The sequence below is a fragment of the Vibrio sp. 2092 genome, assembly GCF_033339635.1.
In the GTDB taxonomy this organism is placed as follows: Bacteria; Pseudomonadota; Gammaproteobacteria; order Enterobacterales; family Vibrionaceae; genus Vibrio; species Vibrio alginolyticus.
Genome location: NZ_JAWOUY010000009.1, coordinates 57,672 through 115,342, shown reverse-complemented (window position 1 = coordinate 115,342; position 57,671 = coordinate 57,672). Strand labels below are relative to the sequence as shown.

General features: G+C 44.6%; 54 protein-coding genes and 1 pseudogene (2 of these 55 cut by a window edge). 31 read left to right on the top strand and 24 right to left on the bottom strand.

Translation table 11 applies throughout. The features are described 5' to 3' along the window. Positions 1-57 carry the final stretch of a phospho-sugar mutase gene (locus R7P80_RS16425; RefSeq protein ID WP_171344123.1) on the top strand. 1,638 nt of this gene lie to the left of the window's left edge, so 57 of the gene's 1,695 nt are visible here — the last part of the coding sequence; the start codon falls outside the window, past its left edge; it ends in the stop codon at positions 55-57. 99 nt (positions 58-156) lie between these two features. On the opposite strand, the gene R7P80_RS16420 is transcribed toward R7P80_RS16425, so the two are convergent. Together R7P80_RS16420 and R7P80_RS16415 are read right to left on the bottom strand one after the other, a co-directional pair. Continuing rightward, positions 157-579, bottom strand: a complete 423-nt coding sequence (locus tag R7P80_RS16420; RefSeq protein ID WP_213866240.1) for a GNAT family N-acetyltransferase — start codon at positions 577-579, stop codon at positions 157-159. Positions 580-658: 79 nt separating this feature from the next. Continuing rightward, the gene (locus R7P80_RS16415) at positions 659-1,291 is read right to left on the bottom strand and encodes a LysE family translocator (protein WP_005375522.1); all 633 of its coding nucleotides are present in this window, start codon (positions 1,289-1,291) and stop codon (positions 659-661) included. Between the two features lie 229 nt (positions 1,292-1,520). Between R7P80_RS16415 and R7P80_RS16410 the strand changes: the two genes are divergently transcribed. From R7P80_RS16410 to R7P80_RS16400, 3 genes are all read left to right on the top strand, one after another. Further along, positions 1,521-2,348: an AraC family transcriptional regulator gene (locus tag R7P80_RS16410; RefSeq protein ID WP_005385198.1), complete on the top strand. Its 828-nt coding sequence runs from the start codon at positions 1,521-1,523 to the stop codon at positions 2,346-2,348. Between the two features lie 79 nt (positions 2,349-2,427). Further along, the gene (locus tag R7P80_RS16405; protein ID WP_225491741.1) at positions 2,428-3,138 is read left to right on the top strand and encodes an AzlC family ABC transporter permease; all 711 of its coding nucleotides are present in this window, start codon (positions 2,428-2,430) and stop codon (positions 3,136-3,138) included. Further along, positions 3,138-3,449 carry an AzlD domain-containing protein gene (locus R7P80_RS16400; protein ID WP_005385193.1) on the top strand — a complete coding sequence of 104 codons (312 nt, stop codon included), beginning with the start codon at positions 3,138-3,140 and terminating at the stop codon, positions 3,447-3,449. The genes R7P80_RS16405 and R7P80_RS16400 overlap by 1 nt, the downstream gene beginning before the upstream one ends. Here the strand turns inward: R7P80_RS16400 and R7P80_RS16395 are convergent. Both R7P80_RS16395 and R7P80_RS16390 read right to left on the bottom strand, forming a co-directional pair. Then, complete coding sequence (locus R7P80_RS16395) at positions 3,446-4,060, bottom strand: fumarylacetoacetate hydrolase family protein (protein ID WP_225491765.1); 615 nt, start codon at positions 4,058-4,060, stop codon at positions 3,446-3,448. The genes R7P80_RS16400 and R7P80_RS16395 overlap by 4 nt on opposite strands. Before the next feature lie 221 nt (positions 4,061-4,281). Continuing rightward, positions 4,282-5,340, bottom strand: a complete 1,059-nt coding sequence (locus R7P80_RS16390) for a porin (protein ID WP_064354590.1) — start codon at positions 5,338-5,340, stop codon at positions 4,282-4,284. Between the two features lie 609 nt (positions 5,341-5,949). Between R7P80_RS16390 and R7P80_RS16385 the strand changes: the two genes are divergently transcribed. The 3 genes from R7P80_RS16385 to R7P80_RS16375 all read left to right on the top strand — a co-directional run bounded on the left by R7P80_RS16385 (position 5,950) and on the right by R7P80_RS16375 (position 8,901). Then, a complete protein-coding gene (locus tag R7P80_RS16385) occupies positions 5,950-6,921 on the top strand; it encodes a porin (RefSeq protein ID WP_005375535.1) in 972 nt (323 codons plus the stop codon). Between the two features lie 464 nt (positions 6,922-7,385). Beyond that, positions 7,386-8,243, top strand: coding sequence for a DMT family transporter (locus R7P80_RS16380; RefSeq protein WP_225491742.1), 858 nt, complete (start codon positions 7,386-7,388; stop codon positions 8,241-8,243). Between the two features lie 43 nt (positions 8,244-8,286). After that, complete coding sequence (locus R7P80_RS16375) at positions 8,287-8,901, top strand: glutaredoxin domain-containing protein (RefSeq protein WP_005385185.1); 615 nt, start codon at positions 8,287-8,289, stop codon at positions 8,899-8,901. A gap of 127 nt (positions 8,902-9,028) precedes the next feature. Here R7P80_RS16375 and R7P80_RS16370 read toward each other — a convergent pair whose 3' ends face one another. The 3 genes from R7P80_RS16370 to R7P80_RS16360 form a co-directional block, all read right to left on the bottom strand. Beyond that, positions 9,029-9,163, bottom strand: a complete 135-nt coding sequence (locus R7P80_RS16370; protein WP_017635854.1) for a hypothetical protein — start codon at positions 9,161-9,163, stop codon at positions 9,029-9,031. 133 nt (positions 9,164-9,296) lie between these two features. After that, positions 9,297-9,644, bottom strand: coding sequence for a hypothetical protein (locus R7P80_RS16365; protein ID WP_005375501.1), 348 nt, complete (start codon positions 9,642-9,644; stop codon positions 9,297-9,299). A 176-nt stretch (positions 9,645-9,820) separates the two neighbouring features. After that, a complete protein-coding gene (locus R7P80_RS16360) occupies positions 9,821-11,014 on the bottom strand; it encodes a multidrug effflux MFS transporter (RefSeq protein ID WP_017821607.1) in 1,194 nt (397 codons plus the stop codon). Between the two features lie 105 nt (positions 11,015-11,119). On the opposite strand from R7P80_RS16360, the gene R7P80_RS16355 reads away from it, so the two are divergent. Beyond that, positions 11,120-12,007: a LysR family transcriptional regulator gene (locus R7P80_RS16355; protein WP_054730258.1), complete on the top strand. Its 888-nt coding sequence runs from the start codon at positions 11,120-11,122 to the stop codon at positions 12,005-12,007. 183 nt (positions 12,008-12,190) lie between these two features. Then, the gene (locus tag R7P80_RS16350) at positions 12,191-14,011 is read left to right on the top strand and encodes a putative bifunctional diguanylate cyclase/phosphodiesterase (protein WP_005375494.1); all 1,821 of its coding nucleotides are present in this window, start codon (positions 12,191-12,193) and stop codon (positions 14,009-14,011) included. Between the two features lie 106 nt (positions 14,012-14,117). On the opposite strand, the gene R7P80_RS16345 is transcribed toward R7P80_RS16350, so the two are convergent. Both R7P80_RS16345 and R7P80_RS16340 read right to left on the bottom strand, forming a co-directional pair. Then, positions 14,118-15,401 carry a peptidoglycan DD-metalloendopeptidase family protein gene (locus R7P80_RS16345; protein WP_025768471.1) on the bottom strand — a complete coding sequence of 428 codons (1,284 nt, stop codon included), beginning with the start codon at positions 15,399-15,401 and terminating at the stop codon, positions 14,118-14,120. 124 nt (positions 15,402-15,525) lie between these two features. Further along, positions 15,526-16,155 carry a hypothetical protein gene (locus tag R7P80_RS16340; protein WP_017635850.1) on the bottom strand — a complete coding sequence of 210 codons (630 nt, stop codon included), beginning with the start codon at positions 16,153-16,155 and terminating at the stop codon, positions 15,526-15,528. 200 nt (positions 16,156-16,355) lie between these two features. Here R7P80_RS16340 and R7P80_RS16335 point away from each other — a divergent pair, with 200 nt between their 5' ends. The 4 genes from R7P80_RS16335 (at position 16,356) to R7P80_RS16320 (ending at position 21,710) form a co-directional block, all read left to right on the top strand. Then, positions 16,356-16,757 (top strand): GFA family protein, encoded by a 402-nt coding sequence (locus R7P80_RS16335; protein WP_017635849.1) that lies wholly within the window; start codon positions 16,356-16,358, stop codon positions 16,755-16,757. 153 nt (positions 16,758-16,910) lie between these two features. After that, the gene (locus tag R7P80_RS16330; protein WP_005375484.1) at positions 16,911-17,582 is read left to right on the top strand and encodes a YoaK family protein; all 672 of its coding nucleotides are present in this window, start codon (positions 16,911-16,913) and stop codon (positions 17,580-17,582) included. 455 nt (positions 17,583-18,037) lie between these two features. Then, the gene (locus tag R7P80_RS16325; RefSeq protein ID WP_017635848.1) at positions 18,038-19,402 is read left to right on the top strand and encodes a YjiH family protein; all 1,365 of its coding nucleotides are present in this window, start codon (positions 18,038-18,040) and stop codon (positions 19,400-19,402) included. A 436-nt stretch (positions 19,403-19,838) separates the two neighbouring features. Then, complete coding sequence (locus R7P80_RS16320) at positions 19,839-21,710, top strand: methyl-accepting chemotaxis protein (RefSeq protein WP_213870576.1); 1,872 nt, start codon at positions 19,839-19,841, stop codon at positions 21,708-21,710. Positions 21,711-21,854: 144 nt separating this feature from the next. Here R7P80_RS16320 and R7P80_RS16315 read toward each other — a convergent pair whose 3' ends face one another. From R7P80_RS16315 to R7P80_RS16305, 3 genes are all read right to left on the bottom strand, one after another. Continuing rightward, positions 21,855-22,196, bottom strand: coding sequence for a hypothetical protein (locus R7P80_RS16315; RefSeq protein WP_225491743.1), 342 nt, complete (start codon positions 22,194-22,196; stop codon positions 21,855-21,857). 232 nt (positions 22,197-22,428) lie between these two features. Next, entirely contained in the window at positions 22,429-23,586 is a 1,158-nt protein-coding gene (locus R7P80_RS16310) for an amino acid permease (RefSeq protein ID WP_053303777.1), read from the bottom strand. 707 nt (positions 23,587-24,293) lie between these two features. Then, positions 24,294-24,605, bottom strand: a complete 312-nt coding sequence (locus R7P80_RS16305) for a hypothetical protein (RefSeq protein ID WP_225491744.1) — start codon at positions 24,603-24,605, stop codon at positions 24,294-24,296. A 141-nt stretch (positions 24,606-24,746) separates the two neighbouring features. Here R7P80_RS16305 and R7P80_RS16300 point away from each other — a divergent pair, with 141 nt between their 5' ends. Next, positions 24,747-25,079 (top strand): helix-turn-helix transcriptional regulator, encoded by a 333-nt coding sequence (locus tag R7P80_RS16300; RefSeq protein ID WP_031780945.1) that lies wholly within the window; start codon positions 24,747-24,749, stop codon positions 25,077-25,079. Positions 25,080-25,190: 111 nt separating this feature from the next. Here R7P80_RS16300 and R7P80_RS16295 read toward each other — a convergent pair whose 3' ends face one another. From R7P80_RS16295 to R7P80_RS16285, 3 genes are all read right to left on the bottom strand, one after another. Next, positions 25,191-25,571 carry a hypothetical protein gene (locus R7P80_RS16295; protein WP_005375467.1) on the bottom strand — a complete coding sequence of 127 codons (381 nt, stop codon included), beginning with the start codon at positions 25,569-25,571 and terminating at the stop codon, positions 25,191-25,193. 155 nt (positions 25,572-25,726) lie between these two features. Continuing rightward, on the bottom strand, positions 25,727-26,113 hold the full coding sequence (locus R7P80_RS16290; protein ID WP_130545856.1) for a GlcG/HbpS family heme-binding protein: 387 nt from the start codon (positions 26,111-26,113) through the stop codon (positions 25,727-25,729). A gap of 9 nt (positions 26,114-26,122) precedes the next feature. Continuing rightward, positions 26,123-27,091: an aldo/keto reductase family oxidoreductase gene (locus R7P80_RS16285; RefSeq protein WP_225491745.1), complete on the bottom strand. Its 969-nt coding sequence runs from the start codon at positions 27,089-27,091 to the stop codon at positions 26,123-26,125. Positions 27,092-27,220: 129 nt separating this feature from the next. Between R7P80_RS16285 and R7P80_RS16280 the strand changes: the two genes are divergently transcribed. Next, on the top strand, positions 27,221-28,096 hold the full coding sequence (locus R7P80_RS16280) for a LysR family transcriptional regulator (RefSeq protein ID WP_225491746.1): 876 nt from the start codon (positions 27,221-27,223) through the stop codon (positions 28,094-28,096). Positions 28,097-28,105: 9 nt separating this feature from the next. Here R7P80_RS16280 and R7P80_RS16275 read toward each other — a convergent pair whose 3' ends face one another. Continuing rightward, positions 28,106-29,863, bottom strand: coding sequence for an SgrR family transcriptional regulator (locus R7P80_RS16275; protein WP_053303779.1), 1,758 nt, complete (start codon positions 29,861-29,863; stop codon positions 28,106-28,108). Between the two features lie 565 nt (positions 29,864-30,428). Here R7P80_RS16275 and R7P80_RS16270 point away from each other — a divergent pair. Both R7P80_RS16270 and R7P80_RS16265 read left to right on the top strand, forming a co-directional pair. Then, a complete protein-coding gene (locus tag R7P80_RS16270) occupies positions 30,429-30,968 on the top strand; it encodes a redoxin domain-containing protein (protein ID WP_054578683.1) in 540 nt (179 codons plus the stop codon). A 512-nt stretch (positions 30,969-31,480) separates the two neighbouring features. Then, complete coding sequence (locus tag R7P80_RS16265; protein WP_225491747.1) at positions 31,481-32,164, top strand: hypothetical protein; 684 nt, start codon at positions 31,481-31,483, stop codon at positions 32,162-32,164. A gap of 195 nt (positions 32,165-32,359) precedes the next feature. Here the strand turns inward: R7P80_RS16265 and R7P80_RS16260 are convergent, their stop codons facing one another. Both R7P80_RS16260 and R7P80_RS16255 read right to left on the bottom strand, forming a co-directional pair. Then, positions 32,360-32,725 (bottom strand): winged helix-turn-helix transcriptional regulator, encoded by a 366-nt coding sequence (locus R7P80_RS16260; RefSeq protein WP_005375456.1) that lies wholly within the window; start codon positions 32,723-32,725, stop codon positions 32,360-32,362. A 167-nt stretch (positions 32,726-32,892) separates the two neighbouring features. Beyond that, the gene (locus R7P80_RS16255) at positions 32,893-33,477 is read right to left on the bottom strand and encodes an NAD(P)H-dependent oxidoreductase (protein WP_054730289.1); all 585 of its coding nucleotides are present in this window, start codon (positions 33,475-33,477) and stop codon (positions 32,893-32,895) included. A 270-nt stretch (positions 33,478-33,747) separates the two neighbouring features. On the opposite strand from R7P80_RS16255, the gene R7P80_RS16250 reads away from it, so the two are divergent. Both R7P80_RS16250 and arsB read left to right on the top strand, forming a co-directional pair. Continuing rightward, on the top strand, positions 33,748-34,089 hold the full coding sequence (locus tag R7P80_RS16250) for an ArsR/SmtB family transcription factor (protein ID WP_005375451.1): 342 nt from the start codon (positions 33,748-33,750) through the stop codon (positions 34,087-34,089). 85 nt (positions 34,090-34,174) lie between these two features. Continuing rightward, complete coding sequence (arsB, locus tag R7P80_RS16245; RefSeq protein ID WP_005375449.1) at positions 34,175-35,230, top strand: ACR3 family arsenite efflux transporter; 1,056 nt, start codon at positions 34,175-34,177, stop codon at positions 35,228-35,230. A 36-nt stretch (positions 35,231-35,266) separates the two neighbouring features. On the opposite strand, the gene R7P80_RS16240 is transcribed toward arsB, so the two are convergent. After that, the gene (locus R7P80_RS16240) at positions 35,267-36,046 is read right to left on the bottom strand and encodes an AraC family transcriptional regulator (RefSeq protein ID WP_136976486.1); all 780 of its coding nucleotides are present in this window, start codon (positions 36,044-36,046) and stop codon (positions 35,267-35,269) included. 19 nt (positions 36,047-36,065) lie between these two features. Beyond that, positions 36,066-36,599: a YbhB/YbcL family Raf kinase inhibitor-like protein gene (locus tag R7P80_RS16235; RefSeq protein WP_005375444.1), complete on the bottom strand. Its 534-nt coding sequence runs from the start codon at positions 36,597-36,599 to the stop codon at positions 36,066-36,068. Positions 36,600-36,786: 187 nt separating this feature from the next. Here R7P80_RS16235 and R7P80_RS16230 point away from each other — a divergent pair. From R7P80_RS16230 to R7P80_RS16215, 4 genes and pseudogenes are all read left to right on the top strand, one after another. Beyond that, positions 36,787-37,578: pseudogene (locus R7P80_RS16230) on the top strand (PhzF family phenazine biosynthesis protein). 207 nt (positions 37,579-37,785) lie between these two features. Then, positions 37,786-38,736, top strand: a complete 951-nt coding sequence (locus R7P80_RS16225) for an HlyD family secretion protein (protein ID WP_406707483.1) — start codon at positions 37,786-37,788, stop codon at positions 38,734-38,736. A gap of 4 nt (positions 38,737-38,740) precedes the next feature. Then, positions 38,741-39,667, top strand: coding sequence for an ATP-binding cassette domain-containing protein (locus R7P80_RS16220; RefSeq protein WP_206225731.1), 927 nt, complete (start codon positions 38,741-38,743; stop codon positions 39,665-39,667). Beyond that, the gene (locus R7P80_RS16215; protein ID WP_225491766.1) at positions 39,667-40,764 is read left to right on the top strand and encodes an ABC transporter permease; all 1,098 of its coding nucleotides are present in this window, start codon (positions 39,667-39,669) and stop codon (positions 40,762-40,764) included. The genes R7P80_RS16220 and R7P80_RS16215 overlap by 1 nt, the downstream gene beginning before the upstream one ends. Before the next feature lie 109 nt (positions 40,765-40,873). On the opposite strand, the gene R7P80_RS16210 is transcribed toward R7P80_RS16215, so the two are convergent. Together R7P80_RS16210 and fdhF are read right to left on the bottom strand one after the other, a co-directional pair. Then, positions 40,874-41,245, bottom strand: coding sequence for a hypothetical protein (locus tag R7P80_RS16210; protein WP_005375433.1), 372 nt, complete (start codon positions 41,243-41,245; stop codon positions 40,874-40,876). Positions 41,246-41,636: 391 nt separating this feature from the next. After that, positions 41,637-45,875 carry a formate dehydrogenase subunit alpha gene (gene fdhF, locus R7P80_RS16205; RefSeq protein WP_225491748.1) on the bottom strand — a complete coding sequence of 1,413 codons (4,239 nt, stop codon included), beginning with the start codon at positions 45,873-45,875 and terminating at the stop codon, positions 41,637-41,639. A 315-nt stretch (positions 45,876-46,190) separates the two neighbouring features. Between fdhF and R7P80_RS16200 the strand changes: the two genes are divergently transcribed. The 7 genes from R7P80_RS16200 to R7P80_RS16170 all read left to right on the top strand — a co-directional run bounded on the left by R7P80_RS16200 (position 46,191) and on the right by R7P80_RS16170 (position 56,357). Further along, positions 46,191-46,613, top strand: coding sequence for a hypothetical protein (locus tag R7P80_RS16200; RefSeq protein ID WP_005385128.1), 423 nt, complete (start codon positions 46,191-46,193; stop codon positions 46,611-46,613). 135 nt (positions 46,614-46,748) lie between these two features. After that, positions 46,749-48,140 carry a TolC family protein gene (locus tag R7P80_RS16195; RefSeq protein ID WP_225491749.1) on the top strand — a complete coding sequence of 464 codons (1,392 nt, stop codon included), beginning with the start codon at positions 46,749-46,751 and terminating at the stop codon, positions 48,138-48,140. Positions 48,141-48,304: 164 nt separating this feature from the next. Next, positions 48,305-50,023: an efflux RND transporter periplasmic adaptor subunit gene (locus R7P80_RS16190; protein ID WP_225491750.1), complete on the top strand. Its 1,719-nt coding sequence runs from the start codon at positions 48,305-48,307 to the stop codon at positions 50,021-50,023. 2 nt (positions 50,024-50,025) lie between these two features. Next, positions 50,026-53,205 (top strand): efflux RND transporter permease subunit, encoded by a 3,180-nt coding sequence (locus tag R7P80_RS16185; protein WP_138941877.1) that lies wholly within the window; start codon positions 50,026-50,028, stop codon positions 53,203-53,205. Positions 53,206-53,282: 77 nt separating this feature from the next. Beyond that, complete coding sequence (gene copI, locus R7P80_RS16180; protein ID WP_225491751.1) at positions 53,283-53,849, top strand: copper-resistant cuproprotein CopI; 567 nt, start codon at positions 53,283-53,285, stop codon at positions 53,847-53,849. Positions 53,850-54,173: 324 nt separating this feature from the next. Then, positions 54,174-55,025, top strand: a complete 852-nt coding sequence (locus R7P80_RS16175; RefSeq protein ID WP_005375420.1) for a carbenicillin-hydrolyzing class A beta-lactamase CARB-42 — start codon at positions 54,174-54,176, stop codon at positions 55,023-55,025. A gap of 282 nt (positions 55,026-55,307) precedes the next feature. After that, the gene (locus R7P80_RS16170; RefSeq protein WP_054574440.1) at positions 55,308-56,357 is read left to right on the top strand and encodes a sensor domain-containing diguanylate cyclase; all 1,050 of its coding nucleotides are present in this window, start codon (positions 55,308-55,310) and stop codon (positions 56,355-56,357) included. A 111-nt stretch (positions 56,358-56,468) separates the two neighbouring features. Here the strand turns inward: R7P80_RS16170 and R7P80_RS16165 are convergent, their stop codons facing one another. After that, positions 56,469-56,621, bottom strand: coding sequence for a hypothetical protein (locus R7P80_RS16165; RefSeq protein WP_005375418.1), 153 nt, complete (start codon positions 56,619-56,621; stop codon positions 56,469-56,471). A gap of 246 nt (positions 56,622-56,867) precedes the next feature. Between R7P80_RS16165 and speG the strand changes: the two genes are divergently transcribed. After that, positions 56,868-57,407 carry a spermidine N1-acetyltransferase gene (gene speG, locus R7P80_RS16160; protein WP_005375417.1) on the top strand — a complete coding sequence of 180 codons (540 nt, stop codon included), beginning with the start codon at positions 56,868-56,870 and terminating at the stop codon, positions 57,405-57,407. Positions 57,408-57,454: 47 nt separating this feature from the next. On the opposite strand, the gene R7P80_RS16155 is transcribed toward speG, so the two are convergent. Further along, positions 57,455-57,671 carry the 3' end of a hypothetical protein gene (locus R7P80_RS16155; protein WP_005385112.1) on the bottom strand. 581 nt of this gene lie beyond the right edge of the window, so the window shows 217 of its 798 coding nt (coding positions 582-798); the start codon falls outside the window, past its right edge — the gene reads right to left on this strand; the stop codon is at positions 57,455-57,457.

Sequence of the window (57,671 nt, the reverse complement as noted above, 5' to 3'; positions counted from 1 at the left end):
CAAGCAGCAGAAGCGAAGATGAACGAACTTATCGACGCGCACCAGCAAAGTTTGTAAGTCAAAGGGAAACATAGATATTTGATACAACAAGAGGCGCAAATTCGCGCCTCTTTTTTGATTTTGACTAGAACAAGTCAAGCTAACCCGTGCTTTTCCCTAGCCTACAATTTCCTTTTGTAGAAAGTACTTGTGGATGCCCTCTGCAGGATAGCCTGAGTACTGCCCCACTTTCTCAAAACCTAATTTGAGATAGAACTCAAGAGCTTGAAAGCTGTAGGTATCCAAATAAACATGGGTAACCCCGTGAGGCTTTACTCTTTGTTCTAGCATCGACATTAATTGGCTACCGAGACCAGAGGTTCGACTTTCAGCGTCTACCCACAAAAACTCAACAAACACCGTATTTTTAAACATTTCGCCAGTCAAGCCACCCATGATCTTGCCATTCTCATCTTTTGCGAAACAGCCTACAGCATGCACTTCCCCTTCAGGTAAATGCAGTCGGTTATAAGATCGAATACCTTCACGAACAAAATCAAGGTCTGTTTGATCTGGATTTAAACAAAATTCAAGCTTCATATATCCTCTCCTTAGGAAACACCAATATCCTAAAACAAAAAGCCAGCAATTGCTGGCTTTCTGATGGAATATGATAACTTTACAAGGCGAAACTACTCAGCATCCACAACGCCAGAATAACAAACACTAACCCCATTAGTTTATGTTGATACGTGCGGAATTTTTCGTTCTCGAGCAGCCCTTTGCCCAATGTGCCTGCTAACCCAACAAGTAATAAATTGAATGACAAGCCAAGAACGTTCAACAATAACCCTAGCGCTAGCATCTGCTCACCGGAAGATGCCGTGATATTGCTTGAGACAAACTGCGGTAAAAACATTACAAAAAAGACCAAGGCTTTAGGGTTAAGCAAATTACTCATCAAAGCACGTTGATAATAAGTTGATGCCATTTTGTTTTGACCATCAAGCTCTGGAGCCGAAGATGCCTCAGCTCGTAAGCAGTCCCAACCCATTTTTAGCAAGTAAGCGCCACCTAATAGATGAAGGACTTTAAGGGCTATTGGGCTCATGGCAATCAGGGTAGATACGCCCATCGCAGCAAGCAAAGTAAGAATAACACCAGACGTCGCATTGCCTAAGCTAGCAAAAAGACCGACCTTCTTACCGTAACTCATACTTGAGCTCGCTATCAGCAACATATCGGGCCCTGGTAACAGCAACAAAGCCACTACTGCGGTGAGATAAACAGGAAGTACAGATAAATCAATCATGATGGAACCGCTTTTCTACAACAAGGCGGCGAATGTTATACCAACAAAATGACATCATCCAGCCCAAAATAGCCAAGATAACTCAAAAAATAAAAATCATAGTTTGCCCATATGAGAAATAGCAATCAATTCGCCTGTTTATCAAAATCGAATAGCAATTTTGTACAAAAATAAGCACGATGGATCCGTTACACTTCTAAAATGATTTTCTTGAGCAGACCGGATAAAGATGAAAGAAAAGAATAAGGAAATCGCTACCTTCAAGATAGCTCAAGAGCTCGGAGGTTTAGAGCTTCTCGATGCAAAGTATGAGAAGCAGAATTTTTCACGCCATAGCCACGAAGGTTACACTATTGGTGTCATCGAAAAAGGGGCACAACAATTTTTTAGGACGGGCGGGAATCATATCGCGCCACAGGACAGCATCATCCTTGTTAATGCAGATGAAGTACACAACGGGCATTCAGCCTCGGAAGGCGGCTGGGAATACAAAGCAATGTACCCCGTACCTCAGCAGTTTCAAACTTTAGGACAAGAGCTTGGCTCACCAAACGTAGCTCTGCCCTATTTCCCTCAACCTGTGGTTTACGATCCTGAACTGGCTAGTCAGTTACGATTGGTATTTGAAACACTAGAAAAATCAGACAACCGTTTATTGAGAGAAACTTTAGTTTACGGCACGTTGATCAAGCTAGCCAGTAAACACAGCACTCATCGGGCACCACTGAAAGAATCAACCAGAGCTCAGCGACAAGTGCAGCTCGTCAGAGAATTTTTGGAAGACTTTCCACAAACGGACGTCTCACTAGAAGAACTCGCGAAGCTGTCTGGATTAAGCCCTTTTCATCTGCTGAGAGAATTTCAAAAGCAATTTGGCTTTCCGCCTCATGCCTATCAAATTCAGCAACGTTTACGTATGGCGAAGAAGCTACTAAAAATGGGACAAAAAATTTCAGACGTGGCACAAGAATGCGGCTTCCATGATCAAAGCCATCTGCATCGACACTTTAAAAAAGCCATGGGCGTCACTCCCGGCCAATACGTCCGTCACAGCTAAAGCAGCAATATTGTACAAGGCGTTATGCGACTACCGAGCTATCTTGGTAATCTGATTTAGGAATAAATAAGAAGAAACTATGGACCACACTTTGCCGTTAAAAAAAGAATCAAAAGCCACGCTATTTTGGCAAGGTACACTTGCGATGATGCCTCTGAGTATCGCAGTGCTCCCTTGGGGCTTACTCGCAGGCTCATTCGCAATTGATACTGGGCTTCACCCTTTGGAAGGACAAGCACTATCCGCCATTTTGTTCGCAGGTTCTGCACAGCTCGTCGCGATGGGAATGATTAAAACGGGAGCAGGTCTAGTGACCATGTTACTGACAACGTTTTTTATCACCTCTCGACACTTCCTCTACAGTGTATCGATGCGCAGTAAAATTGCACCGCTCCCTCTAAAATGGCGATTATCACTCGGCTTCTTACTTACTGACGAGCTGTTTGCGATTGTAGGCCACCATTCCGATAAACAATTTAATCGCTGGTATGCACTTGGGGCTGGTCTGAGTTTTTACCTGTTTTGGAATGTCGCGACATTGACGGGCATTATTGCGGGAAGTCTAATCCCTGAACTGAACGAAATGGGTTTGGAATTTGCTGTAGCCGCTACTTTTATCGCGATAGTAGTACCCACCATTAAAAATGCAGCGGTGCTCGCGAGTGTTATTGTGGCTTTGGTGAGCTCAGTTGCCCTAACCTATTATCAAATTGAGGGAAGTTTGATGATTTCGAGCATTTTAGCCATGCTTACTGGTTACTTTGCGGAACAAGTAAAGGAGAAACGCTAATGATCATGTTGGCTATTTTGCTGATGACGGTACTTGTTTTCACCAGCCGCTACTTGTTTTTAGAACCCAAGCTACCATTGCGATTAGGGACGCGCACTCAAAAAGTACTCAATTACGCTAGCCCCGCAGTACTGACTGCGATCTGGGCACCGATCGTTTTCATTCCCGATGGGGAGCTCAGCGTCAATGTGCAAAACCCATTTTTACTGGCTGCCGTACTGGCTGCTTTAATCGCGTATTTTACTAAAAATGTTCTTTTAACGACGGTTATCAGTATGGTGGTATTTCTCGTTCTACGAATTTGGCTTTAATCCGCCAACCACTCAATCTCCAACAAGGTGACATCGCCACACTTTAATCGACCAAGGAAGATGTCACCTTTATGTACCTCACCAACGCCCTTTGGTGTACCAGTCATCACTACATCGCCATCTTGAAGTGTTGTGTAACTGGTTAATTCATCCAGGATAGTTAGCGGCGGATAGAGCATTTGGTTAACGTGACCTTTTTGTACACGAACACAGTTGATTAAGAGCTCAAGGTTAAGATCATTGATATCAATGTTATCCAAAGAGACAAACCGACTAAACACAGCAGAGCCATCAAATGCCTTAGCTCGCTCCCACGGCAACCCCTGATTTTTAAGCGAGGATTGCAAACCACGCTTAGTCAGATCCAATCCCAAACCAACCGCTGAATAACGTCCATCCTTGATCAAAAAGCAGATTTCAGCCTCATAATGAAGGGGCTCTTGATGGAATGAACGCAGAGTTGTTGATACGGAGGTTGCGGGTTTATTAAATACAACCATTTGCTCAGGCATTGCATTATTAAGCTCATGAATGTGTTCAACGTAATTTCGTCCAACACAAAGCACTTTACCCACTTCTACTTTCTTTTCTTCAACTTGAATAACACTCATCATTCTTCCCTGCAAAACAAAAATCCCATCATAATCTAACCTATTGACTTAACGACACTAAATAGCAACCTCTAGTGTAAAAAATAAGACATTCACCCCGTTTTGAATTTTGTATCATCTAATTGAAACAGCAAAGTATTTGTAAAACAAATAGACAAAAAAGCCAGCACGAGGCTGGCTTTAGATCAATGAGCTTGAATAATAGTTCTCGCTAAACCCTATTATAGGTAGTAACGAGCACCTAACGCCCATTTGTCATCAGTTTCACGACCATTGTCGTCATTTAGGTCAAACTGGTAACCCGCGTAACCAACAAATTTAGGCGTGAAGTTGTATTCTGCTTGTAGTGCCATTTCTTCACGAGCAGTTTCTGTTTTAGAGTTCTTAAACTCTTTACCTTCCACCATTTCATAGTTAACACTCAAGTTTAGGCTGTTCGCCAGAGCGTATGCGATGATCGCCTCGTACGCATCACTTTCTTCTAAACGGTCACCTTTTGCACTGAAGTTCATGTTTTCGTTTGAACCATAAACTGCAGCAAGGAATAGGCCTTGGCCGTACGCACCGTAAGATGCTGATACAACGTGTGATTCCGCCGTGTGCTTACCTGCATATGCAGGGTGCTGGAAATCGCCGCCATTGTAAGAGTAACCGATTTTAGCGCCCATGATTGAGTAAGAAAGCGCAGCTTGCACACGGTCATCGTATTTAGCACCGCCAGTTATAACTCCAGCATCGTTGCGCGTGTAATCATCGTTTGCACCCTGCCAACCAAGACCAAAGTTGATCACACCCGCTTCACCCAGCTCGATGGCATTACGGTAAGAAAGCATTTTATCCGCACGGCCAGTGCCAAGGTTTCCATGATCGTCATAGATGAAGTCGTTGGCAAACGCGATTGGCATATCTGCAATACCTGCGACATCGTAGTAAGGTGACCATTGCGTACCACCTACTGCACGACCATAAACCTCATGCGTTACACCTAAGTAACCTAGACGAGTTTTAAACGACTCTTCACCACCGTCTAAGTAGTTTAGCGCCCATTCACCACGTGCGTCTGCGGTGAAGCCATTACCCAAATCCTGTGTCGCAGAGATATTGATACGAGGAGAGTTAGTACCCACATCCGTGTCACCTTGCTCTGATCCATTTAAATTAACAGAAACGTGGCCGCCCATCGAAAATGTTGTGCCATCGTTATTATATAGTTCCACTGCAACTGCTTGAGTACCGAAGGTTGCTGCCGCGATTGCCGCTGCTAATAATTTTTTATTCATTTCTAAATCCATTACTTATTAGTTGGTTAGTCAGTTTTAGACCCGGCTTTGGTTCACTTTCGTAAAAACGAAATGATGAACAAAGAGAGGAATACAAAGGCTATCCGAGGCATCGTTTCCACCAGATTAGTTTTACCTTTGTGTAACAACTGCCGACACTTTATTTGATTAGTTCCTGACAACCGAGTGAAAAGATCTCAGACAAAACCTAAAAAGCAATCGTTTACTTAGCCTTCAAGAAATCGAGAAATAAAAACCTTACAATAAGAAATGCTTTAGAGAGAGTTAGCTCACAAATAGCTGATGATTCGCTATTTTTAGGCCAAACTTCCCTGCCAAATTGAAATGTTTACTTACATTTAGGGTCAAGAAGCAATTCAGGAACTTTTTGAAAAAAACACAGTCTTTAACGGAGAGGAAAAAACCTCAAAAAAGATAAACCTTTCTTTTTATAAGTGGTATGAGAAGGGGCACATATTCTTGCCAGCAATAAAAGTGCAATCAAATCATAACTTAACAGAAATCTATCTTTCATTTTCAGCCTTTACCTTAGCGTCATCAACACATCGGGCAAGAAAGCCCATCGATTACAACTAGGGTAATAAGAAAATGAAAAAGGCAGCACTAACTACTGCAATTCTTACAGCATTGGTATCAGCACCATCATTCGCAGCAACTGTATACAAAAACGACGGTACTGAATTAAAAGTTGGCGGCCGCGTTGAGTTTCGTGGTGACTTCATCGGTTCAGACGGTGCTGAAGTTGAAGGTTCTATGGAAGATAAAAGCCGTGCTCGTCTTAACCTAAAAGGTAAAACAGACATCGGCAACGGTCTTTCTGCTTTCGGTGTTTACGAAGCCGAACAAAAAACGGGCAAGAGTGAATTCAAAAACCGCTACATGTATGCAGGCGTCGACTCTGATATCGGTGCTTTCTCTGTAGGTCGTCAAGACATGGCTGCAGTCATCATCTCTGACATGACGGATATCACTGAATTCTCTGGTGTTCAGCAAGTTATTGATTCGTCGTCTGATAAGCAAGACAGCGTTTTCGCATACCGTGGGGCGTTTGATGCACTACAACTTCAAGCAACCTACCAAGCAAACTCTAGCGATAACGAAGATAAATACGGCATCTCTGGAATGTACTCACTACCAATGGGCCTCGACTTTGGTCTTGCATACTCTGGTGGCGATGTAGATAAAGATAACTCTGAAGATCAAATTCTAGGTGGTATCGCTTACTCGATGGACAACCTTTACCTAGCAGGTACTTATTCTCAAGGTTCCCTGACTGACTCTGAAGACTTTACGGCTTACGAGCTAGTCGCAAGCTACAAAGTAGCAAGCAAAGTGACACTTGCAGCTCTATACACAGCTCAAGAGAATGATCCAGACAACGGTTCAAAGTACGACACCGTTGAAGGTATCGAGCTTGTTGGTTACTACAAACTAAACAGCAACTTCCGTACTTACCTGTCTTACTACATCAACCAACTTGATGAAGCAAAAGATGCAACAACAGGTCTAGTAACAGAAGGCGAAGATACACTGCGCCTAGGCGTACGTTACGATTTCTAATTCACTCTTGTCCTAAGAGCGAGTCCACTTGGCCAGCACCTTTGCTGGCCATTTTTTATTTAACCCAACACAACTCGATAAGTTTTCACACTATCCAAGCATCGCTCAGCAATGAAAAACGAGCGTAACGACGCCTACTTCTGCCCTCTTTTAATGCGATTGATCACTAAGTTAGTGCATTTCATCTAATCGACAACATAGAAAAACCAAAAAACCATTTAAAATCAAACATATAAAAGTTGGCACGTGTTCTGCAATATTATTTATGCAAATGCATGGCAGCGTTTGTGCTTCTCGTTCTTTGTACCTGTTATAACAGGCACGTCCTTTGAATTGGTAATGTCGCCTCCCTCTGGGAGGCATTTTTTTATTGGCGCGAAAAACAATAGGACGTATGATCCCGCCACCTCTATCAAACTGGAATTTTTCAATTGAATCATCATCCTGTTCAAGGTGCGTCCTGGATGCTAACAGCTGGCTTGGCATTCGCCATAGTGAACAGCTTCGCCCAAATTGCTAGCATCAACTTTGGTGTCTCCTCCACCACATTTGCGTTATTCCAATATGCAATCGCCTTATTTGTTATTCTGCCCTACCTACGTACACTTGGGATTAGACGTTCTTTAAGAACCCAACACTTTGGCTGGCATGCATTCCGCATTTTTCTCTCTGTTATCGGGATTCAACTTTGGTTATGGGCTCTCGCTTACCCAGTTCCAATTTGGCAAGGTATTGCACTTCTCATGACCTCCCCGTTATTTGCCACAGTTGGTTCTGGCTTGTTACTCAAAGAGAAAGTAGGTACTGCACGCTGGCTCGCTACATTGACGGGGTTTGTTGGTGCCATGATCATTCTTGAGCCTTGGGCAGACTCATTTACATGGGCGACCCTGCTCCCTGTTGGCGCCGCATTTTTCTGGGCAGCGTATTCATTAATGGTTAAAAAAATGTCGGTAAACGATCCGCCTTCAACCATGGTCGTCTATTTGTTACTGCTGATAACGCCATTTAATATCTTGTTAGCGATACCGACGTTTACTATGCCAGATACGTGGACGATATGGGGTGTGCTTTTAGCCGCAGGTGCACTTACAGCACTCGCTCAGTGGGCTATCGTTAAAGCATATGCAGTAGCAGACACCTCATTTGTGCAACCATTTGATCACGCCAAACTGCCTTTGAATGTTGTTGCTGGTTGGTTGGTGTTTGGTTGGGTGCCACCTGGTCGTTTATGGTTAGGTGCTGCGATTATTATTGCATCTATTGCGTTTATTACGCATTGGGAAGCGAAAAAGACAAAGTTAGTTGAAAGAAAAATCTAATTTAAAAGTTCTATATTTTCAGGAAAGGAAATGAGGAACCCATATGAGTCAACCAATCAAAATTACACTGTATCGCTGGGCTGGTAGTTGGGGCCCATTCAAAGTCAATATTCCTTGTGGTGAATGTACATTAACCAAGGATATTTTAAAGGATACTTTTGAAAACGAACTAGCCGATGTGCCCGTTGAACTTGAAGTAAAAGATTGGTTATCGCACTGGTGGGAACCATTAAAAGCTGGTGCTTGGCATGCACCCATTCTTCTTGTCGAAGGGAAAGTTATCAGTCAAGGAGAAGCATTGAATCGGGGTGTGCTTGTACAGTCTGTTATTGCTGAGTGGGTAAAACGCGATGAGCTAAAAGGCAACATTGTTTATGGTAAAGCAACTTGCCCTTACTGTGTCAAAGCCAAACAATTACTTGACGAGGCTGGCGTTCAGTATGAGTACCATGATGTAGTTAAAGACAGCGCCGCCTTATACCGCATGATTCCTGAAGTAAAAGCCATCATTGGCGAAAAAACACCGGTAACAGTGCCGCAAATCTGGTTAGATGGAAAATATATTGGAGGCGCTGACGATTTAGAAAAGTGGTTATCAGCAAAGGGGCTAGATAAAGTGCCTAACAATGTTGTGGAGATACCAAGCCAATCCGCGTAATTCTAGATTTAAATGTCATCAGTCTTTGAGTAGCGTTTTGCCAATGTAGTGCAATATGTTGGCTACTTACTAACAACAAAACAGAGAAAAGCAAAAAGCCCTGATTTTTCAATCAGGGCTTTTTAAATTATTTCGCCAGTTTTTTAATAACACGAGCAAAAACAGAAGCTTTTTTCTTCTTCGCTTTACCGTAAAGCGCTTTGTGCATCGCGTCTTTTGCAATCATCTGGCCAATATAAGCACCACCAAGTTCGTTACCCATGACCTTCTCCTGAATGTATTGACTTAACTATGTTGTAATTTTACACCACAATTAGATAAAAACAAGACTCCAGTCACATTTATTTTGTAATTAACTTTCAGTTTGATTTTCGTGGATTTCTTGAAATGAGCGTCTATCGCTTAGGTTGTTGGTATGTTTTTCCCGCTGCGACGTACGTATCTTTCTGTTTGATTTCAAAGAATGTTTCAAAGAACCACGCAGCAAACTTGATCAAGTGATCGCCTTCATTCATGACGTGCTCTACGTATTCTTGCTCTTCTCCGGACTCATCTTCTTGAGTGGTAATATGGTAAATACGTTTCTCACCATCAACTTCTGCAAGGCCAAACTGACCCGTTAGGGATTGCGCCGCTTGTGCAACTTCTTCTTCCTCACACGCCTTCAAGATTTCAAGTGCCTTTGGCATGCTTTCTTGCTGAGTAATTTCTTTTACCAGTGTTTCAAATTCGTTTTGTTGCATTCTTTCACCTAACGATTAGAGATCGGATAGCCATTGGGCAGAAATGTATTCCAAGCTTGAGAGAAGTATCAAGGTTCGCCCTCTTCCTTTCAAACCAAGTCATTCAATATACACAACAGGCCAGACTTAATTTAGCTGCGCATTTTAGAAAGCCGACCTTCTGGTTGCAAGTATATTCAGATGGAAGTTTCTGCTTGAACCGTCCCTTCTGGCACTTTACGAAATTGGCTTAGTACAAGAACAAAGCAAGAAAGTAACGCAATAAACAAATAAAACACCCCAAGCTGCTGCTGATTCGTAACCCATGAGTCTACTAAGTACCCACCAAACAAACCTGCTAAACACATTTGAATAGAACCAGATAGCGCAGAAACCGCGCCTGCCTGTTGCTTATGTGGGGAAAGTAGCAAACTGATCGATACCGGGAATGACATTCCTTGGGCAAAACTTAAACACGTGAATGCCGTCAGCAATGAAAATACACTGAAGGGGGTAACCAACAACATGAAGCCAGCAACAGCAACAATCGCGAAACTCATCAGCAAGATTTGCTGAGCTTTGTAACGAGCATTGATCAAATTCAGCACTAAGCTACCCGTCAGCAAACCAACTGACGGTATGATCATCAAAGAGCCGTAATCTGCCGCCGTTAATCCTAACTCTTGTTGCATTAAAAATGGATACAAGGAGAGCGTAACCAGAGCCGATAAATAACTAAGCCAGTTGTAGCTCGCACTACCAATCACTTGTGTATTCGTTAACAGACGCAAATAGTTCGCGCTTACTTCGCCTACTTTAAATTTTCTCTTCGGATAAGGCAGCGTTTCTGGCAGCACTAATAAACCAAGTGTAAAAATTGCCATTAAGTAAATCAGCACAAACACGAAGACAGCATGCCAACTCAGGTGAAAAGCGATCCAGCCACCAAACAGCGGAGCAATAATTGGCATCACTGAAGCAGTGACTGAAATATAAGATAGCGCTTTGGTTAGTTGCATACCGTCATAACTATCACGCAGTACTGACCGACCAAGTACCGAAGCGCTGCCCGCTCCTAGGCCTTGCAGTAACCGTCCCGCTTCAAGGGCAACAATGTTGTCCGAAAACGCGATGCAAATAACCGTACCAACTAGATATACACTTTGCCCCAGAATAAACACCGGCCGACGACCAATCGCATCAGACAATGGGCCGTAAAAAAGCTGAGAGATACCGAAGCCAACGAGAAATAGCGTGACGAGATTCTGAATCGAATGTTGCGGCAAATTCAAGTCATGACCAATCAATGGCAAAGAAGGAAGATAAATACTAACGCCAACTTGGCCTGTGGCAATGATCATCATCGCTAATAACAATGGTGTTTTACGCAAACGTTCCTCCTATTTTGTGACAGATTGATGGCAAACAGTGTATATTTGATACTCAAAGATGATAATCAGCTAAGTTGGAAAGGAATTAATTCCCAAGGAGATACAATGGACTGGATTCAAAGCGTGAAGAGTTATATTCGTGTGGTCGAAGAAGGTAGCTTTAATGCCGCAGCGCGGAAACTCAATACCACCAGCTCAGCTATCAGTAAGCGAGTTCAATGGCTAGAAGATAAAATTGGCGTTCAACTACTCAAACGTACGACCCGCTCAATTAGCCAAACTGAAGCTGGTGCTCTGTTTTATCAACGAGCAAAAAGTCAGCTTGATTCATGGCAATCGGTATTAGATGAAACTCGCTCAGTCAACCAATCACCAGCGGGGCTATTAAAGATTGGGGCAACGTTGGCCGTTGGTTCTAAATTTCTAGTTCATTATCTTGATGATTTTCTTGATAAATATCCAGATATCACACTTCAATTAACAACAACGCTACCAGGTCAATTGCCAGAGCTAAGCTTAGACCTGTTTATTAGCCGGGAATTAGAGCAACTGAACTCTCTGAGTTTCAAAGCCACTGCGCTTTTCGAACATAAAGCCCAGTTTTACGCTGCGCCTAGTTACCTAAATAAATACGGCACCCCACAATGCGTTGAGGATCTGACAGAGCATAATGTCCTGATTTGGGGAGAAAAACCCTCACGAGAAATCAAAACAAATCGAGGCAAACGTATCAGCTTGTCCGGTAACTTTGCCACGACCAACCCAGAAGCGCTGTTTCATGGTGCCAAAAGAGGCATGGGTATTTTGATGACGAACAACGTCATGATCAAAGATGATCTCAAATCCGGCGCGTTAGTCCCTATCCTGCCCGATATCACAGCGGATAAAGCCACTGTATATGCCTACTATCCAAAGCTGGATTATCAGCATACCCGGACTAAGCTGTTCCTCGATTATCTCAAATCACGATTAGAAGAGGAGAAGCGCGCCTAGCTTAGCGTTTTTATCGCTATACCTTTAAAAGGTTCAAGCATAAAAACATGAAAATAATGATTTGTTCGTTCACAAAATTTGAAAAATCTGCCTTAGTAACCGATAGTTTATTTGATGCATATCAAATAATAATTCGTCGTGTCTTACACGATATGTTAATAACAACGCTAGGTGAAATGCTCGATGGGTCAGGTACAAATCAGTTTCCACAAAATTGATGAGATATTGAAGCTAAACGGCACGGCTCAGCTAAACCGAGTCACGCTAGATATTCATCAACACTTGCAGAGCCATTGCACTTGCGTTGTAGAAGTTGCGCATCTTCAGCATTCGGCTCATACCATTTCCTTCGCCAGCAATGGAAAAATTACAGACAACCTAAGCTACCACCTTTCAGGCACCCCCTGTGAAAAAGTGGCGAAAGACATTGGCGAACATATTTTCTATCAAGACCAGGTATACAAGCGTTTTCCTGAAGATCAGATGTTTCAAGAAGATGGCATTCAAGCTTACATTGGCCTGCCATTGAAGACACAAAATGGCGAAGTTCTGGGAATTTTACTGTCTACCTTTACCCGAAGCATCCACGCGAAAGAAGCGCAAGATATCCTCGACTTCCACCGATTTTATGCCAATGTCATTATTCATAGCTTACGTGAAAAGTGGGTCAGTGAACGTTCAGATAAGCTTCTTAATCAGCTTAGCTATGAGGTATCGCATGATAACCTAACTGGACTGCTCAACCGTAGCTGTTTAGCTGATACCTTGGAGACATTAACGCAGCAGGCGACTCGCCCATTCAGTTTGGCGTATCTTGATATCGATAATTTCAAATCGATCAATGATATCAACGGAAACTATATCGGCGACCAAATCATTAAGTTCACAGCTAACGCCATTCAACAGAGCTTGTCGTCGCCAAACAATGCGTTCCGTGTTGCAGGAGATGAATTCGCCTTCATCACGTACGACGAAGATCCTGTCGCCGTGTGTCAGGAAGTACTCGACAAAATTGAAAGCGGCTACAGCGACAAATCTAACCGGATTTCTTTCACCGTTAGTATTGGTATTGCACGTGCCCCAGTACATATGTTGAACAGCGATGAGCTGATTTTGAATGCCAGTCTCGCTCTCAAAGATTGTAAAAAACACCGCGATACACGGATTCAGCATTACGACACACACCTTAGTGCGTTATACCACCGTAGGACGCAGCTTATTGAGGCAATGCGAATCCAGCTAAGTACTGATATACAAGACAGCGATGAGTTGTATGTAGTGGTTCAACCGATCGTTGATATCACGAGCGACCGCTGGAATTACTTTGAAATTTTGACTCGTTGGAATAGCAATATCTATGGAAATATCTCTCCAGCGGAGTTCATTGAAGCTGCCGAACAATCAGGCCTGATTATCGAGTTAGGTGAACGGATTATTGAACTCGCGTGTATCGCAAAGCAAGAACTCGAAGCGAACCTAGGCTATAAAGTCAAACTCTCCATCAATTGCTCAGCGTATGAGCTGGTTGATTCCAACCGTTATATTAATCACTTAACCAACATGGTTGAAAAGTATCAGCACGAAGCAAAAGACTTTGTTATAGAGCTCACCGAGACCGTCTTGCTCTCACAAAGTGGCCGTGAACAGATGGTACTTAACTCGTTGCGATACTTGGGTTTTAAAGTCGCACTGGATGATTTTGGTACGGGATACTCAAGCTTGAACTATATACACAATTATCCGATTGATAGCATCAAAATCGATGCTACCTTTGTGCAGAACATGCTCTCAAATACAACCTCTGAACAAGTAGTGTTTTTGATAGCGCAATTGGCAGAGCTGCTTGATGTGGATTTGATTGCCGAAGGCGTAGAAGACGATAGAGCACTACAAAAGTTAATTGAAATGGGCTGCCACTACATCCAAGGTTATTTTTACTCTCGTCCACACAGTGTTGAAGAAATCGTACACCTGATAAATGAACGTGAAGTGCGGAGTGCCTAACGTACTGAACAGACTGCTGTCATAGAATTCAAATCTAGTTAATGCACAAAGTAAAAGAGACCAAGCTATGCTTAGTCTCTTTTTGTTTTTTGAGCGAAGTACTTTATTACAGCACTGCTTTCTCTTTATCGCGTAATAGTCTATCCATTTCATCTCTGTTCGCGACAAAAGTAGCCATCTCTTTCTTAGGAACAGAACTCGCCATTGGGATATTTGCTCGCATAGCGTTAACTGGACGGCCGTATTCAATCAACTCATAGTGAAGGTGTGGCCCAGTCACTCGACCTGTTTTACCAGAAAGACCGATACGCTGGCCTCGAGAAACCTTTTGCCCTTTCTTCACCAAAATCTTACTTAGGTGTAAGTAACGGGTTTTATATTTGCTGCCGTGCTCAACAACCACGTAGTTACCCGCATAAGGGTGTTTACGAGTCATGATCACTGTACCATCACCAGTAGAAACGACTGGTGTACCGGTTGGTACAGCAAAGTCAGTGCCGTTGTGCGGCGCAACACGCCCCGTTACTGGATGTAAACGATTAGGGTTGAAGCCAGAACTGATACGCCAACGACTACTTACAGGGTAACGCTGGAATGCGCGCTGTAAGCTTTCACCTTTGGCATTGTAGAATTGACCATCAGTATGAAGGTAAGCGGTGATCTCGCGGCCGCGATTATAAATCTTAATCGCCTCAATTTCGTTCTTACCTGTTGGTACACCATTGATGCTTTGTGAGCGACGAACAACTTCAAATCGATCACCTGCACGAAGATCACGTCCAAAGTTAAGTTGTTCTTTGAGTAAGCTTACGACTTGACTCACTTCCGCCGACGTTAAACCTAAACGACTCGCAGAAGAAGAAAAACTGCCTTGAATAACGCCAACTAAAGGTTCTTGGCTCCACACGCCAGGAATGGAAATATCAGTAAAGTCATAGCTACCATCACTATTCAGCTTGTAGACCACTTTATCTGCAATAGAAAATTGCAGTTCCATTTTCGCTAACTCGCCTGTCGCATCATCACGCCAGAAACGGAGCGTATTGCCCGGCTTAAGTGTATCAAGTGCCAAGTAGTTCAAATCCGTTTCCATTACTTTCATTAACGAGCTGTAACCGAAACCGAGCTGACTAAAAATAGTGCTTAGGTTATCACCTGCTTGGATTTGATATTCGAAGTTCGGGGGAGTGACAACTTCGGCAGTTGTCGCATCAAGAATTTTTTCAACGACCTGAGATTCAGGTAGGTTCAATGCGATGGTTTTGGTTAAAGATGACTCTTTGAGAGAGTGAGAAACACCAATCGCAACTAAAACTGGCAAGGAGTATAACAGCAGCGCTCTACGACTTGTCAGATTCGGCAACCGTCTTGTAATTTCATTTGTAGACACGGGAATTACTATCTCCTTTCAAACAAGGCTCATAGCTTATGCATTCCCGAATAAGAAATCACTAGGAAATTTCGAGATCTAGCGCAGAAAATACTGAATTTTTACAGAACTCAAAAAAAATTCATCACTGTTGCATATGTAAGTTATTCCCTACACGCTGTAATGTGGATGAATTGAATTGATTTGGCGTGTCTGCCATTGCTTGATCGTCACCGTGCGCTAAATATGAAAGCGTGATAGTTGTATCACTTTTCCATTCGAGCTGAGTAAATTTCACGCGGTCACCAACAAAAATACTGTCTAAAAGGACAACTCTGCTCGGCACGGGGTCAAACTTGAACAAGCCAACATAGTTAAACGAACCGCTACCTTGTGTCGTTACAATCATCGGTGCAACAACCCATGAAACACCTTCAATCTCACGCTGGCTAATCGACGCAGTTGGAACAAGTACCTGACCTTTCGTCGCACCTGCATCATAGTCACCTATCAAATAGCCGTTTTCTTTATCCCACTCATCAAGAAAAGTGACCGCACCCTGCTCGGGGACTTGGATCGTCCAAGGATTACGTGCAGTGATACCAAGCGTCTCTTGCACAATAACGTTCGTTTCTACTTCTGTTTGAGGAAACTTAGCCATGATCTCGTCATCAGACAAACTAAAACGATAAACACCTGCGATCACAACCACAACCAATAAAACGATTGGAATAAGTAGAATAAGTGGTATCGGCAGGATTTTTTTGTGAGTCATGAAGAGTTCCTTGTTTCAAGGTATAAACGAAAAGCGAGTATACCATTGTATACCCAAATGATTTCACCTCTTCAAGTGTTTCAAAATTCAACTAAACTGATTGTATCCAAATAGTTTCAAGTCCAGAGCTCATAACGAGCTAGTGACACAAGCTCTGTGCTCTAGGTCTATTGGTGTATTGGGACAAATAGGTAATCACGATGACAAAAACCATTCATACATGCGAGTGCGCCTGCGGTTTAGTTGAGATCCGTTGTAAGGGAGAGCCCACCCACACGTCTGTCTGCCATTGCTTCGAATGCCAAAAACGAACTGGCAGTGTTTTTGGGGTACAAGCTCGCTTTGAAAAAGAGCACGTCACTTTAAACGGTGAAGTCACTAGCTATACCCGAATTGGCGATGATGGCAGTGAGGTTCAGTATGACTTTTGTCCATCCTGCGGCACGACAATGAGGTTGTTCGTTTCTGCATACCCGGAAATCATGATCATTCCCGTCGGTCTATTTACCGATAAAGAGTTCCACCAACCTACCGTTTCAGTCTATGAACAAATGAAACACGGGTGGGTGAGTTTCGAATGCACAACGGAACACATCTGCTAGCGAGCAATCCGCGTTCACGTATTTACTTTGGCTCGGACAAACGACCTATAAGTGAGATTTTTTTGAGAATGATCAATCGAGTTTTACTGTAAAGGGTTTCGTAACTCGGTGTGAGCGTTATAATCGGCTCCTAATATTTGGTTGGGGTTTATTGTGATTTCCAGACTTCCTCGTTGGGTGGAATATGGCGCGTTTCTACTAGCTCTTCTCGCGGGCTGCGTCAACGCCGTTGGTCTTCTCGGCTTTCAACACCAAGCGATAACTCATCTTTCGGGAACCGTAACTCAGCTAGGGAACAGCTTGCTAACAGGTGTGGATAGCTCCATTCACCTGCTCTTCATCGTATTTAGCTTTTTGATTGGCGCTGCCTTTAGCGGCTTTTTTATTGAAAGCAGTGCGTTAAAACTAGGGCGAAGATATGGTGTTGCACTGTGCATAGAAGGGAGCTTGCTCTTACTCAGCTTGGGCTTTTTGGTGCAAGGGGATTTGTACGGCCAATATCTAGCATCAGCAGCATGTGGATTACAAAACGCAATGATCACCACGTTTAGCGGCGCAGTAGTCAGAACCACACATATGACCGGAATCATCACCGATCTAGGGATTATGATTGGAGAGAGCTTGAGAGGTCGTCAATTTGACCGACGTAAAGCAAAATTATTCCTATTCATTTTCTTTGGCTTTTTGTTTGGCGGCGTCGCGGGAGCGGCTCTATTTACGGTATATGGTTTATATACGCTGGTTTTCCCAGCAATATTGGCTTTTTCTACAGCTCTGATTTACTGGAGTTACCTATACATACTTAGCCGTCAACAAAAAGCATAAAATTTCGATCCGATTGAAGCGACATGCTTCAATCGGATTTGGCTCAATAGGTTCACACTGCAACGGTACAAGAAACGCTGAACGGTATTTTGACACCACTAAAAACCTTAGAATAGATAAGGCTAACTGAATTTCTGGCAAAGAAGTTAGTTAGATCAAAATCACATTTGTTTACCATTTTATTATTCCAGTCACAATGCGCCCCATAATTCACTGCGCAATTCGCCCCTCGTGCTACAATTTTCTAACACAAGCAACATATTCGCATACACTTAGACGTTATTTGACCAATTACCCGACAAATCGGCTGAATAACTAGATGTATTTAATGAATAGTATTGCAATGGATGCAGTTTGCGGGTACCCTCCGCAAAACTGTGATTAAATACGGATGTTTAGTGAATATTTATGTCATGGAAATGGCAAGTATTGACTAGTAGTAACACGAGACAACTATGCATAACACCACTAATGCTACTGAAGCTCCTAAGGGCAACTTTTGGATGTTTTTCATCCCTTCCCTAATTGGTCTTCTACTCTTTATGGCTCCGATCTCTTACGATGGTGGCCTAACCATTCCCGTTGCCGTGATGGCAAAAGTCATCCCAGCGGTGTTAGGCGATACCTTGATTGCTATCGTCACCAGTATCATCGCTTTCATGGCCGTTGCTTCTGTTCTTTGCAAAATTTTTAAGCCAGCTGCAATTTTACGTAATGGTTTTTTAAACGGTCTCTTCAACCCATCTCCACTTTGGCTCGTTGTTCGTTTAATCGGCGGCGCTGCCGTGTTAATGACGTTTTTCCAAGTGGGTCCAAAAGCAATTTGGGAAGAAAACACTGGCGGGCTTGTTCTTACTGGTCTCCTACCTACTCTGTTTGCCGTTTTCATTTTCGCGGGTTTACTGCTTCCGCTTCTTTTGAACTTCGGTCTTCTGGAGCTATTTGGTGCGTTACTCAGTAAAATAATGCGTCCGGTATTCAACCTACCTGGCCGCAGTGCAATTGACTGTATGGCATCTTGGTTAGGCGACGGAAGTGTTGGTATCTTGCTAACCAGCAAGCAATACGAAAATAAGTTCTATACTCAGCGTGAAGCGGCTGTTGTCGGGACCACTTTCTCAGCAGTATCGATCACGTTTAGCCTAGTTGTTATCGCTCAGGTAAAACTAGAGCACTTATTTTTGCCTTTCTACGGCGCTATCTGTCTAGCTGGTATCGTAGCTGCGATTATCATTCCTCGCCTGCCTCCGCTTAGTCTGAAGAAAGATCGCTACATTGACGGCAGCAACCCAGATAAAGACGCAGATGCAGTGCCAGAAGGCCACACCACATTCTCTTGGGGTATGGATCTAGCTCTTAAGCGTGCTGGTCAAGTCACATCGGTTCAGTCTGTATTTAAAGAAGGCGTACACAACGCAGTCGACATGGTATTTGGCGTATTACCTGTAGTGATGGGTCTTGGTACCGTTGCATTGGTGATTGCAGAATACACGCCTGTATTTGCAATTCTGGGTCAACCGTTTATCCCATACCTAGAGCTACTTCAAGTCCCTGAAGCTGTTGCAGCATCACAGACAATCGTTGTTGGCTTTGCAGATATGTTTATTCCAGCAATTTTGGCGGCCTCAATCGATAACGAAATGACACGTTTTGTTATTGCAGCAATGTCAGTAACTCAGCTTATCTACATGTCGGAAGTAGGTGCCCTACTGTTAGGCAGCAAAATTCCAGTAAACATTGTAGAGCTCTTCGTAATTTTCATTTTACGTACGTTAATCACGTTACCTGTGATTGCTGGCGTTGCTCATCTTATTTTCTAAAATCGAGACGTCAATAAACAAAGGCTCCGCATCGTCGGGGCCTTTTTTATACCCAAAACTCCGTTCACATTAGGCTTTTAGTAAAAAGCTCATAATTTACAAAGACAAAACTTCAACAAAACACCTGCCAGCACCAACAAAATTTTCATCACCTCACCTGCAAAGCCAGTTGATGCCACTATTTGTTAAGCAATTCTTTTCATTATGACGATTTCATTAATCGAGCTCGCAAACATGATCACACTCACAAGTTTTAACGTAAACTACCGTTTTGTTTAAATTTAGTTAAAAAAGACGACAAATGAGTTCATGTTTTTGACAAGGATGTCGATAAAAATATAACCAAACACAATAGGTTTCTCTTTATGCCCAATTCGCTCGGTTTAAAAGAGGCGAAAGCAAAGTGGAACCAACCGGGAGAATCAGAGGAAAGCTCATGAAATTCAGACATAAGGTTGTCACAGCCTCTTCATTTTTGCTGCTAATTACCGTGTCGTTATTGTCGACACAACAAGTTATGACCATCCGCTCCCAAACTCAGGAGCAAATCGACTCAAGTGTCAACGAGATATTGACCAGTGTTGGTAACACTGTGCAATCAGAAATGAATGCAAAGAAGGATCTCGCTCGCTCCATTACTGAAGTGATTGAGCTTGATCCCAGTTCACATAGCTATGTTCAAAACATACTTGAAAGACCGACGCCAAAAAGCAGCTTCCTTGCCATCGGTTTTGGTTATGAAAGTAATGGCTTTGTGATTGAAAATGACGACGGCTGGGATGCGGGTCCAGACTACGACCCACGTCAGCGTCCTTGGTTTATTGCAGCTAAGAGCAAAGGCGATTTGGTCGTAACCGATCCGTACGTCGATGCGTCTTCGAAAAACGTTATCATCTCTGTTGGTACGCCAGTAAAAGAAAATGGCCAGTTTTTAGCCGGTATGTTTTATGACCTCGAATTAACTACCCTTTCTGATCTGGTCAACCAAGTGAATCTGTTTGATGCTGGTTACTTATTTCTGATCACCGCTGATGGCACAACCATTGCTCACCCTCAAAGTAAGTATAACGGCGAGAAGGTCGGTAGCTACCTCCCGCAAATCGAACTTACGCAATCAGCACAACATGTTGAGATTGATGGCAACCGCTACATGGTTAACCTGACTCACATTCCTGGCGAGAACTGGTACGTAGGTTCGGTGATCGATGAAGCTGTTGCCTATTCTGCCGTAGGAGAGCTTCGTAACAACGCTATTATTTATTCAATCATTGCCGTGATTGCATCTATTATCGCCCTAACTCTGTTGATTCGCACTCTCATGCGTCCTTTGGACACGCTAAACAATGCGATTAAAGATGTAGCATCAGGGAAAGGCGACCTTACACAACGCCTCGAAACAGATACTGACCAAGAGTTTTCTGAGCTTGCCACAAACTTCAATACGTTCATGGAGAACTTACAACAGCAAATCATTGAGTCGAAACGTATTTCTGATCAAATTTTAAACGGAACTCAAATCACCGCTGAGGGCGCAAAAGACTCGGCAGGCGCAATTCACACTCAGCTGCAAGAGCTAGAACAACTTGCTACCGCGATGCATGAGATGTCTGTCACCGCGACAGAGGTTGCTAATAATGCGCAAGGTGCGGCAAGTGCAGCCAAAGAAGCCGACCAAGCAACGGTTGAGGGGTCTTCTATCGTTGGTGAATCGACACAAACGATAAACATGCTTTCCGATAGCATTGACCTTGCAGTCGAAGAAGTACAAGTGTTGGAATCTGCTACCGCCAATATCGAAACGATTCTAAAAGTCATCAACGATATTGCGGACCAAACGAACTTACTCGCGTTGAATGCCGCAATCGAGGCTGCACGTGCGGGAGAATCTGGCCGAGGCTTCGCCGTTGTTGCAGATGAAGTACGTACACTGGCACAACGTACTCAAGAGTCGACAACAGAGATTCGTACTATGATTGAGCAACTACAATCTGGCGCTTCATCTGTGGCAAATGCCATGCATCAAAGCAAAGGTAGTGCTATAGAGGCCGTTGAAAAAGCGGATTTAGCAAATAGTGCGTTACAACGCATTCGTGATGCGATTCAGCGTATTTCCGATATGAACTTGCAAATTGCCTCAGCAGCGGAAGAGCAAAGCCTCGTCGCTGAAGAGATCAACAACAATACGGTGAATATTAAAGACCTATCGACTCAAGTCGCCGAATCGGCAAATCGAACCAACGACGCGATGCAGGCGCAACAAGAAGATGTACATAAACAAGATCAAATCTTAAATAGATTTACTGTCTAACACTCATTTAAGCAAAAACAGCGAGCACCGGCTCGCTGTTTTTGTTTTTAACCCTCTACCCTAGTATTGGTCGATGTTACATGTGCCATGTTGGTGCTATTAAGCTCAACATTACAAGAACGCCGACTATGTGTCCTTTCAAGTTTAATTGAACTCGACATGGATATAGCGATCATTAGAGCGACGATAATAGCGGTCGTCCACTTTTAGATAAGTGAAATCTCCAATCTTTATGTAGGTACTATTCCGAGGAATTCGGTCATGGTAATAGTAACTGCGCCTTGGTCGTCGGGTCTCCACATAAATAACGTCACGATATTTGTGTTTATGCTTGTGCTTGCGCTTGTGTTTATGATGGTGGTGATGCGCATGATGGTGATCGTACCGATGTCCATGCTTATGCTTCGGGTCAGCCACCGCTTCTGTACTCAACACACCTAAAGACAACATAACGCCAACCATGGCAAAAGATAATTGCTTTGACACAACAGAGCCTCTTATTCATATCAACATCGATATAATAGAAGGGTGAATCACTGTACATGTCAGCCTTTCGCTAAGGAGTTTTACTAAAAAGTCAGCGCTAACCGTGATTATCAGAGAAACGTCAAACATCACAAATGCTGATGACTTTGAGTGGTCTGGGTTCGGCTATGAATACAAAAAAACCGCCCGTTTGACTACAAGCGGCTCAGTTTTTAAATAAGCTAGCGTGATTTTATACTGCTTGGGCAAACAGCAAGAAACAGCCGAATAGGAAGATCATGCTCATTCCCATTGCGCCGCCACCAGCTTCATAAATATTGTCATCTTCTACCGGCACTCGGCGCACTTTCATGGTCATTGATAATGGAACAAAGACCGCGAGAAACACAAGAATAATCCCCGCGTAGCTGAGAATAGCTAGGAAGTGTTCTGGCGCAAATACAGCACCTAATAGTGGTAGCACAAAAGTAGTAACAAAAATCACTGGCTTACTTGCTTTCAGTAGGTCTGCATTTTGATCGTATAGCGCCATTGCAACACCTAAGAACGACGTTAGTAGTGCCAAACCAGTAAACATGGATAGGATGAACTCTAAGCCCTCGTATTGCTGACCTAGTACCGAGATCAACTCTGTTACGTTGGAGTATTGAACAAGCTCATGAGGTGGTAGATTGCCGACAACCGCTAACAACCATAATAGGTAACAAACAAGCGGAATAGTTGAGCCCACGATAATCATATTACGCAGCTGTGTTTTACTCGCTTCTTTGTTGTAAGTTACAAGCGACGGGATCACGACCATAAAACCGAAACTGGTGAAAAGCACCGAACTGGTTTTGATAAGTGCCATTTTATCGTCGCTCACAACCTCATCAAGTCCTTCAAACGAGACGCTTGGTGCAAGCGCAAAAAGTGTCAGGATCAGCGCTACGATCATGCCTAGGAACAAACCGCGATTCAGCTTATCTACTACCCCTGTACCTGCCGAAACAATGATACCAACTAAAAGAGTAAAACCGACTTGGCTTGAGATCGTAGATGTTGGAAGCCCAAATGAGGCTGTTACTTTTTGTACGAGATCACCCGCACCAATGATGTAAGCCATTAATAGACAAACTAACAGGGCGTAAAGCAAGCTGTTGGTTACCAACTGGCCTCCTTTACCAAGCGTTTCGCGAGCAATTGCATTCATGCTCACACCACCACCTACTTTACAACTGGCTTCAAGAAGGAGCAGCGCAGCATAAGTCGTTCCAGCCCAGATGAACAACATAAGAAGAGTGCCCCAAAGGAGGCCAAATTGAGCAAGCACCATTGGTATAGCAAGCATACCAGCGCCAAGAGCAGTACCTGCAACGATCAGGGAGCTGCCGACAAGTTTTAGGTTCACGGTTAATACCTCTAAATTCAATCCGTTAATTTCTCACCAGTTGTGCTTTATCTAAAGCACACAACAAAACGCTCCGACTTAGTCAAAATTTGGTTACAAGAGCCCTGTATGGCTAAGAAAACATGCAACAAAAGGTGGTTAATCATTTGCACATGAACACTTGAGAGTCATTTTTGGCGATGTCATCGTTGATGAAATGTGCGCAACTTTGGGTTCGAAGCAAAATTGTTCATCTTAATTCATCAACCCCATTCGTTATGAATGGATTTGGTTCGAAAAGATTGTAAGGCATAAGCAGGACGATTGAAAAGCAAAAGGTCAATCTTATAGCGATATATTTTAACAACTCTTATCTTTTACCTAAGATGTGTTGTTTTTTTCGTCACTAATTAGTCTTTTATCGCTTAAAGAGAAGGAAGAACGTGCTCAATGGCTCAATTTGGCTGGGTGTACAGATTAATTTACAGTTTAAGTGAAGGTGTTAGATTCCAAGGACGTAGCCTAGATCGGACAATATCGCTATTATTCGCTGCGTACCGACACTGTTCGGTTCACATACCTCTAAACACTGATTTACGGTTCGAAAATATAGGTAAATGAGTGTCCGAATGCTGGGTGTGGTTCCCCAGCATTTGCATCCTTTCTTTTAGATGTCATCAATTGATCGAAATTGCGTAAATCTTGTATCGCCCGACTTTACGACTGTGTTAATACGCTTTATCTAGCGCGCCAATGATATAAGTTAACACTAGAATACCCATATCGGCGACCTGCTTCTCAGTCTCACTCATATTTTCATGCGCCATCCGCAGCTCTACTTCACTTATCGATTCTTTGTGAAGGTAAAGCTCTTTGTAGTTCATCAATCGCTGTTGTGACTGTTGAATCAGTGTCACAACATTCTCTTTAGTCTCACGATGTTGCTGATCAATTTCACTAAATAAATGATCTAAAATGCGTTGCATTTTGCGAATAGAAGCTTTCGTTTCTATTGATTTGTATGATTGATACTTTTCCATTGAGTTAATAACTGACTAAAATATTTACGTTTTTATAAGACAGTTATTTTTATACTGATTGCAAAGCAGGTAAATATGTGGTGGTTAAACTGGTCCACTTCTTGCTCCGTTTAGGTCAAAACTGTCCTTTCAGGAGAGCACATGCAGGTAGACCCTATAATTCAAGCACTGATCGCAAGACGAAAATCGAATGGCCTCTCCCGTGAGCAAATGGCAAACATCGCTGGAATGAGCGTAAAAACATATCAAAGGATCGAGCGCGGAGAGTCCGATCTTAAACTCTCACAATATCGTGCCATATTGCGTTCGCTTCATTTGACTGACCTAGATATTGCTTTAGATGTACGTGATGTTCAGCATGTCACAGCAAATGACCTAACGGCCGTGGCGAGATTGCTCTCACCGGAAGCTCAGTCCCTGCTCGTTCGCCTATTATCGTTAGTCCTTGAACAAAAGAACAAGAAAGGTGATTAACGACATTGCTCATACCCAAACGATGAATGCCCTGTTGAGCGTTGAAACATGAATCGTTTAGACAAAAATAAAACTCGTCAAATGACGAGTTTTATTCTTTATATCAGTCCGTTACTCTAGGCTTTTCAATTCCGATGTATCAACGCCTTTTATTGCATCTTTCGCCACTTTATCAGGATCAAAGACATCACGTTCTTCATATGAATTATCAATCATGCCTTGTCCTATCGCGGTCGCCTGCTTTTGTAACTTGTTACCCTCTACCTCACCAGCATCCCAGCCTTGCCGATAATCGGAGTCGGTTTGATACCTTGTTTCGTCCTTAATATAGTGTTCAAAATCATTCCCTGCCTCTTGCATACCACTATGCCGACCGTCATGAAAGCCTTGGATATAAGCTTCATCATAACCGCTCTCTTTTAACGCGCTGTCACTCGTACCACAGCCTGAGAGGAGAACAAAAAATAGCGAAACGAATACCTTATGAAACATATTTAGGCCTCAAAGCTTTCAAATAAATTAATCATAGTTCGCGATTTCAACTTCTGCTTACTTCAGGCTATTAGATAGCTTTGTGACTCGACGAAGCCTGTGAACTTGGAGTACAAAGCTGGACAAAGCATCACACCTACTGATAAACATTATACTCAACGCGCGTTTAATACTTCCATCGCAAGTGCTTCATCATCTTGCTCAGCCAAACCGCTAATGCCAATTGCACCGACGATTTTCCCCTCTTGTTCTATAGGCACACCACCCATAAAGCCTGTGATCTTCGGGTCAGTCCAATAACTCAACTGCTTACCCGTCTCACGAGCCCAAGCACCCAGATTGCCGCTAGGCTGACGGTCTCTAGAAGAGGTGTAAGCTTTGTTCTGTGCCAACAAACCTGCTTGCACACTCACATCATCCATTCGGGCAAAGCCGAGCAATTCACCATGCGTATCAACCACGGCAACCGCAATGTTTTGCTTGCGAGCAGTCGCAATTTCCAATGCCGTTTGAATCAGAGTTTGAACTTGTACGTATTTCATTTTTCTCTCCTACGGGATCTCATGACCAAGGGTTTTCTCGAACAAGCCATACCAATGGCTACGTGATAGCGTGACGTTTTCTACTTGAGCACAAGCGCGAATACGTTGTGGGTTTGCAGTACCAATAACAGGTTGAATTTGGTTTGGGTGACGCGTTAGGAAGGCTAAAACAATCGCCTCTGACGGCACGCCATATTCAGCTGCTAGCGCCATCACCATCTCCGCCGTCTGCCTGGTGTTGTGATCATCAGAATGTAAGCCACGCTCTGAGAATCTTCCTTGCGCCATACTGCCCCACGCTTGCAGTTGGATATTGTGCTTACGGGCATGTTCCAATGTTCCCGCAACGTAGTCAGATGCCGACGAAGGAAGCCCCATACCTTGCTTGAAGAAGTCAGACTTAGCCAGACTCATTTCCAACTGGTTCGCCACAACAACTTCGCCCGTTGCTTGTTGAAGAAGATCAATTTGAGCACTGTTCATGTTAGAAACACCGAAGTGGTTAACTTTGCCAGCTTGTTTCAGTGCTTGGAGCGCTGTGCCCAGTTCTTCAAATTCAACCAGAGGATCAGGACGATGCAGCATCAAAACATCAAGGTTTTCCACGCCAAGGCGCTCAAGAATGCCCTCAACAGAAGCCGTCACCCATTTGGCAGAGAAGTCATACTGCTTAACACCTTGCTCATCTCCTAGACGGATGCCGCACTTGGATTGCAGATAAATTCGCTCTCGTAAGGTTGAGTCATTGGCTAAGATGCACCCAAACACTTCTTCAGCCTTACCGAATTTGTAGATATCCGCATGATCAAAGAGATTGATGCCAACCTCTAATGCTGCCTCTTCAGCGGCATAAGCTTGGTTTTCATCTTGGGCGGTTAATGGGTTGCGATTCCACTCCCCTCCAAGTCCCATGCAGCCGAAGACCAAGCGGCTAACGTTAGGTAAGGTTTTGGCGAGCGGTAATGTTGGATTGTTCATCGTTATTCTCACTTTTCCCGATTTCTGCGTTTTCAATTTCTTAAGTTAACTCTAACCATCTTACCGTTCGTAATAATTAGTTTAATACCGTAAAATCGAATTCATTATCCTTGTTAACGAACAATCAAGATGGCAGATTACAAAAGAATCGAAAAACTGATGCTGTTTGCCGAAGTGGCTCAAACACTCAACTTTTCTAGGGCAGCGGAGCAACTTGGCATTTCTAAAAGTTACCTGTCGGAACAAATCAAGCGATTGGAATCGGAACTCGCCACGCCTTTGATTGTTCGAACCACACGCAGCGTGAGATTGACGGCAGAGGGTGAGTCGATCTTTGCACAAGCGGAAGATCTCAAACGCCGCGTAATGGAAATGGAAAAGAGTTTAAGTCAACAATCTGAGCAAATAGACGGTCTGATTCGTCTTACTGCTCCCAAGATGTTTGCCGAAGCGGTGCTGCATGATTTGTGTGTGGCGTTTCGCGCTTTACATCCAAACGTAGAGTTCGAGATTCTTTCTAGCTATCAAGCGTTTAATCTGACGGAAACCAGCGTCGACTTTGCGTTTCGAGCAACAAGAACGCCGCCCGAGAATATGATTGCGCATCACCTTTTGGACTACCACCACTGGCTGGTTGCCTCACCTCTGTATCTGCAAGAAGAAGGTACGCCAGAGACGTTAGCGGATTTAAAACAGCATCAATGCTTAACCACATTGCATCAAAAAGAGTGGCCGTTAAAAACGGGAACAGTTCAAACCCAAGGTTGGCTTTCAAGCAATGAAAACCGCTTACTCAAAGAATCAGCCCTGTCTGGCAATGGCATTGCTCGGTTAGCAAGTTACTTTGTCGAACAAGACGTTGAGCACGGCCGTCTAGTGCAGGTTTTATCGGAAGAAACCGACCACCAGCACAACGCGGTGTACTTGGTGTATCCGCAGCTCATTTATCAATCGGCGAAAACCAGAGCCTTCATTGAATTCGTGAAGCAGCACTTTGCTCAATAACTAAGGCAGTTAATCCGCAGACCACACCGAGCGAATATCTGGCCAACCCCAGTTAGTAAGAGCGACGTCTTCTAAAACACCTTGGAAACGCAAAGTTTGTGTATGGTGGAACATGGGTGCAATCCAGTATTCGCTGATCAACGTCGATGCAATTGGCTCCAATGCATTAAGGTAGTCCTCAAGTGGAACGAAAGATCTGACTCTCTGTAGTTGTTCATCTAACCATTGTGCGTTCTTCTCTCCCAAAGTGTGGAATAGCACAGCGTTGCTGAAGAAGTTCGTGAACGCTGAGGCATGACGATTATCATCTAGGTTTATGTTCGTCACGACCATCGTCTCATTTAGCTCACCATTCTTAGCTTTCTCGTTCAGCTCACGATAGGAATACATAACAATTTCTACTTTACTGCCAACACTCACCAAACGATTAGAAATAGCCCGCGCACAGCGACGCAACGCGGTATAGTTATATCCGGCTATCGTAATGTGTTTAGGTAACTTAAGCGGCTCACTGAACGGACGGAGCACTGGCTTCCAACCTGGTAGCAGGTTATAAGCGGGTATACTCCCAAATACAATATTCTCGCGACGCATCACTTCGGCCAAGTGCTCAGGTTGAATTAGCTCACTAATATAACGGCGCTGCGCTAAAGAGAGTTTGTGCTTAGCGTGCTGATTAAATAAAGCGAATAAGCAACCATCTTCTATTCGGCTACGCTTGCTCGCCGATGAGTTTTCTCGGTTTTGCGTCGACATATAGTGTCCACACAAATCCTCCTCGGGCGAAGTATCCCTTTGCAACGTATTTGCTGCCAATGACGGGTTCTCCATCTGCTCGTCATTAACAATCCAGATAGTCACCAAATCCGTTAGAACTCTACATGCATAGTAACCATTAAATGCTTGCAGTTTTAAACGACTTTCATTGTGCTCGACAACAGAGAATGGGCCACTTCCGACCACCAGCTTGTTATTCGCTACGTTAACTTGGCTTACTGGTTGAATGCCGTATTTCACTCCAGAAATAAGTCCAGCAAAGCCCAAGTCAGCTCGATTAAGCTTAAAAACAACTTTCAATGGCGTTGGCGCAGTAATGTTAGCAACATGTGCCAACTCTTTTTCGTAGTACTGTAGTGAACTCAACTTTGCAAACAAGCTAACCACTGTTTCTGCATCAATGGAATTACCATTATGAAAAGTCAGACCTGGACGAAGGTAGAAAGTCCATTCGTAGGTGTCTTCGTCATAACGCCAGTGATGTGCGAGTTCTGGTTGCACTTTCCCATTGTTATCACTCGAAACTAAGCAACAATAGATTTGCCTTAATAAGAAACGTTCGCTGCTACGCTGAAGTTGATGTGGAACGACGCGCTCAAACATTCGCTTATAGGTTAATTGAATATTTAGCTGTCCTTCTTGAACAGAAGCACCAGACGTTGTTTTTAACAAACGGCCAAATGCCATTTCGTCTTCATCTAATATCGCCAGTGCTTTTTCATACTTGCCTAACTTGATACGTTCAAGAGCCAAGCTCTCTTTTAAAACGTCTAACTCCATATTCAGAATAAGAGTCGATCGTTGGTTCCGCCCAGCTTTCGGGTGCCAGCTCAACCACGCCTTCTGCTGCATCTGCGCTAGCAGGCTACGAGCATGCCGAGAAGAAGTGAACATGATGTCGGCAATGTCCTGTAACGTGGTTTTTGTTTCATCACCAACGCTAAACGAGAGTAATCGTTGGTAATAGCGAAACAAATTGAGATCAGACACTGAATCAACCTTAGAGCTGTGAAGTTTGTGGATAGGAATAGTTTACTTAAGTTGGCGGCAATAAAATAAGAAAACTTCCTAATTATCTGTTCCCCTTTTCCACAATTAACCTCCAAATTCGGCTTTAAAGCCCCAGATATTTACGTTATTAGGAACAAAGTCAACAAAATCACTCTCTTTTTTATCTCCCCTTTTATACGCATAATTTACTCGTCAGCGTAAAGGAGGAAGAAATGAAGAAGCCAATGATGGCGTACTTTTTTCAGCAACGCCTAGCTCAATCGAGTAATAAAATAGAAGTGATGACTCTGGTCTATCTTAACGATATGTTCCAGTGGTCATAGCCTAACCTCAAGCAGAACTTAGCTCCTGATACTACACCCCCACTTCGTTGTATCTTAAGTTCTGCTTTTTCATCTTTTGCACTCTAATACCTTATTGCAGGTTACTAAAAGTTAACTAGTTGAAACACCGCAAAACAGAGTCTACATTGAAGTCTCATCCCCCAATCGCTTTGTTGAGAAAGGGGCATTCATGGATATACACCACCAATTCGGGAGTCAATATGGCAACTTCAGTGAAACTTAAAGCGGGCGACAGCTTCCCTCATCTTCAAGCCACTTTGCTAGATGGTTCAAACGTAACGTTGGGTCAGCCGCAAGGTGATGCGACTTGGCAAGCAGTATTCGTTTATCGTGGTAAACACTGCCCTCTTTGTACTAAGTACCTCAACGAGCTTGAGAGTTACAAACAGGCTTTCGCTGATGCTGGCGTCGATATTCTTGCCGTTTCTGGCGACTCAAAAGCACAGCTAGAGGGGCATCTAGAGAAACTCGAAATCAGCTTCCCTATCGCTTACGGCCTGACCGAAGAACAAATGAAAACGCTAGGCTTGTATGTATCTATTCCTCGATCTGAACAGGAAACCGATCATAATTTCGCAGAACCAGGTCTGTTTGTGGTGAATGAACACGGCGACTTACACGTGGTGGATATTTCAAACAACCCGTTTGTTCGCCCTGAGCTTGGCGCGCTATCACGCGGATTGGCATGGATTCGCGATCCAAACAATAACTACCCTATCCGTGGCACATTGGATTACTAATATCTTCTACACCCAAGTAAACTTTCTATCCTTAAATAAGCTAGGATTCTTGCCTCAGTGAGAATAACTTGGAATGCATATCAGATCCGTGAGATCTGATATGTATCAACAAGTTGGAAATAGAGTCCTTGTTCATTATACAACGCCTTGATGAAAAACAAGATCAGTGAAGCTCAGGCTCCCCTCAAACGACGTTAAGTATTTACTTCTAAGTCACTTTCACGATAAATACATGAAATTAAGACTAAAAACTTAGACTTAACGGATATATAAATCATAACGGTACCTACACAAGTAGTTGGCTAGCGATTATTATCCTATTGCAACTCACAATTGTGCAATTCTAATAATTCATACCATAAATGAAAACATAGATACCGTAAGAGACAAAATAAAAGCAAACGATTAAATTACCAATAAAACACCGTTCAATTAAAATAAAAAACATTTCACTTTATAAAAATGTAATTAATCGTTATTTGCAATCACACATCTTAATTGAGAAATACAGTATGAATAAAATCTCTTTGCTTTATATGGCCATTTGTATCGGATTAGTTGGATGCGGTTCAGGAGGAAGCGACAACGATCCAGCAAAAGATATACATCCCACCATTTCAAATCCGGAACAAGTCAACGCAATGACGGTGGACAAAGGTCATTTCTATTGTTCTGTAAACCAACAAAAACTGGAACACGGAGGGACATCTGCAACTATGTCCTACCTGATTGAAAAGAAAAGAAATTCTACGGTTGTCGACGATTATGAATGTACCGAATACGGTTTAAAGAAAGGTGAGTCAATTATCGTCACTAAAAGTGCAATTGAAAACTTTTCATACTCAAAACATTATAAAAGCACGAAGAAGAATGACATTAATAGGTTTAAAATCATCTACCCTACAGGGCTTACGACTCCGATTAATAAAGATTATGAAAAAATTACGGTCACGTATAATACGGAGAGACCTGACGTTAACATTAAGATAATTCAATATTTTGACGAAAAGTCTAAATTATATACCATCAAAAAATATGAAAGCCACGTTAAAGACAACTCACCAATAGGTTTAGTTGAGAAAGAGGAATTCGATAAATATTCCGATTTTGAAAAGAAACTGGAATTAAATAGTGCTTTTTTAAATTCAACTGAAGTGAGTGATTTATTCTACAACTTATTAAGTATGATAAAATAATAACTAAAAATCAAAAACTTAAAAAGTACGATTATGCTCAAGTAGCTTCGATATGCCTGACTCGAAAGAGTACGTTGTTTTACGAAACAAATTACGATTTGAATGAAGCACATCTAAGTTACTTGGGTATAAACGGCGATGTATTGTTAATCAGCTTTCAAAAGAGAGTGACGTTTGCGATTAACTACTTTGGTCTTAACGAAGCTCAATTTGATGCTTTTCAGACCAAATTCGCAAATCATCAAGAATCTTAAGTGCGGTACGGCCGAACTCTGTTAGTTCATAGCTGACTGCAATTGGGCGGTCGCTGATCACTTTACGCACCACCATACCTTCCGCTTCTAGCTCTTTAAGACGTTGGTCGATCATCTTTTTACTTGCACCGCCTAGCATGCGTGCTAAGTCATTGAAACGAACTGGGCCGTCTTTCAAATGATAAATCAGAGAACCTTTCCATTTACCACCAATTAAACGCATCCCTTTCTCGATAGCACATGGCTCCGCACATACGTTCGCCACTGACTTACGACCTTTGCTATCTACACTGATTCTGCTTTCCACAATACACCTCAAGATACGCACCTAATCTAGGTAACGAAAAGTAAGCTAGATACATTTAGTGCTTTAGAGTAATAAAAACGTCACCTCGCCGCAAACAAATAAAAATGGACCGCGTACAGCAGTCCATCTCAATTAATCATTCAGTTCGCACTATCTTTCTAAAAGGATTAGAAGTTTTCGTTAATGTGAGCTTCGAAACGAACAAAATCGTTTTCGATATCTGCGTTCTTCATCACGTCGTAGCAAGCGAATGTAGGTAATGCTGACATACCAAAGAAGCGGAAGTTAGCATGCATGTGGAACATCAAATCGTCCACGCCTTTACCTTGGAATAGGTATTCGCTCTCATCATCAAACGATTCTTCTGGCGCGTTGAATGTCAGTGACAGCATGTATTTGCTGTTGGTTTGAGTGCCGCCTGTACCATAGTTTTTCTTTGGTTCTTCTGCGCTACGGCCATCGAATGCACATAGTGCGCCGCCCATACCCGCAGTAAACACTTCGTCCATGTATTTTTTGAATGACCAAGGCACAGACATCCAGTTGATTGGGCTTTGGATGATCACGCGATCAGCCCACTCAAAGTGTGCGAGTTGCTCATCTACGTTGATCTCATCTTGCATTGTCACAACGCGAACCTCATGGCCTTTTGCTTGCAGAAGCGTCTGTGCTTTGTCGACAAGAGAAGCATTTAGACGACCTTCTGAATATGGTGATGGTTCGTGTGCATTGATGATCAGTACGTTGCTCATGGGATTACCTTTAAATAAGTTCACAAGATGACGCAGTAACCATTGTGCGTCGGGTGTGGTTTATTATGGTAACCTAGAAATATAGTGCAATTAGTTAACTTTTAGTAACCTACTTAATTTTTTATTATATCACTGTTTTTAAAACATATATTTTTTCAATTTTTTATTCATCGTTATTTTACGATTAATTTTTTCATCGAGTTGTTGCATCTTCCACAGAGCAGGCGTACACTTTATCGCAATTCGACGATTAACTATTAAGGCCAGCGAATGAGTGATAAGTGTAAGGACACGTGCGAAGTTGTTTTTCAGACAACGCAACAACAGCTCGAGAAAGAACAAACTCTCGCAGCACAAGCAAAAGCTTTGTCGCATCCAGCACGTTTGCGCATTCTGCATATCCTGCACACGCTCGATACCATGGGCGGTTGTTTGAACAGTGATTTGGTTTCTGAACTGGGTCTTGCGCAATCTACTGTTTCCGAGCACTTGCGTATTCTCAAGCAAGCAGGCTTTATCAGCGCCGAGCCAAACCCACCTAAGGTGTGTTACCGCATTCAACGCGACGCGTTTGATCAGTTCAATCTAGGATTTTCCAAGTTATTTGATTAATGCCCTTTGCACGCTGTTAAGGCGTGCAGAGATAAACTATACCTTTAAATATCGCCTTTCGACGATAAACGAATAAGAGAACACTATGACTACTCAAGTTTTAAATAGTGCCAGCGACAAAATGAGCTTCTTGGACCGTTACCTAACGGTGTGGATTTTTGTGGCAATGGCAATCGGTGTAGGTATTGGCGCAGCATTCCCTCAAGTTGCTGAGTGGAACGAGTCAATGTCAGTTGGTAGCACAAACGTACCGCTAGCGATTGGTTTGATTTTGATGATGTACCCGCCACTCGCAAAGGTGAACTACAACTTGCTAGGCACAGTGACGAAAGATAAAAAAGCGATCACGCTGTCTTTAGTCATGAACTGGATTGTCGGCCCTATTTTGATGTTCATCCTTGCATTGACTTTCCTAGGTGATCATCCGGGTTACATGGTTGGTATCATTCTGATTGGTCTTGCTCGTTGTATTGCCATGGTATTGGTATGGAACGATATCGGTGGCGGTAACAAAGAATACGGTGCAGCCCTAGTTGCACTAAACAGCGCTTTCCAAATCGTGACTTACAGTGTGATGGCATGGTTGTTCATCACTGTGTTGCCACCAGTCTTTGGTTACGAAGGTTTCGTGGTTGATATCTCGATGATGGACATCGCGGAAAGCGTTCTGATTTACCTTGGTATCCCATTCCTAGCGGGCTTCCTAAGCCGCAAATGGCTGGTCGCTGCGAAAGGTGAACAATGGTACAACGACGTGTTCATCCCACGCATTTCACCAATTACGCTTATCGCCCTGCTTGCGACCATCGTACTGATGTTCAGCTTGAAAGGTGAAATGATTCTTGAACTGCCAATGGATGTATTCCGTGTAGCAATTCCACTGGCTATCTACTTTGTGTTGATGTTCTTTGTCAGCTTCTTCGTTGGTAAGAAAATGGGCATTGACTACGACAAAAACGCGTCGATTGCTTTCACGGCAACAGGCAACAACTTTGAATTGGCAATTGCGGTTTCTATCGCGGTGTTTGGCCTAAACTCAGACCAAGCTTTTGCTGGTGTCATTGGCCCGCTGATCGAAGTGCCGGTATTGATTGCTTTGGTGAACGTAGCATTGCGAATGAAAACCAAATATTATGGTTAACCTAAAAAGCACAAAAAATACAAAAGCGGTAAAACATTAACTCACCACCGTTTTAATATACTCACTGGGCGTTAGGCCGAACTTACTTTTAAAGCGTTGGCTAAAACGCCCCTCTGACTGATAACCACACAACTGTGCAAGCAGCGCAACGTTATACGAGCCATTTTGCATCAAGTAAAGTGCGTGATTTAAGCGCACTTCTGCCAATACTTCGCGATACTGGGTACCTTCTTGTTTCAGTTTTCGTATCAATGTTGCTCGGCTCATAGAAAAGTGCCCCGCGACCATGTCTAATGAATGCTCCTCCCCTGGAGAGCGCGATAAGTAACGACTAAGTTTCTGACTAAAAGAGATATGTGAACTCGAGAACAACCGATGCAATAACCCTCTCTCAGCTAGCTGCTGATATAGGCCCATAATCCAATAGCGTTGTGTCGCTTCACTTAAGCTTTCCCGCTCAAACGAAAACAAAGCATTTAACGTCGCTTGCAATGCTTTATCTGTCTCAACAACGGGTACATAGTTTCCTAATGCGTTGCTCATGCTTAGCTCCAACATTTCATCGCTAGGCACACAGTGAAAACTGAACATTCGAGAAAGAAATCGCCCTTGTAGAGGAAGATTTTCAAAATTTAGGGATGCATTTGCTTCACAAAGCATGATATTTGGATGATGGATGTCGAGTACTTCGTCTTTCCAGAAAAGATGTTTACTCCCCTTAACAATCTGAATAATGCTTGGGGAGTGAATCCTGACATTACGAAGCTTCTGCTGCTGCTCCGCACGAAACAGCGTAACCTGATATTGGTGACCCATTCTCTCCCCTTATATTCAATTATCGCGTGTAAGTCGTGGTTAATGTCGCTTTACCCAAAGCAACACTATTCAAAGTAAACCCTACAATGGCTGGTGGCGTGTTTTCATCCAAATTCAGTTCTTCAGTTGGCAATGCCCACACCGTAAACTGGTAACGATGCATCCCATCATTCTTTGGAGGACACGCGCCGCCGAACCCCGTTGTGCCGTAGTCAATACGAGATTCTTTGCCGCCTAACTTGTTCATATCAATGCCTCGAGGCAGCTCGCTAACGGTGGATGGAATATTAAACGCTATCCAATGCCAAAAACCACTGCCTGTTGGCGCATCGGGGTCATACACGGTGATCGCAAAACTTTTTGTGCCCTTTGGAGCTTCTTTCCACATCAATTGTGGTGATTGATTCCCGCCATCACATCCCCAACCAGAGTATTCAAATGTCTTCGCCATCGGGTGGCCTTCTTGAATATCTCTACTCACGAGTTCAAATGCATGGGCAGAACCGACCGCAAAAACACTCAATGCCAAAACTGATTTGTAGATCGCTTTCATGTTTTTCTTCCTTTCAATGAATTCAACACTAGTGTAAGTACCCAGCAGTCCGAATCCTTGTCAGTAAGTATCAAAAAACACAAAATAATCTATAATTTTGACACTTTAAGATTCTAACACAAATTTCTTACTCTCTTAATTGCACTTGGTTTATGCTAATTAATCGCTCACGGAACAAGGAAGGAAAATGGAATTGGATATCTACGTGGTGGACGCCTTCACCGATACGCAATTCAAAGGCAACTCAGCAGCGGTGATACCGTTAGAGGAATGGCTAACCCCAGAATTGATGCAAAATATCGCGACAGAAAACAACTTATCAGAGACGGCTTTCCTAAAGTCCATTGGCGCAAACCAATATGAGATTCGTTGGTTCTCTCCGATTACTGAAATCGATTTCTGTGGACACGCAACACTGGCCTCTTCGTTAGTTCTGTTTGATGAGTTTGGCATTAATGGCACGATTGAATTTCATACTCTGGAAGTAGGGACCCTCACCGTAGAGAAGAATGCGCAAGGTAAGATCGAGATGACGTTCCCTGCTCGTCCTCCAAAAGCCGTTTCTGATATTCCCTCGGCATTGATTGATGGCCTAAGTTGCGATGTGGAACGCGTACTGCTTAGCCCTCAAGCGTATTTCGTGGTGGTCGGCAACCAGTAGGAGGTACTTGAGGTTCAATACCGTTCAGAGCACCTCAAGACACTCGCTCCTTACGATGTGGTCGTTACCGCGAAAGGTGATCAACAAGACTTTGTATCGCGTTACTTTTGGCCTGCAAATGGTGGTGACGAAGACCCCGTAACTGGCTCGATTCACGCTGGGTTAGCACCGTTCTGGGCAGAAGCGTTAGGCAAAACATCACTGGTCGCTTACCAAGCTTCTCAGCGCGGAGGCATTTTGCACTGTGAAGTTACTGGCGAACAAGTAAGAGTATCTGGCGACGGCGTGCTCTACATGAAACGCAAGATTTTTGTTTAAATGATATTCATGTAATCAACTTAAAAGAGCCAAGTAAAGCACGGCTTCCGCAGGATCAAGCCAGCTTCAATAATTAATCAATTGATGAATATTGAAGGAATTAACTTCCTAGCCGGACAAAACTGACTCACGTTACACTGAATGCAGTCCCACACTCTTCTATAGCTTGATACGAATTCGAGTTCACCTTCTTAGAGGAAGCGTCGCATGATGAAGCGAATCATTCTTGGCACCCTAGCCCTGACTCTTTTAACTGCCTGTTCCAAAGATGACGGACAGCAAGCCCTTGGCACACTGGAACGTGACCGCGTAACCTTTACTGCTACCTCTAGCGAGATAATTCGTGCCCTACCCATTAAGGAAGGCAGCCAAGTCACCGAAGGAGAAGTGCTGGTTCAGCTCGATACAAAGAACCAAGAAGCCGTTTTAGCTCACGCCGTAGCCGAACAAGCCAAGGCTGACGCTTATCTTTTGAAATTGACCAATGGTGAGCGACCAGAAGACATTGCCGCAGCGCAAGCACGTGTTGCCAGAGCGGAAGCTCAATTGGTTGAAGCGCAAAAGAACTACCAACGTAAAGCGGAGTTAGTTCGTAAAAAACTCATCAGCCAATCAGAGAAAGACACCGCTTTAGCAGCCAGAGATTCTGCCCGTGCAGAGCTAGACTCCTCACAAGAAGAGTTCAGCAAACTGACCGCTGGCTCTCGTCCTGAAGATATTGAACAAGCGAAAGCCGCACTCATGGCAGCAAAGGCTGATGTGGCGCTGCAAGAACAGAAACTGGCAGAACTCACCATCACCGCAACGAGAGATGGCTTGTTAGATAACCTACCGTTTAACCTTGGTGAACGCGTTCCTGTGAATGGCATTGTTGCCGTAATTCAAGCGAGCCGCGTCCCATACGCCCGTGTTTATGTTCCTGCCAATTATCGAGTCGACTTTGTGCCGGGTAAAACGGTTAACGTGCATGTAGATGGTGTTGATCAACCATATAGCGGCACCGTTCGTTGGGTTGCGACAGAGCCTTCATTTACGCCTTATTTCGCGCTTACCGAGGAAGAACGCTCTCGTTTGATGTACCTAGCAGAAGTCGACCTTCAAGACTCAGCAAAATCCTTGCCTTCAGGTATACCAGCGCAAGTGGATTTGGTGGAGTAAGCCAATGACCGAATTCGCGATTCAAGCTGAAAATGTAGTGAAGAAGTTTGGTGACTTCACCGCCATCAACAACATCACGCTTAATGTGCCCAAAGGCAGTATTTATGGTTTTCTTGGCCCCAACGGCTGCGGTAAATCAACAACCATTCGTGTGCTGACTGGCTTGCTTAGCCCAAGTGAGGGCAATGTCGATGTACTCGGGCTAGAGATCCCAAAACAATCTGAGCTTCTGCGCCTCAAGATTGGCTACATGACGCAAAAGTTCTCCCTATATGATGACCTGACGGTTCAAGAGAATCTTGAGTTTATTGGACAAATCTTTGGTATGGAAACCAAGGCTCTGAAAGCTCGCATCGAAGAACAACTATCCACCTACGGTCTCGACCAACTACGTAAACAGCGCGTCGGCGGAATGAGTGGCGGTCAGAAGCAGCGCTTGTCTCTCGCCGCAGCCACTATGCATAAACCAGAACTGTTGTTCCTCGATGAACCCACGTCTGCGGTTGACCCAGAGAACCGACGCGATTTCTGGGAGCAATTGTTTGCTCTCTCTGACCAAGGCACGACGATTCTGGTCACTACGCACTACATGGACGAAGCAGAACGCTGTCATCGTCTAGCGATTATGGAAGCCGGGGAAATCCGCGCCGATGGTGAGCCAGAAGAACTCATGGCGCAAATGGGCGTTAACATCGTCGAAGTCAAAGCGGACAACCTACGCGAGCTAAAAGAGAAAGTCATTCAGCGCGAAGAAGTACGCTCAGCCGCACAGCTCGGCATTCGCTTACGCATTTTGATCCACCAGCACATCGAACAACCGATCGAATGGTTAACCCAAATCTTTCCTGAGCTTGAGGGCTGCGAGATGAACATTGCTCGCCCGAGCTTGGAAGATGTGTTTGTCAGCGTGACGGGAGAAGGTCGCCAATGATGAAATCTATTGCCCGCATGAAAGCGGTGATGATCAAAGAGATCCGTCAGCTTTCACGTGACCGCATTACCTTTGGCATGGTCGTAATGATCCCCCTGATTCAGCTTCTGCTATTCGGCTTTGCCATTAATACGGATATTCGCGACATCCCCGTTGGCGTCGTCGATCAAAGTGGCAGTACTGCCGGGCGTGTAATTACCGAGTCCGTCAAAGTCACGCAAGTGGTCGATGTGGTCGAAACCTTCGCTACCGCATCAGAAGCAGAACAAGCCATTCAAGACGGTTTGGTGCGAGCGGCTTTAATTCTGCCTAGCGACTTAACCCAACGTATGGTGCAAGGGCGAGAGCTTGGGCAGTGGATTGTAGATGGTTCAGACACCATGATCAGCTCGGCAATTCTCTCACTACAAACCATGCCGTTAACGGATTTTGATTTTGAGATACGCCCTGCCCCAACCAAAACCTTTGAAGTTACGCTGTATTACAACCCGAGTCGGCGCTCGGCGGTGAACATTGTCCCCGGTTTATTGGGCGTGATTCTGACTATGACGATGATCTTGTTCACCAGTGCAGCCATTGTTCGAGAACGAGAACGCGGCAATTTGGAGTTACTGATTACTACGCCAATCCACTCCATCGAGCTCATGGTGGCGAAGATCATTCCCTACATCTTTGTTGGTCTGATTCAGGTGTTTATCATTTTAGGCTTGGGGCACTGGATATTTGGTGTGCCGATAAACGGCGCCATTAGTCAGATATTGTTTGGCACGCTGTTGTTTATCGCCGCGAGTTTAACCTTAGGTCTGGTGATATCCACCATTGCGACGACACAACTTCAGGCCATGCAGATGACGGTGTTTATTCTTTTGCCGTCGATTCTTCTGTCCGGATTTATGTTCCCTTATGAAGGAATGCCCGTCGCGGCACAATGGATATCAGAAGCGCTGCCTGCTACCCACTTTATGCGAATTATTCGTGGCGTGGTGCTGCGTGGTGCCGACCTAATGGAGCTATGGCGAGATACAGTTTGGTTACTTGGATTTACCGTTATCGGCCTTATTGTCGCTTCATTTCGCTTCAAAAAATCACTCGACTAATCCCACGATATTGCGTTCATTCCTTAAAAACAAAAATAGCCCCAACGAAGGGCTATTTTTTGTTTCTGTATTCATACACTGTGCTATCGAGCTCAACTCTCAGACAATATTAATAGTACTCACCGTAGGAACAATCTCGTAAATCGGAAATATTGTAGTTTTTCAAAGAGTTTATTTTAAAGTTGAACACTACCTGTTTACAGACAACGCCTTCGCGATCCGTGTACGTGATAATACCTTCACTGTACGCACGCTGACCATCAGAGGATGTCACGTCAGCAACAAGTTCCAAATGGCCCTTATGCGCGTCTACGCGATTCATCATCTCAAACACATCTACCCACTCTTCGCGATTTGCCATTTGTATTAGCATGGACTTCGCCTGTGTTTCCAACTGCTGGGGGTATACATAATAACGGTTGTAACCAAAGTATGCGCACATAAGTAATAAAACGAGTGCAAATGAGGTTGTTCTTGTCATACAAGCTTCCTCTTGTTGTTATAAAAATCTTGCTTCGTTAATTCAGTATAGGAAGCGAGCAAAGTTTAGGTTATAGAACTTGCCCAAATAACAGAGGACAGTCAGAGACAGTCAATTCTATGACAAGCTCAACAACAAACTTTATTGCACTCTCATCATGGGCTTGAACAAAAATACGCCATAGAGACAGTAAGAAGTAAGAAGTAAGAAGTAAGAAGTAAGAAGTAAGAAGGGAAAACTAACCGGAGCGCGGTGATAACAGAAAAGTAAAAGGAGTTTGAAGAAAAAGACAATCCGAGTGAATGTAGTGAGAGCGGAAATCAAGATTAGATTATCCGCCCATCAACTAGGCTCAAATTGTCAGTGACCACAACAACGCGACTCACCGAATTTAAACGTGTTGGTAACTATCTTCGAGAGACTCTGTCTGCGTTGTTTTCTCGCTCACTTCCACTTTAACCGCAGCGACCTTGAACTCAGGGATCTTCGCATGCGGGTCAGTCGCGGTTGTCGTTAGGCGGTTGACTGGCGATTCAACAAAGTGGAATGGAATAAACACCACACCTTTTTGAATCCGCTTAGTCACAAAGGCATCAATCTCAATGCTGCCGCGACGTGTAGACACTGTCAGACGCTGACCATTACTGATGCCAAGTGCTTCTGCGTCTTCGACGCTCACCATCGCACGTGGTCCAGCAAGATTATCCAACCCTTTGGTTTTGCGCGTCATGGTGCCAGTGTGGAACTGCTCAAGTACACGACCCGTCGTTAACACAAGTGGGTACTCTTCATCTGGCAGCTCAGCCGCATAACGGAACGGTACACCCACCATTTGCCCTTTACCACGAGTAAACTGGGTTTGGTGCATGATGCGAGTACCCGCAGGGTTGTTCTTGTTGCTAGGCCATTGCACACCGTTTGGCGTAATCGCATCCCAACGAAGACCCGCGTATTGAGGGGTCACGCGTGCGATTTCATTGGTGATATCAGACACGCAGTGGTAATCCCAATCACTGCCCATGGCATTGGCAATTTTTTGAATAATCCACCAATCTTCTTTCGCTTCACCCGGTGCCGTTACGACCGGATTCACACGCTGTACACGACGTTCTGTATTGGTGAAGTGACCCGCTTTCTCTGCAAACGAGCAAGAAGGCAGAACCACATCCGCGTATTGCGCAGTCTCCGTTAGGAAGATGTCTTGAACAACCAAGAAGTCGAGTGCTTCTAAACCTTCAATCACATGCGCTTGGTTCGGGTCACTCAACACTGGGTTCTCACCCATGATGTACATACCACGAACGTCACGATGGCAAGCCGCATCAATGATTTCTGTCAGGGTTAGACCTTGCTCAGAAGGCAGATTTGGCGCATTCCATTCAATCGCAAACTTCTGACGCACAATTGGGTTGTATACCTTTTGGTAGCCCGGGAAGCTGTTTGGCAACGCGCCCATATCACACGCGCCTTGCACGTTAGATTGACCACGTAGCGGGTTAATACCACCACCTTCAATACCGATGTTGCCACACAGCAATTGCAAGTTAGCGATAGAACGCACGTTGTCATGACCTGTCGTATGCTGAGTGATACCCATCGAATAGTAAACAGCCGTACGATCTGCCGTACCGATCATGCGCGCCATTGCTTGAATGTCTTCGGCTTTTACGCCCGTAACCAACTCCACTTTATCGAGGTTGTAAGCTGGTGACATTACTTCTTGCAACAAGGTATCAAAGCCGTCGACACGTTCTTCAATGTACTCTTGATCGTACCAACCGTTCTTGATGATCTGCTGCATGACGCCATTTAAAAGCATCACATCTGTACCCGGACGGTGCGCCATATACAGCTCAGCATGCTCTGCCATATCGACACGTTTCGGGTCAGCCACAATCAAGCGAGCGCCGTGGTGACGAATTGCTTGTTTAATGTGTGAAGCGATGATCGGGTGTGCTGATGTGGTATCCGAACCAATAATAAAGATCACATCCGAGTGCTTAATACTTGGGATGTCATTGGTCATTGCACCACTACCCAGTGACGCCTCAAGACCGGTTACACTCGATGCGTGACACAAACGCGCACAGTGATCGACGTTATTGGTGCCCAGTTCACGACGGACAAATTTTTGGAACGCATAGTTGTCTTCGTTGGTGGTTTTCGCTGAAGAGAAACCCGCCAATGCGTTGCTGCCAAAATCTTGCTTGATGCCTGAGAACTTGCTCGCAATCAGTTGAATCGCCTCTTCCCAGCTTGCAGGTTGCAGCCAACCGTCTTTACGGATCAATGGCGTGGTAAGACGCTCTTCACTGCCAATGAAATCAAAACCAAAGCGCCCTTTCACACACAACATGCCTTGGTTCACTGGCGAGTCACCACCCTTCACGTAACGAATCGTATTGGTTGCTTCGTCCACGAACATAGTCAACTTACAACCCACACCACAGTACGTACAGATGGTGTCGACCGCTTTCAGATCTTCAGTACGGCCTTGCGAACGGTCACGACTATCGACCATTGCGCCCGTTGGACACACTTGAACGCACGCGCCACATTGCACGCAGTTCGAATCGCCCATCAGAGTTAAACCATTCTTGTTACTTCCAAAGTGTGGACGATCGTCAGGACGTAATGCCGGACGACCTTGTTTATCGCACACAAAGTTCAGTACGCCGTGTACAGCTTTGTCGCGACAAGCTTGGATACACTGACCACAGCTAATACAGCGGTTGGCATCAAACTCAATAAACTCAGAGCTACGGTCAACTTCGTACTTATGACGCAAGTCTTTCGCACGAAGATCTAACCAATCTTGATGCGATTTAATCTGTAAGGAGAAGTCAAAGCTTTGCTCAGCTTCATATTCGGTGGAGTAATCACGCAGCGCACAATCGGTATTTGCCTGACAGCCACATTCAAGGCAGCGTGCCGCTTCCTTCATCGCTTCTTCGTTATCAAAGCCCAACTCCACTTCAGCGAAACTTTGCTCGCGTTGTGCTGGAGTCAGCTCTGGCATGATAGAGCGAGCGACTTTCTGGATGTTCTCGAAGTGAAGCGGATCGACTTGAGAGAGTTTCTTCTCTTTGCGCGAGTTGAACGCCGCCTTTGGCATATCCGCCATATCGCCATTCAAAAACAGGTCAATGGCTTTTGCCGCAACGCGACCATCACCCACCGCTTCAACTGCCGTTGCAGGACCACGGCGGAAATCACCAATACTGAAGATGTTGCCCGTGCCGGTGTGCATGGTCTTTTCATCTGCATCAGAGGTGTTCCAACGCGTAAGCGGAATCGACAAATCTTCACCTTCGAGGAAACTCAGATCTGGCTTTTGCGATACTGCCGCAATCACGGTGTCGAACTCTTCGGTAAAGAACTCGCCGGTTGGTTTTGGGCTTCGACGACCAGATGCATCCGGCTCTCCCAACGCCATGCGCTCTAGGCGAATCGCATTCACGCGTCCGGTTTCATCGGCAAGGTTTTCTGCCGGGTTGGTTAAGAAGTGGAATTTCACCCCTTCGTGTTCCGCTTCGACAATCTCGTAGTCTTCTGCCGGCATTTCGTCACGAGTACGACGATAAATCAACGTGGTGTCTGCACCAGCTCGACGCGCAGTGCGAGCACAGTCAATTGCTGTGTTACCACCACCGATCACCGCGACTTTCTGACCCGTTACATAGTTTTGCTCAGTAACGTAATCTTTCAGGTAATCAACGCCTAAGTAGCAACCTTCAAGGTCACTGCCTGTGTAATGCATTTCGACCGCTTGAGACGCACCGACCGCCAAACACACTGCGTCGTATTCTTCACTCAATTGAGAAAGTGTGAAATCCACACCCAGCTTTTGATTGGTGTGAACTTGCATGCCATTGCGGCACATCAGTTCGATTTCTTTATCGAGAATGTCTTTTGGTAGGCGATATTCAGGAATACCATAACGCAACCAACCGCCCGCTTTTGGCATGGATTCAAAGACAGTGACGTCGTAGCCTTCATTCGATAAGTAGTAGCCAGCCGTTAGACCACCAGGACCACTGCCTACGACGGCAATGTTCAAACCTTTGCTTGATTTCTTTTCTGGTACATAGGCTTCATGCGCAGACAAATCCGCATCCGCGGCATGACGTTTTAGCTGACGAATTGCAATAGGCTCATCGACTAACGAGCGGCGACATTCGCTCTCACAAAATGCTGGGCATACACGGCCAATCGATAGTGGCATAGGAAGCGTACGCTTAATCACTTCAATCGCTTTTTGATGATCGTTCTGTGCAATGTGATAAAGGTACGATTGGATATCCACGCCCGCAGGACATGCGGTTTTACATGGCGCTTCACAATCGGCGTAATGATCCGTCATGATGCGGTTAAGTGCTTTTCTGCGGTGCTCGCTTAGTTGTTCTGATTGCGTGACCACATTAAGGCCGCGGTAAACTTCGAGTTCACACGCACGCTTAGTGCCGCCACTTTCGACTTCAACTACACACAAGTCACACGGTACTTTTTCATTACTTTTGTTCATTCCGCACAGTGATGGGATCTCGACCCCACACACTTTTGCTGCTTCTAAAAGGGTTAGACCCTCTTCTACAATTCTATATTTTCCATCGATGACAATTTCTATCATGCAACCCCCGCAGCAAAGCAAATCCAAATCTGCACAAGTAAAACCATGCATTCTATAAGGATAATCATTTGTAAGACAAGTTAGTGTGATGTAAAACTTATAAACCACATTTTTCACGTGTCATAAAAAGCGAGGGCTTCTTTCGCTAACTTTCAACACTCGGTGTTTAACAAACGTTTTACTCCCTCGAAAGTGCGAAAACTGAAGGGTTGGACTATTTTGATAATAAGAGTAATAAATGATTGACCTTACCCTTAGGTTAACCTTTAGAATCGAAGGGTTTTCATCATTTTCATCAAACACATGGGAAAGGGTATGCACTTAAAATCACTGCATACAATCTGGTTAACTCTCTTCACGACGCTAGTGCTATTAGTATCTAGTGTGGCGAACAGTGAGCCGTTGATGAATATTCAAATGATGTCTACTGGCATGGCTCATCATCCTTCTATGATGAGTGACAGCGAACACTGCGGTATGCCTGGCATGATGGACGTATCCATGACTGACACTTCTATGTCCGAAGATGGCGATGCAAGAGAAACCAGCATGAACTGTGGTGGAGGCTCCGGCATGGTTCATACCTGCTGTACTGCCGCGTGTACGATAGTTTTCGTCCCCCTACCGAATCCTATCAATAGCCCAATGCCCGTCGTCTATCGCGCAACTATTACTCCTGAAGTTGCTTCCCCAGTCGTACACGTCAGCCGCGACCTATACCGACCTCCTATAGCCTAAATCCATCCTAGCATTCGACCCTGCGCGTGTATCGCAGGTTGTTTTAATGCGCCTGAACGATGAGGTAACAAGGCTTTACTGTTCCCGCAATAAAATCCGCACCTCCATCGATCCGGCGAACACTGGATTTAGATTATGGATATCAAACCATACCGCTTAGCTGCACCTATTTTTATGGTGGCTCTGGTCGCTGCGCCAACCTTGGTTAACGCCGCTGGTAAAGAGACGCACGCAGCGCAAAATTCCGCATCAAGTGAGCGAGCTTCGACGACCAAGCTTGCCCAACTGATCAACGTCGCTTTGAGTAACGATGGCAATCGTAAGCAATACTCAGCGCAATCTGCTGCCATGCGTGAAACGGGCGTCGCGAGTGCGACCTTGATGGACCCAAAACTAAAAGTAGGTTTTGGTGGCTTGCCTGTCGACAGCTTCAAATTCGATGAAGACCCAATGACCAACATCTCCGTTGGTTTAATGCAACAGTTTGAGCGTGGCTCTACGCTTGATTTACAGCAGAAGAAAGCCAATCAACAAGCCGACGGCCTTGGGCTTCAAGTTCATGCTCGTGAGCTTGAGGTAGCCAACAGCATGACTCAACTTTGGTTAGAGCTTGGTTACCAGCAACGCGCTGAGCAAATCTTGCTTGAGAACCGCAAGTTGATGAAGGAGATGGAAAGCTTTATTCAAACCAACTATTCGATTGGTAAGAGTGAAGCGCAAGACCTACTCAATGCTCAATTACAAGTCAGCAAGTTGGATGAGAAACTGCAAGCCAACGCACAAATGCAACGTCGTCTTATCTCTCAACTCTCCGAATGGTTGGGGTCAGATTGGTTGGCGAATGAACAGGCCCTGCATGCGAGCAATCAACTTAATTGGGACACACTGAACAGCAAACTTGCTGCCAGTCAGGGTTCCACCAAGCATTATCAGCAACTCAGCCAACACCCGATGGTTAAGATGGCCGACGTCAGCATTTCTGCCAATAAAACGCAGGTGGAAATTGCTGAGCAAGCCTACAACCCGCAGTTTGGCGTCGAAGTAATGTACGCCTACCGCCAAGCCGACAACATGATGGGTGAACCCGCATCAGACTTGGTCAGCGCTTACCTCACCATGGACATTCCGTTGTTTACGGGTGACCGCCAAGATCGCAATCTCGCGGCCGCTCAATACCAAGTTGGCGCGGCACAATCACAAAAGGACACCTTACTAACGCAGATGAATGCCAAGGTGAACACTCTTTTGGTTGATCGCGGCAACTTAACCCAACGCTTAGAACGTTATCAATCCACCTTATTGCCTCAAGCGAAAGCGCGCATTCAAGCCGTCGAGCGGGGTTATCAAAACAACACAGCGCAGTTTAACGATGTGATTTCTGCCACTACTGACGAGTTGGCTCTGCAATTAGAGCAACAACGTCTGCTGACCGATCTCAACATCGCAAACAGCAATTTAGCCACCCTACTCGGTGGTTTCGACTACCAAGTGGCTTCACCGGAAGCTCGCTCTATTTCGACATATTAATTTGTGATTCCCCAAGACAGTTGGGGCTGCAGCTAGGCGGCAAACGAGAGAATCCCATGAGCACTTTCCCTAACAAACTAAGGGATCTGCTATGTGATTTGGGTGAACGAGAGCAGGCAACAACGCTGTAGCGTCAAATGTGAAGGGGAAAATAAGGTAAAACAATGAAAACATTTAAGATTGCAACCATCGCGCTGATTGTTGGTGGTGCTTTAGGGTTTGGTGCTAATCATTTTCTTGCGGGCTCGACTCACGACATGAGTGCGATGGGTGGCGAATCTGCTGCAAGTTCTAATGATCCGCTTTACTGGGTTGCCCCAATGGATCCGAACTACAAACGCGACAAGCCGGGTAAGTCCCCAATGGGCATGGATTTGATTCCGGTTTACGCAGAAGACCTATCCGGTGAACAAGACGCACCGGGTACAGTGACTATTGACCCTTCAGTAGAAAATAACCTCGGGGTTAAAACCGCAAACGCGACACTACAGCAATTATCACCACGCATCGAAACCGTTGGTTATATTGCCTTTGATGAAAGTCTGTTATGGCAAACCAACGTTCGTGTGGCGGGTTGGGTAGAAAAACTCTACATCAATGCCGTGGGTGAGAAAGTGAAGAAAGGCGATGTGCTTTTCACGCTCTACTCTCCAGAACTGGTTAAAGCACAAGAAGAATTGCTGAATGCGTACCGCACTGGCCGCAAAGTTCTTGTAAAAGGCGCGACCGAACGCTTGGTAACGCTTGGTGTTGACCGCGCTCAAATCAAATCCATTACTCGTAATGGTAAAGCATCGCAAACCATTGAAATCAAAGCGCCTGCTGATGGCGTTATCGCGAGCTTAAACGTGCGTGAAGGTGGCTATTTATCCCCTGCTCAAGCGGTGATCAGTGCGGGTCCCTTGGACAATGTTTGGGTTGATGCAGAAGTCTTTGAGCGTCAAGCGCACTGGATGAAAGCGGGTTCTCAAGCCACGATGACCCTTGACGCGATTCCGGGTAATGAATGGCAAGGTGTTGTCGATTACGTGTACCCAATCCTTGATCCGAAAACACGTACGTTGCGTGTGCGCCTTAAATTCCCTAACCCAGATGGCGCATTGAAGCCAAACATGTTCGCCAATATTGCCTTGCAGCCTGTTACTGACGACGCAGTATTAACGATTCCTAAATCATCTGTTATTCGCTCTGGCGGTATGACTCGCGTTGTTCTGGCTGAGGGCGAAGGCAAATACCGCTCAGCTCGAATTGAAGTTGGCCGTGAAGCTGGCGAACAAATCGAAGTATTACAAGGACTTAAACAAGGCGATAAGATCGTTACTTCATCTCACTTCATGCTCGACTCTGAATCAAGCCAGTCGGCGGATCTGTCTCGCATCAATGGTGTAGAAGCAGCGGCAGAAACGGCATGGGCTAAAGGTGAGATCACGGATGTGATGAAAGATCACCGCATGCTGACCATCAACCATCAGCCTGTACCAGAATGGGATTGGCCAGGCATGGTGATGAACTTTACTTTTGCTGATGGCGTCGAGATGGGTGACTTGAAAAAAGGCCAGGCTATCGAATTTGAAATGCAAAAGACGGAGTCCGGTCAGTACCAAATCATCGACTATAAGGCAGACAACAGCGTCATTGCCGCAGAAGTTTGGCTAACTGGTGACATTAGCATGCTGATGGCCGACTTTGGCATGATCACCTTAAACCACCTACCGGTTGCAGAATGGAACTGGGATGCTAGCGAGATGAACTTCTCTGTGGGTGAAAACGTTGATCTATCGGGTTTTGAAGAAGGACAGAAAGTTCGGTTTCTAGTTGAAAAACAAGGATCTGACTATGTTCTTAAACAGCTAGTTCCTGCAACATCAGCCGTCGAGGGTTAATTATGATCAATGCTATTATTCGTTGGTCACTGAGCAACCGATTCCTAGTGTTGGTCGCGACCTTAGCCCTTGTATTAGGCGGACTTTACAGTGTAAAGAATACGCCTGTTGATGCGATTCCGGATCTTTCTGATGTACAAGTGATCATCAAGACAAGCTATCCGGGTCAAGCTCCTCAAGTCGTCGAGGATCAAGTTACTTACCCACTCACCACCGCCATGCTTGCCGTGCCGGGTGCTGAGACAGTTCGTGGCTACTCTTTCTTTGGTGACTCTTACGTTTATATCATTTTCAACGATGATACCGACATGTACTGGGCACGTTCACGTGTGTTGGAGTACTTAAGCCAAGTAGCACCAAAGCTGCCACCAAACGCAAAACCAACGCTAGGTCCTGATGCAACGGGTGTGGGCTGGGTTTACAGCTACGTATTACAAGACAAAACCGGCAAGCATGATTTGGCGGATCTTCGCAGCCTGCAAGACTGGTTCTTGAAGTACGAATTGCAAACCGTTGATGGCGTTTCTGAAGTCGCTACCGTGGGCGGTATGGTGAAGCAGTATCAAGTGCAGATTGACCCTGCCAAGCTTCGTGCTTACAACCTCACTCTGCAACAAGTGAACATGGCAATCCAAAACGGTAACCAAGAAACCGGCGCGTCCGTTATCGAAGTGGCCGAAGCCGAGCACATGGTTCGTACCACGGGTTACTTAACCAGCATTGAAGACATCAAATCACTGCCTCTCAAAGTCACCGAGAAAGGCACGCCGTTGCTATTAGGAGATATCGCAGACATTAACCTTGGTCCTCAAATGCGCCGTGGTATCTCAGAGCTGAATGGCGAAGGTGAAGCGGTAGGTGGTGTTATCGTGATGCGCTTTGGTGAGAACGCCAGTGAAGTGATTGCGAAAGTCAAAGACAAACTCGCAGACCTACAACGCAGCCTGCCAGAAGGCGTGGAAATTGTTGCAACTTACGATCGCTCTACCCTTATCGATTCAGCGGTAGAAAACCTATGGAAGAAGCTTGCAGAAGAGTTCATCGTCGTCGCGATTGTGTGTGCGTTGTTCCTGTTCCACATTCGTTCTTCATTGGTTATCGCTCTGAGCCTACCGGTTGGTATTCTTAGTGCGTTTATCGTAATGCATTGGCAAGGCATCAACGCCAACATCATGTCCCTTGGTGGTATCGCGATTGCCATCGGTGCCATGGTGGATGGTGCAATCGTTATGATTGAAAACGTTCACAAGCACATTGAGCGAACGCCACTAACCGACAAGAACCGCTGGCAAGTAATTGGCAAAGCTGCAGAAGAGGTTGGCGCACCGCTGTTCTTCTCGTTGCTGATCATTACTCTTAGCTTCGTACCAGTGTTCGCCTTAGAAGGTCAGGAAGGCAAGATGTTCTCGCCGCTTGCGTTCACTAAGACTTACGCCATGGCAGCGGCAGCAGGTTTGGCAATCACACTCGTCCCAGTACTCATGGGCTACTTCATTCGCGGTAAGGTGTTACCGGAACACAAAAACCCGGTTAACCGCGGCTTGGTAGCGCTGTATCGCCCGCTGTTGAACACCAGCTTAAAATACCCTAAGACCATGATTGTTATCGCATTAGGTCTAATGGCATCGGCTTACTACCCAACCAGTAAACTGGGTAGCGAGTTCATCCCGCCGCTGGATGAAGGCGACTTGATGTACATGCCAACGACCTATCCGGGTATCTCAATTGGTAAGGCGCGTGAGCTTCTACAACAGACCAACAAGCTGATCAAAACCGTTCCAGAAGTGAAAACCGTATGGGGCAAGATTGGCCGAGCTGAGACCGCAACCGATCCAGCACCACTCACCATGATCGAAACCGTGATTCAGTTGAAGCCACGCGATCAATGGCGTGAAGGCGTAACAACCGAGTCACTGCGCAAAGAGTTCGATAAGCTGGTTCAGTTCCCTGGTCTTACTAACGCTTGGGTAATGCCGATCAAAACCCGTATCGACATGCTGGCAACGGGTATCAAAACCCCTATCGGCATTAAGATCGCCGGACCCGATCTGAAAGTGATTGAGAAGATCGGTTCTCAGTTGGAGCCAATTCTTAATGGCGTACAAGGCACGGCATCGGTTTACGCAGAACGTGTAGCAGGTGGTCGTTATGTCACGATCGACATTAAACGTCGTGCCGCAGCGCGTTATGGCTTAAGCATCAAAGACGTTCAGCAAGTGATCTCCACTGCGGTGGGTGGCATGAATGTGGGTGAAACCATTGAAGGCTTGGAGCGTTACCCAATCAACGTTCGTTACCCACAAGACTACCGTGATTCAGTGGTTAAACTGCAAAACCTACCATTAGTCACACCAAATGGCGCTCGTATTGCGCTGGCTGATGTAGCGGACATTCGTTACGAAGACGGCCCTCCGATGATCAAGACGGAAAACGCGCGTCCAAACGGCTGGGTATTTGTCGACATCGATGGTCGTGACCTTGGCTCTTACGTCGTAGAAGCGCAACAAGTTGTTGCTGATCAATTGGAGCTTCCTGCGGGTTACTCGCTGGCTTGGTCTGGTCAATACGAATACATGGAGCGTGCGAAAGACCGCTTGAGCGTCGTGGTACCAATCACCATTGCAATAATTATGCTGCTGCTTTACTTCAGCTTCCGTCGCGTTGGCGAAGTGATGATCATCATGCTTACCCTACCGCTCGCTATGGTCGGTGGTTTGTGGCTCATGCATATCCTCAACTACAACTTCTCGATTGCCGTTGGGGTCGGCTTTATTGCCCTAGCAGGTGTCGCGGTTGAAATTGGGGTCATCATGCTCGTCTACCTCAACCAAGCATGGCACTACAAGAAGCTGGATGCGGAAGAGAGCCAACAGAAGCTTGAAGCGAAAGATCTAACCGATGCCATTCGTGAAGGTGCAGGCCTACGTGTTCGCCCAGTAATGATGACGGTACTGACGGTCATTATTGGTCTGATTCCGATCATGTACGGCGAAGGGACAGGATCAGAAGTGATGCAACGTATCGCTGCACCAATGATTGGCGGTATGGCATCAGCACTGCTGCTGACGCTGTTAGTGCTTCCAGCCATCTTCAAGCTGTGGAAACAACGTGAGTTGCGCCAAAGCAATGCGACTAATCACCAAGCTAGCACACAAGCTAGTGATGTAAACAACAACGCTTAATCCCTACCTTCCCCTCAAACATGCCGTTTTGAGGGGAAGCAACCAAGTTATTAATGAATTAAAACAAGGATATAAAAATGAAAAAGACACTAATCACTCTTGCTCTAGCCCTAACAACAACGACTGCGTTTGCCCAAATGGATCATTCAAACATGGACCACGCGAACATGGATCATAGCAACATGAAGCATGAAAACATGGACCACGGCAGCATGAAGATGGACCACAGTAAAATGGACCATTCAAACATGATGGATATGCCGGGCATGTCGGCAGTAGGTATGCCAGCAAAAGGCGCAAAGCCAGACAAAGTGGTACACGTACTCTTGGGTGATGACATGACAATCAAGTTCAAGAAAGACGTTAAAATTGAGCCAAACGATGTGGTGCAATTTGTTGTGATGAACACCGGTAAGATCAACCACGAGTTTACGATTGGTTCGGCTAAAGAGCAGCTAGAACATCGCGAAATGATGAAGACGATGAGCGGCGATCACATGCATGACTCAGGCAACGCAGTTACGGTGGAACCAGGTAAAGCGAAGCAATTACAGTGGCACTTCCACGGTGACAACAAGGTTGAGTTCGCGTGCAACATTCCGGGCCATGCAGAATCGGGCATGGTTAAAAAGATTGAACTGTAAGTAATTATCCAAATAGACAAAGGAGCTGATGATTCAGCTCCTTTTATTTCTGGATCAAACTATTCGTTAGCTCATGATAAGAAATTCTGAGCCAGTGTCTCTCGCTAAGATATTTTTGTGACCGAATCACCGACGTAATATATAAGCCAAACTACAGGCCTTGATAGCAACACTCTTCTCCCCATATTGAGACCGTTTAAGCGTATTGCAAAGAATCCTACATAAAATAGACATAGATTTAACAGTGTTTAGAGTATTGGCTCGTTATAGTTTACGTGACATCGCTACCGTGCGAACTAAAACTAAAATTGAAGAACACGATCCATGAAAAAGTTATTTTTGTTGGCTGGGCTAATGGTTTGCTCAACCCTAAGTTACGCGTCCCAACTGAATGAGGACATTTCTCTCCTCGAGCAACAAACCTCAAGCAGAATTGGGGTGTCAGTTTGGGATACCCAAGCAGACGAGCGTTGGGATTACCGTGGCGATGAACGCTTCCCACTCATGAGCACATTCAAAACCCTAGCTTGTGCCAAAATGCTAAGTGATATGGACAGCGGTAAGCTAAGTAAAAATGCGACCGCAAAAGTCGATGAGCGCAGTATCGTTGTATGGTCTCCAGTGATGGATAAGCTCGCAGGCCAAAACACACGCATAGAGCACGCGTGTGAAGCCGCTATGTTAATGAGTGATAATACCGCAGCCAACTTAGTATTAAATGAAATTGGCGGCCCTAAGGCCGTAACAATGTTTCTGCGAACAATTGGAGATAAAGCAACGCGCCTAGACAGAATAGAACCTCGCTTGAACGAAGCCACACCAGGCGACAGCCGCGACACAACCACACCTAACGCCATACTAAACACTCTTCGAACTTTGGTCGAAGGCGAAACGTTGTCTTATGAGTCTCGTGTACAATTAAAAATCTGGATGCAGGACAACAAAGTTTCAGACTCGTTAATGCGTTCTGTATTACCAACAGGTTGGTCTATTGCAGACCGTTCTGGTGCGGGAGGTCATGGTTCGCGTGGCATTAACGCGATTATATGGAAGGAAAATCATCGACCTGTTTACATTAGTATTTATGTCACAGAAACCGAGCTCTCACTTCAAGCTAGGGACCAACTCGTTGCGCAGATAAGTCAGTTGATTTTACAAAAGTACAAAGACAATTAAGTCACCACTCACCTGGCCCTATTTGTATCCTTTTCTAGCCCTTCTCTTCCAGAAGGGCTCATTCTGTACTTCCATCTTAAAAACACCACTTATTGAGTAATGACTTACTTATAAATAGGTATAAGATTTACTTATTTAGGGTGAGTTAACGCCCACATTAAGCAACCAAATGCACACAAACGGCGATAATTGAACCATACTCTTACCAAGAAGCACATTTTCTACAAAATAGCTTCACGTAATTTATTGTTGGTATTTGCAACATTGCCAAGGAGATGTCTATTGAGACTTGAAAGAACTTTTAACCCTGATGACTTATCGATGCAAAACATGGAAAGTCCGATATGTATGCCGATAGGGTTTGTTCACTTTTTAGCTCAATCGGAAACACTACAGCAAGTACTTGATACGGTGGCAGAATGGATAAATCGCATATTTAATTCTGACCGTGCGAGTATCACACTTTATGAAAACAATGATAATTTAAAGGTCTACTCTTTCTCTGGTAGTAAAGCGATTCCCGCTGAATTTTTAGTGCCCATTCATCAAGCGTTTGTTGGCCGAGTGTTCAAAAAGCAACAACTGATGATCTGCGACGATGTTACTCAATCTGATGAGATCGATTGTGTGATGCTCGCATCCAATGGTATGGGTACGTGTATGGACGCGCCTTTAATGCACGGTAAAGTCTGCCTAGGAACGCTTAATGTTGCGCATCATCAAACGCACATTTACACAAACGAACAAGCGGCACAGCTTCAGTGCATCGCTAATTGGATTGCTTTAAACATTGCCCTTCATATACAGATCATGAAAATGGAGCACCTCGCCACGACGGATGATCTAACAGGTATTCCAAACCGCAGAGAGTTCATGCGACAAATCGAAAGCCGCCTAAATGAATACCGAACCCAGGGCATTGACTTCCATGTTGCTATTTTAGATCTCGACAATTTTAAAAGCCTCAATGACCGATTTGGTCATGACGCAGGCGATAAATCACTGATCCATGCAGTTAATACTATTAAAAGTCATCTACTTGATTGTGACTTACTTGCCAGAGTTGGTGGTGAAGAGTTTGCCATGGTATTAAGAAGTCGCTCATCACAGCAAGCTCTAGACACATTAGAAACAATTCGTAATGCACTAGAAACGACGACCGTTCAACATTCAGGTTGTGATATGAGCTTCACCGCGAGTATTGGGGTAACTCAAGTCTGTCGTCTCGACGACTCATTTGAACCACTTGTTAAACGCGCAGACTTAGCACTTTACAAGGCAAAGGAAACCGGAAGAAATCGCGTTGAGTTTCATATTGGTGAAGAAAGGTAGAAAAAATAAAAAAGGTAGCGACTCATTGCGCTACCTTTTATCGATTCTAACCCGCTTAAAATAACTAGTACGAACTTTAAGCCAGTTAAAAATAAGAATGAGCAAATTTAATTATGCTTTCTTAAGATCTTTAGCTGGGTAAGTTAGTGTTTTTTCGCCTGCTTTTACATGTGTGTAAAAACCGCCACTGCTTAAACCTGTAACAACCATTTCGCCAAGATCGATACCTTTAGTCGCTACTACTACGTCACCGATTGAAAACATATTGAATACCTTGTTTGTTTAGATTAAGACACTAAGTCGTTGCGCGGTATTTAATACGATATTAGGCAAAGCACCTAATCGAGTTTTTTATCGTAAAGATTAATTTATATTTGTCGTGAACTCTAAGTTTCCACATTGAAAATCACAGGATATTTTCCAAAAAAAGATGCGCGATTCTTGTGAAATACGGTAATATTTTCTAGCATCAAGTGCGGAGGTATTCTCCGCCCTCATTGGAGAAAAATGATGAAGAAAGGCCTAAAAATGCGTGCATTAGAGCGTTCTGATTTGCGCTTTATTCATGAACTGAATAACAACCGAAATATCATGGCCTACTGGTTCGAAGAACCTTACGAGTCTTATGACGAGCTCGAAGAACTTTATCGAAAACATATACATGATGACGCTGAAAGGCGTTTTGTCGTCGAAGATGAAGACGGCATCGTAATTGGCTTAGTTGAGCTGATCGAGATTAACTACATTCACCGCAGCGCGGAATTTCAGATAATCATCGCCCCAGAGCATCAAGGCCGAGGTTATGCGACAGAGATGATTAATCGTGCGTTAGATTACTCATTCTCAATTCTTAATCTACGTAAAATCTACTTATTAGTCGCAGTGGATAACGAAGTCGCTATTCACTTATACAAAAAGTGCGGCTTTATCGAAGAAGGTCACCTTGTAGAAGAATACTTTATTAACGGCGCTTACAGCGATGTTAAGCGCATGTATATATTAAAACACCAGTACCAGAAAAAGATCGAAGAAAACAACTCAATTCACTAGTTCATTCTATCAAAGTAAAAACGCAGCTATTTGGGCTGCGTTTTTATTTATTCAAATTGATATTGATATGATAACACGATGCGCTTGTCTGCTTCATCCAAATAGGTGTTGTTGTCCATGACAAACGTCATTACGTTAAAAGAGTGGCGTTTGCTCACGAGGTAACCAAGACCAATACCACCAAAGAAGCCTTTGTAGTTCTCTCCTTCACTGTTTTCTGAGCCGTAAGTGCCTGCTGCGAAGCTGATTAACGTCAGCTCTTTG

What these genes read in the sequence shown, in the direction of transcription:
- R7P80_RS16420 (WP_213866240.1), bottom strand. Translation starts at nt 579, where the DNA reads ATGAAGCTTGAATTTTGTTTAAATCCAGATCAAACAGACCTTGATTTT.
- R7P80_RS16415 (WP_005375522.1), bottom strand. Translation starts at nt 1,291, where the DNA reads ATGATTGATTTATCTGTACTTCCTGTTTATCTCACCGCAGTAGTGGCT.
- R7P80_RS16410 (WP_005385198.1), top strand. Translation starts at nt 1,521, where the DNA reads ATGAAAGAAAAGAATAAGGAAATCGCTACCTTCAAGATAGCTCAAGAG.
- R7P80_RS16405 (WP_225491741.1), top strand. Translation starts at nt 2,428, where the DNA reads ATGGACCACACTTTGCCGTTAAAAAAAGAATCAAAAGCCACGCTATTT.
- R7P80_RS16400 (WP_005385193.1), top strand. Translation starts at nt 3,138, where the DNA reads ATGATCATGTTGGCTATTTTGCTGATGACGGTACTTGTTTTCACCAGC.
- R7P80_RS16395 (WP_225491765.1), bottom strand. Translation starts at nt 4,060, where the DNA reads ATGAGTGTTATTCAAGTTGAAGAAAAGAAAGTAGAAGTGGGTAAAGTG.
- R7P80_RS16390 (WP_064354590.1), bottom strand. Translation starts at nt 5,340, where the DNA reads ATGAATAAAAAATTATTAGCAGCGGCAATCGCGGCAGCAACCTTCGGT.
- R7P80_RS16385 (WP_005375535.1), top strand. Translation starts at nt 5,950, where the DNA reads ATGAAAAAGGCAGCACTAACTACTGCAATTCTTACAGCATTGGTATCA.
- R7P80_RS16380 (WP_225491742.1), top strand. Translation starts at nt 7,386, where the DNA reads ATGCTAACAGCTGGCTTGGCATTCGCCATAGTGAACAGCTTCGCCCAA.
- R7P80_RS16375 (WP_005385185.1), top strand. Translation starts at nt 8,287, where the DNA reads ATGAGTCAACCAATCAAAATTACACTGTATCGCTGGGCTGGTAGTTGG.
- R7P80_RS16370 (WP_017635854.1), bottom strand. Translation starts at nt 9,163, where the DNA reads ATGGGTAACGAACTTGGTGGTGCTTATATTGGCCAGATGATTGCAAAA.
- R7P80_RS16365 (WP_005375501.1), bottom strand. Translation starts at nt 9,644, where the DNA reads ATGCAACAAAACGAATTTGAAACACTGGTAAAAGAAATTACTCAGCAA.
- R7P80_RS16355 (WP_054730258.1), top strand. Translation starts at nt 11,120, where the DNA reads ATGGACTGGATTCAAAGCGTGAAGAGTTATATTCGTGTGGTCGAAGAA.
- R7P80_RS16350 (WP_005375494.1), top strand. Translation starts at nt 12,191, where the DNA reads ATGGGTCAGGTACAAATCAGTTTCCACAAAATTGATGAGATATTGAAG.
- R7P80_RS16340 (WP_017635850.1), bottom strand. Translation starts at nt 16,155, where the DNA reads ATGACTCACAAAAAAATCCTGCCGATACCACTTATTCTACTTATTCCA.
- R7P80_RS16335 (WP_017635849.1), top strand. Translation starts at nt 16,356, where the DNA reads ATGACAAAAACCATTCATACATGCGAGTGCGCCTGCGGTTTAGTTGAG.
- R7P80_RS16325 (WP_017635848.1), top strand. Translation starts at nt 18,038, where the DNA reads ATGCATAACACCACTAATGCTACTGAAGCTCCTAAGGGCAACTTTTGG.
- R7P80_RS16320 (WP_213870576.1), top strand. Translation starts at nt 19,839, where the DNA reads ATGAAATTCAGACATAAGGTTGTCACAGCCTCTTCATTTTTGCTGCTA.
- R7P80_RS16305 (WP_225491744.1), bottom strand. Translation starts at nt 24,605, where the DNA reads ATGGAAAAGTATCAATCATACAAATCAATAGAAACGAAAGCTTCTATT.
- R7P80_RS16300 (WP_031780945.1), top strand. Translation starts at nt 24,747, where the DNA reads ATGCAGGTAGACCCTATAATTCAAGCACTGATCGCAAGACGAAAATCG.
- R7P80_RS16295 (WP_005375467.1), bottom strand. Translation starts at nt 25,571, where the DNA reads ATGTTTCATAAGGTATTCGTTTCGCTATTTTTTGTTCTCCTCTCAGGC.
- R7P80_RS16290 (WP_130545856.1), bottom strand. Translation starts at nt 26,113, where the DNA reads ATGAAATACGTACAAGTTCAAACTCTGATTCAAACGGCATTGGAAATT.
- R7P80_RS16285 (WP_225491745.1), bottom strand. Translation starts at nt 27,091, where the DNA reads ATGAACAATCCAACATTACCGCTCGCCAAAACCTTACCTAACGTTAGC.
- R7P80_RS16280 (WP_225491746.1), top strand. Translation starts at nt 27,221, where the DNA reads ATGGCAGATTACAAAAGAATCGAAAAACTGATGCTGTTTGCCGAAGTG.
- R7P80_RS16270 (WP_054578683.1), top strand. Translation starts at nt 30,429, where the DNA reads ATGGCAACTTCAGTGAAACTTAAAGCGGGCGACAGCTTCCCTCATCTT.
- R7P80_RS16265 (WP_225491747.1), top strand. Translation starts at nt 31,481, where the DNA reads ATGAATAAAATCTCTTTGCTTTATATGGCCATTTGTATCGGATTAGTT.
- R7P80_RS16255 (WP_054730289.1), bottom strand. Translation starts at nt 33,477, where the DNA reads ATGAGCAACGTACTGATCATCAATGCACACGAACCATCACCATATTCA.
- R7P80_RS16250 (WP_005375451.1), top strand. Translation starts at nt 33,748, where the DNA reads ATGAGTGATAAGTGTAAGGACACGTGCGAAGTTGTTTTTCAGACAACG.
- arsB (WP_005375449.1), top strand. Translation starts at nt 34,175, where the DNA reads ATGACTACTCAAGTTTTAAATAGTGCCAGCGACAAAATGAGCTTCTTG.
- R7P80_RS16240 (WP_136976486.1), bottom strand. Translation starts at nt 36,046, where the DNA reads ATGGGTCACCAATATCAGGTTACGCTGTTTCGTGCGGAGCAGCAGCAG.
- R7P80_RS16235 (WP_005375444.1), bottom strand. Translation starts at nt 36,599, where the DNA reads ATGAAAGCGATCTACAAATCAGTTTTGGCATTGAGTGTTTTTGCGGTC.
- R7P80_RS16225 (WP_406707483.1), top strand. Translation starts at nt 37,786, where the DNA reads ATGATGAAGCGAATCATTCTTGGCACCCTAGCCCTGACTCTTTTAACT.
- R7P80_RS16220 (WP_206225731.1), top strand. Translation starts at nt 38,741, where the DNA reads ATGACCGAATTCGCGATTCAAGCTGAAAATGTAGTGAAGAAGTTTGGT.
- R7P80_RS16215 (WP_225491766.1), top strand. Translation starts at nt 39,667, where the DNA reads ATGAAATCTATTGCCCGCATGAAAGCGGTGATGATCAAAGAGATCCGT.
- R7P80_RS16210 (WP_005375433.1), bottom strand. Translation starts at nt 41,245, where the DNA reads ATGACAAGAACAACCTCATTTGCACTCGTTTTATTACTTATGTGCGCA.
- fdhF (WP_225491748.1), bottom strand. Translation starts at nt 45,875, where the DNA reads ATGATAGAAATTGTCATCGATGGAAAATATAGAATTGTAGAAGAGGGT.
- R7P80_RS16200 (WP_005385128.1), top strand. Translation starts at nt 46,191, where the DNA reads ATGCACTTAAAATCACTGCATACAATCTGGTTAACTCTCTTCACGACG.
- R7P80_RS16195 (WP_225491749.1), top strand. Translation starts at nt 46,749, where the DNA reads ATGGATATCAAACCATACCGCTTAGCTGCACCTATTTTTATGGTGGCT.
- R7P80_RS16190 (WP_225491750.1), top strand. Translation starts at nt 48,305, where the DNA reads ATGAAAACATTTAAGATTGCAACCATCGCGCTGATTGTTGGTGGTGCT.
- R7P80_RS16185 (WP_138941877.1), top strand. Translation starts at nt 50,026, where the DNA reads ATGATCAATGCTATTATTCGTTGGTCACTGAGCAACCGATTCCTAGTG.
- copI (WP_225491751.1), top strand. Translation starts at nt 53,283, where the DNA reads ATGAAAAAGACACTAATCACTCTTGCTCTAGCCCTAACAACAACGACT.
- R7P80_RS16175 (WP_005375420.1), top strand. Translation starts at nt 54,174, where the DNA reads ATGAAAAAGTTATTTTTGTTGGCTGGGCTAATGGTTTGCTCAACCCTA.
- R7P80_RS16165 (WP_005375418.1), bottom strand. Translation starts at nt 56,621, where the DNA reads ATGTTTTCAATCGGTGACGTAGTAGTAGCGACTAAAGGTATCGATCTT.
- speG (WP_005375417.1), top strand. Translation starts at nt 56,868, where the DNA reads ATGAAGAAAGGCCTAAAAATGCGTGCATTAGAGCGTTCTGATTTGCGC.